The sequence below is a fragment of the Rudaea sp. genome, assembly GCF_057139185.1.
Map to the genome: position 1 here is coordinate 57,672 of NZ_DBNHDN010000017.1, position 57,671 is coordinate 115,342.

The following is a 57,671-nucleotide window of genomic DNA, read 5'->3' on the forward strand; positions in this document are numbered from 1 at the left end:
AAGCCGGTCCCGTCGGCATCGTTCGATACCGTTTTTTTTCCGCAGGACGATTTCCGTCAGATAGGATGCAACGCGGCGCAATTTGGTTGCCGCGCGACGTCGACGCGTTTTCGATTCAAGTGCTGACGCGGAACCTCATCCCCCCCCCGGCGGAGAAAGGGCCTTTCGCCATCGCGATTGGCCAACACTCGAATCAAAGATGCTCTAACGCGTCGGGAACGGATAGAGTGGCGGCAACGGTGAATCCACTTCCGCTCGCGCCATCGAGGCGAACGCGAAGCCATTGCGGAATGCTGCCGCGATGCGTCCGCCATCGAACGCACCGGAACCCGCCGCATAGAGACGACGCTCGAGTTCGCTCAACGCAGCACGCTGCGCCTCCCCGACTGCGGCTGCGAGTTCGCCGAGCGTGCGCGCGTTGCAACCCTCGTCGCGCGCCCAGGCGATCAACGCGCGCGCCATCGCCGCGGCATCATCGCGCTTGCAGGCTGCGACGAACGCCGCGCGCGCGCGGCCATCGCCACGCGCAGCCGGCCCGCTTCCGGACTCGCCGCCACCGCGTCCACGGCGCCGCATCCACGTCGAAACCGCCCACGCTGCGATGGTGAGCAGCCACAATGCGCATGCGGCAAGCGCCAGGGTGCGCCACGGCGGCCCGATATTGCGATCGGACATCGACGCGACCGGCAACGACGACGGCGATGACACGGCACTTTGTATACTAGTGGATTTTGCCGCACCTGCGGCAGCCGCGCCTGCCGCACCCGTTACACCGAAGCTGATCGCAGGCAAATCGGCGCTGGCCGCACGATCGTGCGCGGTATCCCACCAGGCCAGGCTCAGCGGCGGAATTTTCAGCGTGCCGCCGCGGTTGGGCACGATCGCGAATTTGCGCGTGCGCTCGCCGTACTGCCAGGCGCCGTCGTCGCGGTTGATCGTGGTCTCCTTGTCGGGATAGACGTCGGCGCCGTCGATGTGCGGCAACTTCAGTTCCGGCAGCTGCTCAAAGCCCAGCCCTTGCGCCTTCAGATGTAGGGTCAGGGTCAGCGGTTCGCCGACATGGGCCGGCGAATTCGCGTCGATGCCGTCGGCCGTCAGGGTCAACGATTGCGCCGGCAGCCATGCATCCGTGCCCGAACCCGCGGGACGCGGGCGCACGTCGAGCGTGGCGCCCGCCGCCTGCGCAGTCACGCTGCGCCCGCGCGAGAAGAAGCTGTTGACGTCGTTCGGATCGACCGCGTGGCCGCGAAACACGATCGGCACCAGCGTCGCCGCGCCGCTTTTCTCCGCGGTCAACGCGTAGTGGCGTTCGAGCACGCGATAGCGGCGCCCGTCTACTTCGGCCGTGTAGCTCGCGTCCTGGCCGAGCTTGCGCGCGTTGAGGCCGTCGCCGTGAGGATCCTCGAGATTGCCGTCGGTCAGGTTGAGCGCAAAGTAGAGCTTGACCGTCACGCGCACCTGTTGCTGCACGTAGGGCGACTTCGGTTCCACCGAAACGTCGAGAAACAGGTCATCGCCGGCCTTGGCCGAAGCCGCACTCGCCGGCACTACCGTCAACGTGATCGGTTGTGTCTGCGCGCCGGCCACGGTGAGTGCGGGAATCGTGAACGTTCCCGCACGCTTCGGTTCGAGGCCCACCGCCCAGAGCAGCTTGGACGTAGCCTGGCCGTTGACGATGTTCATCGAGGTCGAACTTTCGGTACCGAGAAGGTTGAAGTCCTGCTGCAGCGCGCTGAAGTCGGGCCGCGTTGCGGTTGCGTTGCCGCTGACCTCGACGTTGAGCGTCGCGGTCTCGCCGAGCTGCATGCTGTTGCGGTCGAGCCAGGCGCGGACCTGCGCGGCATGCAGGTCCATGCCGATGAGCGATGCCGCAAGCACGAGCAGCACACGCAACGCAGCAGGCGCACGGCGTGGCGTGCAGGAAAGGAACATTGCGCGCATCGTCGCGCGTGACAACAAGACGTTCATTGCGATGACTCCTGCTCCTGACCCTGTCGGCGGCGCTGGTGTTCGAGCTGGAACTTGCGACGCAACAGACCGCCCGGGTCATCGGGCACACGTTGCAGCCATTGTTCGACGGCCTGGTCCTTCTCGCCGCGCCGGTCGGCCTCGCGCGCGCCCAGACGCACGGGCTGCGCATCCTTGCCGGTGTCGGCCTGGTCGTTCAGCGCCTTGTCGATGCCCTGCTGGAATTTTTCCTGCGACTCCTTGCCTGGCTCGGCGCCTTGCGCGGGCTGTTGTGCCGCGTTCTTTTCCTCGCCGGGCTTGTCGCGTCCGTTCGCGGACTGGTTCTGTTGCTGCGAATCCTCGGGTTTGCCGTCCTGCCCGCTGCTGCCCTTGTCGTCCTTGCCCTGATCCTTCGATTCCCTTTTTTCGCCGTTGTCGTCGCCCTGCTGGTCGCCCTTGCCGTCTTTCGAGTCCTTCGAGTCCTGCGCCTGATCGTTGCCGGGTTGCTGCTGCTTGTTGCCTTGATGGTCCTGCGAGCCTTTCTGCTGCTGATCCTGTTTCTGCTGTTGCTGCTGCTTGAGAAAGTCCTCAACCGCCTTCTTGTTCGCCGCGGCATCGGCCATGCCCGGCTCGCGCTCGAGTGCCTCGTCGTAAGCCGCGATCGCGTCGGGAAACTTGCCTTGTCTGGCGAGCGCATTGCCGCGGTTGTACGCCGCATCGGCGGATGCCTGCTGCGCGCCGGCGGCGGAAAAGTCCGCCGTTGCCGCAGCGAAGTCGCCCGCGCGATACGCCGCGCTGCCGCGCAGTTCGGGATTCTTCGCCAACGCCTGTGCTGCTTTCGCATTGCCCGCGTCGAGCTGCATTTGCGCCTGCTGGTCGGCACGCTGCCACAGGTCGGTCCATAAGCTCGCTTCGGCGCGCTGCGGTTGCGCCAGCAACACCAGCGGCAACAACGTCAGCCAGCCGCGGCGGAAACCGAGCGCCGCCAGCGGCAGCAAGGCGAACAGCAGCCACGGCCCGCGGTCGAGGAAACGCGCACTCTGCACTTCGGCACCGCTCGCGTCCTGCGCCGCTTCGCCGCCCGCCGCGAGCGTGCCAAGCACGGCATCGAGGTCGCCCGCGTCGCTGCGGTATTCGGCGTAGCGGCCGCCGCCCGCGCGCGCAAGCGCGGCCAGCGCCGCGCCGTCGAGCTTGGGCAGCACGATATTGCCGGACTTGTCCTTGAGAAAGCCGCCGTCGCCGAGCGCGATGGGCGCGCCCTGCGCAGTGCCGATGCCGAGCACCGACACGCGCACGCCGGCGCTGCGCGCACTCGCGGCCGCCGCGTCGGCATCGTCACTCGCGCCGTCGGCGAGCAGGACGATTTCACCCTCGCGCAAGCCGGCCTGGTGGATCAACTTTACGCCGAGGTCGATCGCGCGGCCGGTGTCGTTGCCGGGCGCCGGCATCACCGAGGGATCGAGCGAGTCGACGAGGTTGGCAACCGTGTTCGCATCGTCGGTCAGCGGCGCGACGACGAAGGCGTCACCGGCATAGGCGATCAGCGCGACCTGGGCATCGCCCGAGCGCTTGAGGATGTCCGCGATCTTGTAGCGCGCGCGTTCGTAACGACTCGGCTTCACGTCTTGCGCGCTCATCGTGGCCGACAGCTCCAGCGCGATCACGCGCGCGGCCTGGTTCTTGTACAGCGGCTGCGGCAGGCGCTCCCAGGCCGGACCCGCGAGCGCGAGGCTCGCGATCACCAGCGCGGCGAGCGCGAGCCATGCCGGCCCGCGCGCCGACGTCGCGTCCGCGTTGCGCACGAGCAGATGTTCGAGCAGATGCGCATCGACCGCGCCGCGCCATGCCTGCGCATCGCCGCCCGCCGATTTCAACACGCGCCAGAGCAGCGGCAGCGCGAGCAGCAACAGCAGCCAGGCCGGGCGCAGGAAGTGGAAATCGTGCAGCGCGTTCACGATGCGGCCCCGCGGGTACGCGCGAAGCCTGGTGCGTGCAGCGATGCGGCGAGCGGCGCGAGTGCGCCGGACAATGCCAGCAGCACCGCCGCGGCCAGCGGCCAGAAGAACCATTCGTCGACCGGGCGGAATTGCTGGCCCTTGTCGACGCCCGGTTCGAGTTTGTCGATGTCGCGGTAGATTTGCGCCAGCTCCGCCGTATCGCGCGCGCGGAAATAGCGCCCGCCCGTCTTCTGCGCCATTTCCGCGAGCATCTTCTCGTCGATCTCGGCCGAGGGATTGACCACGCGGCTGCCGAAGAAACCATCGTTAATGCGCATCGCCTCGGCGCCGATGCCGATGGTATAGATTTTCACTTTTTCCGCGACGGCGAGATCGATCGCCTTGGCCGGGTCGAGCTCGCCCGCATCGTTGACGCCATCGGTGAGCAGGATCGCCACGCGCTGGTCCTCCGGCCGCTCGCGCAGGCGCTTGACCGCGAGCCCGACCGCGTCGCCGATCGCGGTCTCGCGGCCCGGCAGACCGACCGCGGATTCGGCGAGCTGCTTGCCGACCGTGTCGCGGTCGAAGGTCAACGGCGTGAGCAGGTAGGCCTGGCTGCCGAACACGATCAGGCCGAGGCGGTCGCCGACACGGCGCTTGATGAAGTCGCCCGCGATCGCCTTGACCGCGCCGTAGCGGGTGACCTCCTGCCCGCCGATGCGCATGTCGGGCGTGTCCATGCTGCCCGAGGCGTCGACCAGCAGCATCAGGTCGCGGCCGCTGCGCGCCAGGTCGATCGGCTGGCCGATCCACTGCGGCCGCGCCGCCGCGGCGACGAGCAATGCCCAGGCGAGCCACGCCAGCCAGCGCTTCCAGCGCGCGACCGGGTTCGCGCCGCCGGCAGGATCGAAGCCGGACAGCGCCATCGGCAGGCGCAGCGCGGCGCCCGCCTCGGCTGCGGCAGGTTTGAGCACGCGCGCGACCAGCCACGGCAACGGCAACAGCGCGAACAACCAGGGCCAGGTGAACTCAAACATGGCCAATCCCCGCAATTCTTGTTCCCTCGCCTCCAACCGCTTCATCGTTGGGGGAGAGGGCTTCATCGATCATCGTGGTCGCCGCGCGGCGCACGAGCGCGATCAGTGCCGGCGCATCGAATTCGGCCAGCGGGCGATACGGCGCCTCGACCAGCGCACGGCCGACGCCTCGGGAAAATTCCTCGCCGCCGAGTCGGGCATCCAGGTGCGCCAGCCATGCCTCGCCCGCGAGCGTGGCCGCGGACGGTGTCGTGCGTATCGCAAGACGGCGCAGGAAAGCCGACAGCGCCGCGGCGAGCGCGGGCGCATCCGTGCGCGCCGCCGCGGCGCGCTCGAATTCGGCGAGCAGCGCGCGGCGCCGGCGGCGGTGCTGCATCTTCCTGCGGAAGTACAGAAACAGAGCCGTGCACAACGCGAGCACGAGAATCGCCAGCAGCCACCAGCCCGGCGCGGGCGGCCACCACGACGGTGGCGCGGGCAGGTGGATGTCGCGCAACTGGGGGCCTTGCATGGCGGCGGCTTGCAGCATCTCAACCCGTCTTCTTCTTGCGCGCATCGAAACCGAGCAGGCCGCGCAACGCCGCCTCCGGCTCACTCGACGTGTCGAGCACGATCGAATTGAGACCGCGACGCTTGAGCATGGCGAGAAAGCCCGCACGCTGCCCCTCGAACCACTGCGGCCAACGCGCACGCGTACGTTGCGCGGCGAAGTCAATCAGCACCGGACCATCGTCGCCTTGCAAGGCGTAGTTGGCCGGCGGCGGCGCGATGTGTTCGAGCGGATCGCTGAGGATTACGGAGGCAACGTCGCAGTGCTCGGCAAGCATCGTCAATGCCGCTTCGGCGGCCTCATCGCAGTCGAAGCCGTCGCTGAGCAAAATGACCTGCGTGCCGGGCCGCGCCAGGCGCCGCGCACGCTGCAGGGCCTGCGACAGCGGCACGGTTTCCTTCGCGCCGCGCACGACCGCGTCCCATTCGACGAATGCACGCAGGCAGCGCAACGCGCCGCGCACGCCGCCGCCCGGCTTCACCTCGGCGTTGAGGCCGGGGCCGTAGCCGATCGCGCCGATGCGGTCGCCCGACAGCGCGGTCGCCCAGGCAAGCAGCGCCGCGGTGCGCGCAGCCTGCACCGACTTGAAGCGCACGCGCGTGCCGAAACGCAAACCGGGATTGCAGCTCAGCACGGCGAGCACGCTGCGCTCGCGCTCCTCGGTGAACAGCTTGGTGTGCGGACGGCCGGTGCGCGCGGTGACGCGCCAGTCCATCTGGCGGATGTCGTCGCCAGGCTGATACGCACGCGACTCGGCGTAATCGACGCCGCGCCCGCGGAAGCGCGAAGCATGCACCGCCGCGTGGCTGCCGGCGACACGCTGCGCGAACTGCGCCAGGCGCGCGGCGCGCAAGCGCATGGCGAGGAGATCGTCGAGGGTGACTGTAACTGAGGACATGCGTTGCTGAAGTGAGGTGTTCGGAACTGAGTCGGGTCTTGTTACACCGTCATTCCGACAGCAATGAGGAGCACTACGGCAAAGGAACTCGATCAAGCAGCGCGGAAACGACGCGCTCCGGCGCCACGCCTTCAGCTTCGGCTTCGTAGCTGAGCAACACGCGATGACGCAGCACGTCGGTCGCGACCGCGTGCACGTCCTCGGGAGCGACGAAATCACGGCCGGCGAGCCAGGCGTGCGCACGGGCGCAACGGTCGAGCGCGATCGTGCCGCGCGGGCTGGCGCCGTAGGCGATCCAGCGCGACAGGTCGTTGCCGTAGGCCTTCGGCGTGCGCGTGCCGAGCACGAGCTGGACGATGTATTCCTCGAGTGCGGGCGCGAGATGCAGGTTCAGCACCTCGGCACGCGCAGCGAAGATCTGGTTCTGGTTGAGCAGACGTTGCGGCACGACGGTCTCGCGCAGCGTCTCGCGTGCGCGTTCGCGCGCGAGCTTGAGGATCGCGGCCTCCGAAGCGCCGTCGGGATAGCCGATGCGCACGTGCATGAGAAAGCGGTCGAGCTGCGCCTCGGGTAGAGGATACGTGCCTTCCTGCTCGATCGGATTTTGCGTCGCCATGACCAGGAACAGCGGCGGCAGCGGATACGTCGTGCGGCCGACGGTGACCTGGCGCTCGCCCATCGCCTCGAGCAGCGCCGACTGCACCTTGGCCGGCGCGCGGTTGACCTCGTCGGCGAGCAGCAGGTTGTGGAAGATCGGCCCCCTCTGGAACTCGAAACTCGCGGTCTGCGGGCGGTAGATTTCGGTACCGGTCAGGTCGGCCGGCAGCAGGTCGGGGGTGAACTGGATGCGGTGGAAATCGCCCTCGATGCGTGCGGCGAGTTCTTTCACGGCGAGGGTCTTGGCAAGACCCGGCGCGCCCTCGACGAGCAGGTGGCCGTCGGCGAGCAGCGCGATCAGCAGGCGGTCGACGAGTGCGCTCTGGCCGATGATGCAGGCCGAGAGTTCCTCGCGCAGGGTGTGGAAGGCGCCGATCAAGCTGGCGGGCGCGGCATTGTCTGGCATGTCCATGGCTGTGGCTGATCCGGAATCGAAATGATCGCACGCCCGGTGGCATGCGGCGCGAGCTCTGACCACATCGGGAGCAGGAAGGTTTCCCCAACTTATGGCAGGGTTGACAGCCTGTCGGCGGTAGCGGAGCGCGGCGTACCGCCGTAGCCCCGGATGAAGCTGCGCCGCGGCGCAATCCGGGAACGTGCGCAACGCATCGTCGAAGAAAACCCCCGCGAGTGCGGGGGTTTGAAGGCAAGGCGATGAGGGGCGTCCCGGATTTCGCTGCGCTGCGTCCGGGCTACTTGCTGGAGAAGATTCAGGGGAACGTAGCGGTGCAGGTTTTTGCCGCACCCCCGATCGCAAGCACGTACGGAGAGCCCGCGCTGCCGCTACCGCAATCTCCACTCCACGTGCCCGTGCCGGGATTCGACGACAAGGTAACCTGGGTCACCGTAGTGGGAATCGTGTACGTGCAGGTCTTGGTCGAACTTACGGCCGACACCGAACAGGTGGGGGGCGGCGAGAACTGCGGAACTCCGGCTACCGATACCGACGCATTGCTGGTTGAAGGACCGGTGGTGACAATGATCGTCAGCCCATTGCCGCTGCCGCCACCCGTACCTCCGGAGGTACATGCCGCATTGGTTGGATCCGTCAGGCACAAATTGACGCCCTTGAGGTTCACCGTCGCGGTTGGCGAGCCGCTGGCAGTGGCGAACGTGCAGGAGCCGCTGCCGGCGCTGCCGTAGTTGTTGAGGTTGGCGCTGATGCTCGCGCTGGTGCGGCCGTTGCTGTCGGTCGTGCCGGGGCCGGAGTCGAGGCTCACCGTGTCGCCGGTGCAGGTGCCGGTCAGCTGCGCGCCCGGAACCGGTTTGCCGTTGCTCGACAGCAGGGTGAGGCTGACGTTGCCGCCGGTGCCGCCGAGCGACGACGGCGAAGCGAGCAGGACCAGATTGCCGCCGGCGTTGATCGGGATCGCCACCGACGCGCTGCTGCCGGCGGCGTAGCCTGCGGCGACGAAGGTCAGCGTCGGCGTGCCGGAAGAGCCGCCACTGCCACCCGAACTGGCGATGCCTTGCGTGGTTACCGTTGCGACGACGCAGCCCGTGCTGTCGGTCGCATCATGCGTCCAGCCCGTGGTGTCAATTCCGTCGACCGTACCCGAGCCCGCGCCGAGGTTGCTGAAGCTGAAGTTGAAGCGCATGCCCGGAATCGGCACGCGCAGCGCATCGACGACGCAGACCGTCATCGGCACGGTGATGTTGCCGGTGATCGGATTCGGGCTGGCGCTGACGCTGAGGTCCGCCACTGCCGGATACACGGTGACGATCGCATCGGTGACGAGGCGCGTGGTCGGATTGCCGTTGGCGTCCAGGTATGCCGTATCCGGACCCGTGCCCTGCGCCCAGATGGCGACACTGCGGCCGAGCCTGGACACCGGGTAGTTGAGCTTCGTCGTCGCCGTGCCGGTCACCGTCGCCGCGCCCGAGCTGTCCGTCTTCGCCGGCGAATTGATGTTGCCGATCGTGGCACGGCCGATCACGTAGGGCAGCGGCCCCGGAAGCATCGAGGTGCCGGTCGTGTCGTTGCGGTTGAACGGGAACAGGGTGAACAGCTGCGTATCGCTGGCGATACCGGTGATCGGCAGCGCGCTTTCAAGATCATCGTTGCCCGCAGGCGCACCATGCGCCTGCTTGCCGAACACGATCAACGTATCGCCGGGGCCACCGCCGCCACCCGTGGTCTTGAAGCGACCGTCGGGCGAGCTGAAGTAGATGCCTCCCGGTTGCGGATTGCCCTGCGCTCCGCAGATCTGGAATGCGCCAAGGCCACTGCAGGTCGCGGTGAAGTTCGGATCCTGCGGCCCGTCAATCAGGCCGAACTTGATTTCGGTGCCGGGCAGGACCGGATTGCCCTGTCGATCTGTGCCGATCGCGCTGACCGTGAGGCTGTAGGTCGCGTCGGGCTGCAACGGAATCGTCGGTCCCGTACCGCTGCCGCCGCTCGAAGACGACGATGCCGAGATACCGTTGACCGCGATCGCATTGACTATCGGCGAGGTGATCGTGAGGCTGTACAGGCGGCCGTCGGAAACGGCCACGGTCGTCGTCGCCGTCAGTGGAATGGTGACACCGTTGCCGACGTCGCCGTCGTAGGCGTCCACGGTCGCGCGGATCTGCACCGGGCCCTGCTTGTTTCCGGCCAGAAGGTACACGCTCGCACCGCCCGCGCCGGTAGAGGTCTTCACCGAAGCGCCGGTTTGCGGCACGCCACCGGCGCTGATGCCGAACAGCTGCGCATCGCTGCCGCTCGGTCCGACGATGTCGAACTGCACGTTGTCGATGCCGGGAGCGGCGATCGCGGGCGTGCCGTAGATGTTGTTCACGGTCGCGGTCACAAGCTTGCTTTGGGGGCCGTTCGAATCCTTGACGTAAACGCCGCCAGCGCCCTGCGACAAGGTCACCGTCGTCGGCAGATTCGCGCCCGGCGGTGTGACCACGTTGACCACGATCTGCGAGGAGATCGTGCGGTTGGTTTCCGGGTCCACCGCGGTGATCGTCAGCGTGGCCGGGCCGGTGTTGGCCTGGGAATGGACGAAGATCGTGCCGACACCGGCGGTGACGTTGACCGTGCCGCTGCCGAGCTCGGTGAGGAATTCGTTGCCCTCGGCGGTGGGCGGAGTCTTGGTCGCGCCGACCCAAGGCGTGGTCGGATCATCGAGCGTGGAGAAAGCGATCGAATTGACCGGATTCGTCGAGACGGCGATCTTGCCGTTGAGCAACTGGCCGGTGATCAGGCCGCGCCATTCCACATCGACCTCGGCCATATAGGGCGAGCCGAAATACGGACCCGCGCCGACGAGGTTCTGCGGCAAGGTCACCGTGGACGGGGTGGCCTTCAGGTTCGGATTGTTGCCGTCGCCCTGCGTCACCGCGATCGTCACCTTGGTGGTGACCGTGTTCGGATGGCCGTTGGCCGGCGGCAACGAAACCGTGACCGTCGCCGTGCCCGGCGTGTTGTTGGCAATGAAGACGAACGTCGCCACGCCGCCGCTGAGCACGCTGGAACTGCTGGCGACGCCGCTCGAACCGCTGCCGGCGATCGAGCCCAGCGTCGGCGGCGACACGGTCGCGCTGAGTACCTTGCCATCGGCCTCGGGCGCGCCGTTGCGGCGCGTGACGGTCACGGTCAGAGTGGCAGTCGTGTTCGTCGTGATCGAATTCGCCGACAGGTCGATCTTCACCGAGTCGGCCGATGGCGGGCCGAATGCGGAAGCATGCGCTTGTTCGCCGCCCGCAACGAGCAGCAGCGAACCGAACAACATCGCGAGGAATCGGAACGGCGTTTTCATGTGGACTCCGGTACTACCCTGACTGTCTGTGCTTGCGAATGAAGGACTGGCCGCGCCGTCTCGCGGGGCGGAACCGTTGGTCATCTGAGGTTTTCGTCGAGGATCTTCGGCGTGACGAAGATCAGCAACTCCGCCTTCTGGTTCGACTTCTTGACGTTGCGGAAGAACGCGCCGAGGCCAGGCAGGTCGCCGAGGAACGGCACCTTGGTCACGGCGTCCTGCTTGTCGAATTCGTAGACGCCGCCGAGCACGACGGTCTGGCCGTTGTCGACCAGCACCGAGGTGGTCATCTCGCGCTTGTCGATGATCGGGTACGAACCGGTCACGTTGGTGTAGTAGCCGGCCAGCGCATCCTTCTTCACGTCGAGGTTGAGGAATACGCGGCCGTCGGCGGTGATCGTCGGCGTCACCTTGAGGCCGAGTACCGCGTCCTTGAACGCCACGGTCGGCAGTGAGTTGCCGCCACCGCTCGAGGTGATCGTCGAATACGGGATTTCCTGGCCCTGGGTGATGTTCGCTTCCTGCTGGTTCGAGGTGACCACGCGTGGACTCGAGATCAACTCGCTGCGGCCTTCGGTCTGGCCGGCGGAGAGTTCGAGGTCGAGCAGGACGTTGGCGCCGAGTACGGACAGACCGATGCTGCCGGCATTCGTCGTGCTCGTCGGCAGATTGACGTTGAGGCGGTCGCCCAGATTGCTAGTGCCTGTCGCGGTCCCGCCGCTGACTCCCGGTGGCAATACCGGAAACGGGTCGCCCGTGGCCAGACGGTTGGCCAACGCCTGGTTGGTCATGTATTGCGAGCCGTTGAGGTTGCCGCTGGTCGAGACGACGTTGCTGCCGACCGTGGTCGCGCCGCTGATGCCGAACTTGGCACCGAGTTCGCGCGAGAAGTTGTCCGTAGCGACGACGACGCGCGCCTCGATCAACACCTGCTGCACGGGCTTGTCGAGCTTGACGACCAGTTCGCGGATCGAACGCACCTTTTCCGGCGTATCGACGACGAGCAGGGTGTTGGTGCGTTCGTCGTAGGACACCCGCCCGCGCTCGGAAAGGAAGCCGCTCGCGTTGGCCTGGGTGCCCGCGCCGCCGCCACCGCCCTGATTGCCTTGCTTGGACTTCTGCGTGAGCAGGTCGGCGATGTCCTTGGCCTTGCCGTAGCTGATCGGAATGTACTCGGTGATCGTCTCGCTGACCTGCTCGAGCTTGAGCTTGGCGTCGGCGATCGCCTGTTCGCGATCGGCGATTTCCTTCTGCGGCGCGACCCAGATGACGTTGCCGTTCTGGCGCTTGTCGAGGCCCTTGGCCTGCAGCACGATGTCGAGCGCCTGGTCCCACGGCACGTTGTTCAGGCGCAAGGTGACGTTGCCGGTGACGCTGTCGGCGACGACGATGTTGAGTTCGGACATCTGCGCAATCAGCTGCAGCACTGCGCGCGTGGGGATGTCCTGGAAATCGAAGGTGACGCGGCTGCCGCTGTACACAGGCGGCGCGTTCGGATCCTTCTTCTCTTTTTCCTTGGCCGGCGCGACTTCGACGATGTACTGGTTGCCGGTCTGATACGCAAGCTGCTCGAATGGCGGCTTGGCAGTGATTTCCATGTGCGCGCCGCCGCCCTTGCTGCGCGTTTCGATGAACTGCACGGGGGTGGCGAAATCGAGCACATCGAGGCGCTGCGCGAGCTGGGTGGGCAGGCGCGCGTTGAAGATGTCGAGCAGAATCCTGTCACCCTGGCGCTTCAGGTCCGCGCTCGAACCTTCGCCGGAAAAGGTAATGACGATGCGGCCTTCGCCATTCTTGCCGCGACGGAAGTCGATGTTCGAGACTTCCTGCGTGGTCTGACCGACACTCTTGGTCTGGTCGCCCGCGGCGATCGTCGCGCTTGCGTTCGCGGTGTTGCCGTTGTTGACGACGAGGACGAAGTTGTTGCCGTCGGCGCGCGTTTCGTAGGTCGAGGCGCGATACAGGTCGACGACGACACGGGTGCGCCCGCCGGCGTCGGCGACGTTGATGCCGCTGGTCGCGCCGCTGCCTACCTCGATGTGGCGCTGGCTCAGCGTGGAACGCGTGTCGGGAAAGTCGAGCGCGATGCGCGGAGGCGTCTCCGTGGTGAACGCGCGAGCGCCCGCAGGCGGCGCGGCGAGCTTGAGCGTGATCTGCACGCGCCCCCCCGCGAGCGGCGCGTAGCCGATATCCTGCAGCACGTTTTCCGCGTGTGCTGCCGGCACGGCGAAAAACGATGCCAGCAGCACGCCGAACGCGGCGCCGAATCGTTGCGCTGCAGTCCGCTGGATTGCGCCCGCGATGATCCACTTCATGGTCTTCCCCGATCCGATGTTCGTTTCGCCACACTGCACCGGCACGGCCGGTCGCGTCACTTCGCTACTTGGCCGTACTGATTTCGACCGTCGCCGGCCGCTCCATCCAGCCGCCGTTGCCATTGCTGATCAACTCGACCAGCTCGATGTTGTTCGCATGGATTGCCTTGATCTTGCCGTTGTTCTGTCCGAGATAGTTGCCCGGCTTGACCCGCGACACCGTCCCTTCCGGATCGCGGATCAGACCCAGGGTGGCAGGACCGGTGCCGATCGTGCCGACCATCTTCAGGCTGTCGAGCGCGAATTCCTCGAGCTTTTCCTTCGGATGCGGATCGGGTATGGCGGTCTTTTCGGCCTCCTCCGCCTTCTGCTCGGTCAGGCTTGGCGCGAAGGGATCGCGCCGCGCCTGATCCTTGTACTCGAAGGTCTCGAACGTCTTCAGCACTGGCAGCGGCGGCAGCGGCCCGCCCGGCAACGCTTTCTCGTCCGCGACCCACTTGCGCAAATCGGCATCGCCTTTGAGGCAGCCACCTAGCAACGGCAACAACGCGATCAGCAGCAGCCAGCGCCGAGAGGGCAGATAACTCATCGCCATGGCGCTCATCGGGCCGCCTTTGCCGCAGGCGCGTTCGGCGCCCCCGGCTTCTTCGGCGCGGCGGCTTCGGCTTCATCCTCGTCGACGTAGCGATAGGTCTTCACCGTTCCCTCGAGAGTGAGCTGGCCCGGCGACGCCGGCAGTTTGCCGGTCGGCTGCTGCGAAGGCTTCAGTGAAACATCATGCATGGTCAGGATGACCACGCGCGGCAACGCCGCCACCGCGCTGATGAAGGAACCGAATTGATGGTAGTTGCCGAGCATGCGCAGCTTGATCGGTTTCTCGGCGTAGAAACCTTCCTGGATCGCCTCCGCGCCGGGCTCGAACAACTGCACGTCCAGACCCGCCGACAGTGCGGACCGCGACACGTCATCGAGCAGTTCCGGCATTTCCGTCTTGCCGGGAAGCTGGCGCAACAACTGGCGCAAGATCTCGCGCATGTCGTCCAGCTGGGTCTTGAGTTTTTCCAGATTGACGACCTTGAGCTGCTTGTCGTGGAAATCCTTCTTCAGCTCGATCTCCTGCTTCTGCTTCTGCACGAGCGTGTCGGACTGGCCACTGATCGACCAATACCAACCCACGAACAACAACAGGGCGAAAAGCAGGATGCAGGCGGTGTACTTGACGCCGTCGGGCCAGGCACCGACGTTGTTGCGGTCAAGGTTGCGGAAATCAGAGAGCTTCATGGAGCCCCCGCAGCCGATGCCGGCGCCCGAGTTGAAGGATTGCCGGATGGCGCGGGTGGCGCTGCCCCCGGCTTCGCCGGCGCGCTACCCGGCGGCGCATCTGCGTCGGGCTGATCCGGCGAGCGCAGCTTCACCGTGAGGCCGAATTCGTAGCGGTTGCGTTTGTCTGTGCCCTTGATCTCGGTCTTCTGCAGATCCGAGCGCTGCATCCACGCCGACGCGTCGAGGTTGCGCATGTAGTTGGCCACGTCGCCATTCGCCTGCGCGACCCCCTGCATCGCAAGCTGATTGCCGGTCTGCTTCAGCGCGGTCAGGCGCACACCCTCGGGAATCGTGCGGACCAGTTCGTCAAACAGATGCACCATCTGCGCACGACTCGCCTGCAACTGCTCGATGATCTGCTTGCGCGCAAGCAATTTGGCCTTGGTTGTTTCCAGATCCTTGATTTCCTTGAGCTTGCCCTCGAGCTGCTTGATCTCGCTGCTCAAATAGCCGTTGCGCGCGTCCTGATCGCTGATGCGCTGATCCATCCACCAGCCCCAGGCCAGCCAGGAAAGTACGGCCAGGATCGCGGCCGCGGCGAGCATGGTGTAGAAATCTCGTTCACGCTGGCGACGCCGCTCGGCGCGCCAAGGCAGCAGGTTGATCGTCGCCATCAGTCGAAGCTCCGCAAGGCCAGACCTGCCGCGACCATCAGAGTGGGCGCATCCTGGCGCAAGGCCGTCGCCTGGCTTTGCACACGCGGTGCCAGTGACATGTTCGCAAGCGGATTGGCGATGATGCAGGGCACGTCGAGCTGGTGCAGGATCTTCGCGCCGATGTCGGGAACGAGCGCACAGCCGCCGGCAAGCACGATCTGGTCGACCCGGCTGTAGTCGCTACCGGCGTAGAAGAACTGCAGCAGGCGACTGATCTGCTGCACGATCGCCTCCTTGAACGGCTCGAGCACCTCGACTTCGTACGATTCGGGCAGGCCACCCTGGCGCTTGGCCAGACCTGCCTCTTCGAACGACAGGCCATAGCGCCGCATCACCTCCTCGGTGAGCTGCTTGCCGCCGAATACCTGCTCGCGCGAGTAGATCGTACGCTGGTTCTTCAACACGATCAGCGTCGTCATCGTCGCACCGACATCGACAACGGCGACGATGGCGTCAGCCGGTACGGTCAGTTGATCCGCGATCAGCTTGCACGCGTTCTCCATCGCGAACGCTTCGACGTCGACGACCTTGGCGGTCAGGCCCGCGAGCTCGAGCGCGGAGACACGCAGATCGACGTTCTCGGTGCGCGAGGCGGCGATCAGCACATTGACCGAGTCGGGCGCGTCCTTGACCGGACCGAGCACCTCGAAATCCAGGCTCACTTCCTCGATCGGATACGGGATGTACTGGTTCGCCTCGACCTGGATCTGCTCCTCGAGCGCGTCTTCGCCGAGATCGGCCGGCATCGTGATGATCTTGGTGATCACCGAGGATCCGGCAACGGCGGAAGCGGCGAACTTGGCCTTGGCTCCGGAGCGTGCGAACGCCCGACGCAAAGCCTCGCCGACCGGCTCGACCGCGACGATGTTTTTTTCCACCACCGAATTCGGCGGCAACGGCTCCACCGCATAGTGCTCGATGCGATAGCGTCCGCCGGAGCGGCTCAGCTGCAGCAGCTTGACTGCGGAGGAACTGATGTCCACACCCAGCAGTGCTGTCGATTTGGCTTGAAAGAAGTTCAACCCCAGATCCCCCAACCGCGAACAGGTTTGGAAACAACAAGCCGGCGGACGCCATTAAACCTGACTGTTAAAAATTTGGCAATGGGGAAATTTGCTGATCGAACAAACACTTCCCGAAAATTTTTAGCGAACTGCTTCGCGTTCTGCCTGAAAAACGATCGTGATGGCTTGCTTCGCTTTCGCCCGCCCCACGCCAGAATTCCGCCTACCGAGCGCAGTGACCGCCGCATATAATGGCTCGACCGCTCCCGGATTCGGGTCGCCCGGCAATACTCCATGCGTTTTCTCCGCCGCCTGCTCCGCTACACCCTGATCCTCGGGGTCGTCCTGATCGCCTTGGGGGCCATCGGCCTCGGCGTCGTCTACTGGCTGATCGTGCCGGGTTTGCCGCCCGTGGACTCGCTGCGCGACGTCAGCCTGCAGGTGCCGCTGCGCATCTACAGCGCGGACAACAAGCTCATCGCCACCTACGGCGAAACGCGCCGGATTCCGATCAAGATCGAGCAGGTGCCGGCGCAGGTGAAGAACGCCTTCCTCGCCGCCGAAGATGCCAATTTCTACAACCATCCCGGGGTGGACTATCAAGGCATCCTGCGCGCGGTGGGCCTGATGATCTCCAAGCGTACGCTGCATGTGCCCGGGGGCAGCACGATCACGCAGCAGGTCGCGCGCGACTTTTTCCTCAGCTCCGAAGTGAGTCTGTCGCGCAAGGCGACGGAGATCTTCCTCTCGTTCAAGATCGAGAACACGCTGAGCAAGGATCAGATCCTCGAGCTGTATCTCAACAAGATCTTCCTCGGCAACCGCGCCTACGGCGTCGCCGCCGCCGCCGAGTTCTACTACGGCAAGACGCTGGATCAGCTCAACCTGGCCGAGTGCGCGATGCTCGCGAGCCTGCCGAAATTCCCCTCGACCGGCAACCCGCTCAACAACCACGCACGTGCGCTCGAGCGCCGCCGCTATGTGCTGCAGCGCATGCTCGACAACGGCTACATCGATCAAGCCCAATTCAAGCAGGCCGACGCCGAACCTGAGCGCGCCTTCGCGCACGAACCGCCGATCGACGTCGAAGCGCCGTACGTGGCCGAGCTCGTGCGTCAGGAAGCGATCCAGCGTCTCGGCAACAACGCGCTGACCGACGCCTACACGATCCGCACGACGATCGATTCGCGCGAGCAAACCGCGGCCAACGAGGCCGTGCGCGCCGGCCTGATCGCTTACGACCGGCGCCACGGCTGGCGCGGTCCGGAAGCACATGTCGAGCTGGCGAGCAACGCGACGGCCAGCGAGCTTGAGCGCAAGCTCGACGCATTCCGCACCACGTTCGGCCTCGTGCCAGCGATCGTCATGCAGAGCACCGACAAGCAAGCGCAACTGCGCCTCAACGACGGCCAGACGATCTCGCTCGGGCTCGAAGACATCGCCTGGGCGCGCCGTTACCAGGACGAAACCAGTCGCGGCCCCGCGCCGAAGCGCGTCGATGCGGCGCTCAAGCCCGGCGACATCGTCCGCGTCGCGCACTACACCGACCCGAAGAAGGAAGGCCGCTGGCAGCTGGCGCAGATTCCGTCCGTGCAGGGCGCGCTCGTTGCGCTCGATCCGGAAGACGGCGCGGTACGTGCGGAAGTCGGCGGCTTCTCGTTCGCGCGCAGCAAGTTCAACCGCGTGGTGCAGTCGCAGCGCAATCCCGGCTCGAGCTTCAAGCCACTGTTCTATGCCGCGGCGTTCGAGCACGGGTTCACCCCGGCCTCGGTGGTCAACGACGCGCCGGTCGTGTTCCCCGATCCATCCAAGCCGAACGGGCAATGGACGCCGAAAAACGACGACGACGTGTTCTCCGGACCGATGCGCCTGCGCGAGGCGATGGTGCAGTCGAAGAACCTCGTCTCGGTACGCCTGCTCGACGCGATCGGCGTGCGCTATGCACGCGAATTCGTGACCCGCTTCGGCCTCAGCCTCGAACAAGTGCCGCCGAACCTGTCGATGGCTCTCGGCACCGCCTCGGTGTCACCGATGAACATGGCGCGCGCATTCGCGGTGATCGCCAACGGCGGCTTCCTCGTCGACCCGTACTTCGTCGATGCGATCTACGATCGCGACGGCAAGGAGGTGTACAAGGCACAGCCCGCGCAAGTCTGTGCGCAATGCCCGGAGCGCGCGGGTGACGACGGCCGTGCGGATGCCCCGCCGGCAACGCGCACCGTGGTCGACAACAACGGCGTGACGACGAAGAACGACCTCTCGCCGATCGCCAGCGCACAGGCGACGACGACCGCGCCGGCGACAACCAGACTCGCGCCGCGCGTGCTCGACGCACGCACCGCCTACCTGATCGGTTCACTGCTGCGCGACGTGGTCCGCCGCGGCACCGGCTCCGGCGCGATGGTGCTCAAGCGCAACGACCTGTTCGGCAAGACCGGCTCGACCAACGACCATCGCGATGGCTGGTTCGTCGGCTACAACCCCGATCTCGTCGCCGCGAGCTGGATGGGTTTCGACGACTTCAGTTCGATGGGCCACGTCGAATTCGGCGCGCAGACCGCGCTGCCGATCTGGATCGACTTCATGCGCGTCGCGCTCGACGGCGTGCCCGAGAAGCCGTTCAACATGCCGCCCGGCATCAGCACCGCGCAGATCGATCCCGAAACCGGCCTGCTCGCCTCGCCCGGCGCCGAGCACACGATCTCCGAGGTGTTCCGCACCGAGGACCTCACCCGCATCGCGAACAGCCCGAACCAGCCGACCGAGGCGGAGAAGAAGGTGCAGCAGGAAGCCTACGGGATCTTCTGATGCGCGAACGACGCGCCGATACGCGCGGCGGCCGCAGACAGCAGGCAGGCACGCAACAGCACGCGATACGCGCACGCATCGCTTCCGAAGCCGCGCGCTTGATCAGCGAGTCCGGCATCCGCGACTACGCGCTGGCCAAGCGCAAGGCCGCGGCGCGGCTCGGCGTCGACGCGGAGTCTGCGTTGCCGAACAACGTCGAGATCGAGAACGCGCTGCGCGAACACCAGCGCCTGTTCCATGCCGCGGACCAGCCCTTGCGCCTGCGCGCGCTGCGCGAAACCGCGGTCGAGGCAATGCGTTTCTTCGCCGCGTTCGAGCCACGCCTCGTCGGCGCCGTGCTCGACGGCACGGCCGACGCGCATTCCGCGGTCTGCCTGCATCTGTTCAGCGACGATCCCGACGCGCCGACGCGCCTGCTCGACGAGCACGGGATCGATCACCGAAGCGAGTCACGCCGCCTGCGCGTCGGCCCGGATCGTGATGCCGAGTATCCCGTGCTGCGATTCGCCGTCGACGATGCAACGATCGACGTCACTGTCTTTCCCTACGACGGACTGCGCCAAGCCCCGCTCGACCGTGTCGACGGCAAACCGATGCCGCGCGCGACACGGGCCGCGCTGGGGAATCTGCTCGACGACGAAGTCGCCGGATAACGGCGCCATCCACCGCACGCACTTTTTTCGATGACGCGACGGCAGCGCGCACCAAACAGGGGCGCGATGCACCGTGCGCCCGCGCAAGGCAATCGCCCGCGTGCCGGCCTCAGCGCTTGTCGAGCGGCAGATAGTCGCGCGTGGTCGCGCCGGTGTAGATCTGGCGCGGACGACCGATCTTGGTGTCCTTGTCGTTGTGCTGCTCGAGCCAGTGCGCGACCCAGCCCGCGGTACGCGCAATCGCGAACATCACGGTGAACATCTCGGTCGGGATCTTCAGCGCCTTGTAGATGATGCCCGAGTAGAAGTCGACGTTCGGATAGAGCTTGCGCTCGACGAAGTACGGATCCTTGAGCGCGACTTCCTCGAGCTTCATCGCCACGTCGAGCAGCGGATCGTCGACACCGAGGTCGGCGAGCACCTTGTGGCACATCTCGCGGATGATCGTCGCGCGCGGGTCGAAATTCTTGTACACGCGATGGCCGAAGCCCATGAGGCGGAAGCCGGAATTCTTGTCCTTCGCCTTCTCGACCGCCTTCGCCACGTTGTCGGCTGTACCGATCTCGCCGAGCATCTTGAGCACCGCCTCGTTTGCGCCGCCGTGTGCCGGCCCCCATAACGCGGCGATGCCGGCGGCGACGCAGGCATACGGATTCGCGCCGGTCGAACCGACCAGGCGCACGGTCGAGGTCGAAGCGTTCTGCTCGTGGTCGGCATGCAGGATGAAGAGCAGGTCGAGCGCCTTCGCCGCGACCGGCGAGATTTGCAGCGGCTCGCTCGGCACCTCGAACATCATGTGCAGGAAGCGGGTGACGTACTCGAGGTTGTTGCGCGGATAACGCAGCGGCCAGTCTATCGAGAAGCGGTACGCCGCGGCCGCAAGCGTCGGCATCTTCGCGATCAGGCGCAGCGCGGCGAGGCGGCGCTGTTCGGGGTCGTTGATGTTGAGCGTGTCGTGGTAGAACGCCGACAGCGTCGCGACCGAGCCGCACAGCATCGCCATCGGATGCGCATCGTAGCGGAAGCCGCTGAGGTAGTGACGCAGCGACTCGTGCATCATCGTGTGATGCGTCACTTCGTCGTCGAATGCACCGAATTGCGCAGCGGTCGGAAGCTCGCCGTTGATCAGCAGGTAGGCGACTTCGAGAAAGCTCGACTGCTTGGCGAGCTGCTCGATCGGATAACCGCGATACAGCAGAATGCCCTTGTCGCCGTCGATGAACGTGATCGCACTGCGCGTGGACGCGGTCGAGACGAAACCGGGATCGAACGTGAAGTAGCCGGTATCCTTGTTGAGCTTGGCGATGTCGAGCGCTGGATCGCCGAGGCTGCCGGTCACGACCGGCAAGGCCGTGGTCTTGTTCGTTGCGGAATCGCTCAACTGCACGGTCTGATCGGCCACGTAAGGCTCCTTTCCTGAAGAGAAGAAGCAGTGCGCGTGGATTGCCGCATGGGCGCATCGTTCGAAGGCGGGTTCGCGGAAACCCGCTGCGCTGCACTGCACAACCCGCGCAGAATATCACACAGACGTTTGATTTCGCGTTACGAAATCATCATTCACCGGTGCCTTGAAACTGCGCCAACCGGCGCAACTTGCGCGCGCCAACAGCCGGCAAGAAACCGGCTTTGAACCATCGCGAGGGCGGGCTTCGCGACAACTGGCCGCGAAGGCCCGGTGAGAACGCCCGGTCTTCCTTACTTGGCCGCGGTGCCGCCGTAGCGCTTGCGGAACTTGTCGACGCGACCGCCGGAATCGACGATCTTGTGCTTGCCCGTGTAGAACGGATGCGAGGCGCTGGAAATTTCGATCTTGACGACGGGATATTCCTTGCCGTCTTCCCACTTGATCGTGTCCTTGCTCGTCATCGTCGAACGCGTGAGTATCGCGAAATTGGACGAGACATCCTGGAAGACCACGGATTTGTATTCGGGATGGATGTCGGCTTTCATGGTTCGGGGCTCCGCGTAGCGGTACTGCGCTGGGAAAAGAGGCGAATTGTAGCCGGAATTGTACTTGCGGCGCAACACAGCTGCGTTGCCCCTGATCCGGGTCCCGAAATCGCGGCCGACAGGCAGCGGTTCGGTTTGCAGACCGCATAATGCACTGCTGCAGCCACCGCGCCCCGTTCCGCATCGACCGCTCCACGCCCATGCCCCGTTCGCCCCGATCCTCGCGCCCGCCTTCGACCATTCCCGCCCTGCTGCTGGCCGCCGCGGCCGCGATCCTGCCGCTCTGCGCCGACGCACGGCAGGCTCCGCCGCAAGCCGCGCGCCCGGCACCAACGCCGAGCGAGGAGATCCCGGTCGCGCTCGATGACACGATCAACAAGGCTCTCGCGGCGCTGCCGCGCGCACGCGATCTCACCCCGGACCAGCGCAAGAGTGCCGAAGACTTGCTGCGCGACGCACTGACCGATGATCAGGCCGCGAGCGACGCACTTGCCCGCCGCCAGGGCTTTCTCGACGCCGCGCTCAAGGCCGCTCCGGTTGATGCCGCGACCCCGGTTTCGGGCAGCGAGGCCGGACAGAGTTTCGCTGAGTGGCGCGCGAAGCTGCCCGACGACGATAGCTCCGCACAGCTTGCCGATCTGCTCGAAAGCGAGCGCACCCGGCTTGGGGCATCGCGCGCCACGCTGCGCAACCTCGAGGAGACCCTGCAGAAGCAGACCCAGCGGCCCGACGCGATGCGCGACGAACTCGCCGCCGCTCGCGCCGAGCAGCCGGCCATGACCGCGGCATCCGCCACGCTTGCGCCGGACACGGCACGCGCACTTGCCGCGGCGATGCGCCTGCGCACGCAAGCGGCAGAACGCCTGCAACTCTGCCGCATCGCCGCGCTTGAAGCCGAACAGCGTACCTACGAGGCGCGCATCCGCGGCCTGTTCGCACAGCGCAGCGCCGCGCGACGCGACATCGACGAGCACAACCAGCGCGTGCAGTGGCTGGAAAACATGGTCCTCAACCGCTATACAAGCAAGGTCAGCGATCTCGTCATCCAGCTTGGCACCGAGCGCGACAAACTCGACGCCGCACGCGCCGCGCAAGTGCTGCGCGAGGCCGCGGCGAACAACCTCGCGCTCGGGCAGGAACTCGTTGCCACGGTCAAGCGTATCTCGGCACTGCGCGAACTGCAGGACACCTACACGGGCGAACGCAGCAGTACCGAGCAGGCGGCCAAGAGCACCAGGGCGCGCCTCGATCTCGGCGGGGTCAGCGAGGACGTCGGCACCCTGTTGCTCGCCGAGCGGCGCAAGCTGAAGCCGCTGAGCACGCTCGAACGCGAAATCGCCGACCTGCGTAATGAACTCGCGCGCAGCAAGCTCGCCGTGATCGACCTGCGCGACAAGCAGGACCACCTCGAGAACATGGACGGCGCGATCGCGGTGGCGCTCGCCCACGCCGGACATCCGCCGGCGATCACGGGCCCCCTGCACGACGGCCTCGAGCGCCTGCTAACGACGCGCGACGACCTGTACACGCGCCTGATCGCGGCGAAAACCCGTGCGGTCTCGATCGGCGAGGATGCCGAACAACAACTTGCCGGCCTGCTCGCGAGCACCACCGCACTGAACGACATGCTCGACTCCAACCTGCTCGCGATCCCGAGCCACGCGCCGATCGATGCCGCGTGGTTCGGCGATGTCGTGCGCGCGTTGCGCGATATCGCCCAGCCGAAGGAACCCGCGCAGATCGTCGGCATCACCGACTACATGCGCGCGAACGCCACGCTCGCGATCACCGCGCTGCTCATGCTTGGCGCAGCGGTCTATGCCCGCCGACGCGTACCCGTTGAGTTCGAGCGCATCGCCGTACCGATGCGACGCATCCGCAGCGACCGCTATCGCTATACCACCTGGACTCTCGTGCTCACCGTCCTCGCCGCCGCCCCGGTCGCGCTGTTCTGGTCGATACTCGCGCGCCTGTTCCTGCATGCCACCCATGCAGACCCGCTCGAAGGCTCGTTCGGTCTCGCTACCCGCAGCATCGCGACGCCGTGGTTCGTGCTCTCCTTCCTGTACTGGCTCAACCGCGACAACGGCCTCGCCCACCTGCATTTCCGCTGGCTGCGCGCGCGCCGCATGTCGCTGCGCCGCGCCGTGCCATGGATCGCCCTGGCCGTGCTCGTGCCGATCTTCATTCACACCTGGCTGCGCGAGATCAGCAACGACGAGAGCGACGCGACGATCGGCCGAGCGCTGTTCCTGCTCGGCGCGCTCGGCCTCGCCGCGATCGCCTGGCATCTGCTCGGCCGCGGCCGGATCTGGTCGCAGCGCGGCAGCAAGCTCGACGACGAACCGCTGCGTCTGCGCCAGTTCGCGCGCGTCGGCTTCAGCGCCGCCTGCGTTGCCCTGGCCGTGCTTGCCGCGCTCGGCTACTTCTTCACCGCGATCGTATTCGCCGAGCATTTGTTGCTGTCGCTGATCGCGATCCTCGCGCTCGCCGTCGTTCACGGCCTCGCCGTGCGTTGGCTGATCCTCGGCGAGCGCCGCCTCGCCCTCAAGCGCGCCGAGGATCGCCAGATCGCCGAGCTGCAGGCCATCGGGCCGCCCGCAGAAGGCGAGGCGCTGCCGGAAGCCGAGCCCGAACAGATCGCCGTCGCCGATCTCGGTGCGCAGACACGCCGCGTGCTGCGTCTGGTCACCGTGTTGTTGCTCGGTGCGACCCTGCTCGTGATCTGGTCGGACATCGCGCCGGCGCTGAACTTTCTCGACAACTACCGGCTGTGGTCGTCCACCGCCACCGACGCAAGCGGCAAGCAGGTTGCGTTCGATGTGACCCTGCGTGCGGTGCTCGAATCGGCACTGCTGCTGGCTATGACCTTCATCGCCACGCGCAACCTGCCCGGCCTGGTCGAGATCGGCGTGCTGCGCAGGCTCAACATCGACGCGCCGACGCGCTACGCCATCGTAAGCATCGTGCGCTACCTGATCGTGCTCGTCGGCGTGCTTGTCGGCCTGTCGCTGCTCGGCCTGCACTGGTCGAACCTGCAGTGGCTCGCCGCCGGCCTCACCGTCGGCCTCGGCTTCGGCCTGCAGGAAGTCTTCGCCAACTTCATCTCCGGCCTGATCGTGCTGTTCGAACGCCCGGCGCGCGTCGGCGACATCATCACCATCGGCGGCATCGAAGGCACGGTCACGCGCATCCGCACGCGCGCGACGACGATCCTCGACTGGGACAACAAGGAGGTGATCGTGCCGAACAAGACGTTCATCACCGACCGCCTGGTCAACTGGACACTGAGCGACACGACCACGCGCGTGGTGATCAAGGTCGGCGTCGCCTATCGCAACGATCCGCGTCTCGCGCAAAAGCTGTTGCTGCAGGTCGCGGGCGAGCACCCGACCGTCCTCGCCGACCCGCCGCCGCTCGCCTGGATGACCGGCTTCGGCGACTCGAGCCAGGATTTCGAACTGCGCTTCTTCGTCGCCGAGATCGGCCAGCGCAACCTCGTGCGCACCGAACTGCAGATGCGCATCGCCGAGGTGTTCCGCGCCAATGACATCGAGATCGCCTACCCGACGCGCGATGTTTGGCTGCGCAATGCCGCCGGGTCGGGCGCCGGTTCTCAGCCCGCGCCGACGGCCGCGGCGAGCAGCGCCTCGAAACGGGACTGATCGACCTCGAGCACGATGCGCGCGTTTGCGGGCCGGGCGTTGCGATCCTGCCAGTCGACCACGGTGGCGCCGCGCGTGAGCTTGCCGTCGAGTTCGACGCCGACATGGTGGTCTTCGGCGCGCGTGACGATATCGGGTTCGAGCGCGACCGCCATCGCCAGAGCGTCGGCGATCAGCAGTTTCGGCCGGCCACGCCCGCGCGACCAGGCGCGTGTCTTCGCGGTGATCGAGTCGTAGAACTTCGCGCGCGCATCGCCTCGGGCGAGCATCGCCTCGAAGCGCGCGAAGTCGAGGCCATGGCGCATCGTCGCCTCCCAGTCGACGAGGGTGAACTGCGGCCACGCGGAGAACACCACGTGCGCGGCCTCGGGGTCGAAGCCGACGTTGAACTCGGCCGGCACCGTGCCATAGTTGCCTTGCCCGGTCACCGCGCCACCCATGACGACGAGGCGCGCCACGCGCAACGGCAGGTCCGGATCGAGCTTGAGCGCGAGCGCGAGGTTGGTCAGCGGCGCGAGCGCGACGAGGACGAGGCTGCCCGCGTATTCGTGCGAGGCACGCAGGATCGCGAGCGCCGCGTGTTCGCTCTCCGCGCTGCGCGTGCTTGGCGTGTAAGCGGTGTCGCCGAAGCCGTCGCTGCCGTGCACGTCGGCGGCATCTTCCGACGCGTGCACCAGCGGCGTCGCGCAGCCGGCGTAGACCGGCGTCTGCGTGTCGATCACCTCGACCAGCTTGAGTGCGTTGGCGAGCGTGTGCTCGAGGCCGACGTTACCCGCCGCCACCGACAGGCCGATCACCTCGGCGCGTTCGTGCGCCATCAGGATCGCCATCGCGTCGTCGACGCCGGGATCGGTGTCGATCAGCATCTTATACTTTTGCACTTGACACCCATTCTTCGCCTGTGTTTCGCGCATTCTAGCGGAATGCGGCGCACATGCCCGCCCAGCCGTTATCATGCGCGCATCGCATTGAGCGCGCGCATGCCTTGGCCGACATCCTCGACACCCTGATCGATCCGAGCGTACGGTGCGAGGCCGGCACCTTGGCCGCGAGCTTCGCGCAGGCGCTGCCGTTCCGCCACGTCGTGATCGAGAACTTCCTCGCGCGCGATTTCGCCGACGCACTGCTCGCCGCGTTCCCCGCGTTCGAGCAAGGCAATGCGGTCGGCGACGATGGTCGCGCCGGGGGCAAGTCCACGGTCGAGCGCATGGCCGCGCTCGGCGCGGACTACCGCAAGTTCGACGCGCTGGTCCGCACGGACGAATTCCTGCGCTTCGTCGGCCGCCTCACCGGCATCGACGATCTGCTTTACGATCCGTTCTACCTCGGCGGCGGTACGCACGAGAACCGCAACGGCCAGACGCTGCAGGCGCACATCGATTTCAACTACCATCCGAGCGAGCGTTGGCACCGGCGCCTGAACCTCATCGTCTACCTCAACCACGATTGGCAGGCCAATTGGGGCGGCAATCTCGAGTTGTGGCGCGACCCCTACACTGACTCCGAACCAGCCGCTCGCATCGCTCCGGCATTCAACCGCTGCGTGATCTTCGAAACCACCGAGCGCAGTTGGCACGGCTTCGACCGCATCGCGCTGCCGGCGGAGCAAGCGCAGCGTTCGCGCAAATCGGTTGCTCTGTATTTTTATACCACCGGGCGCGCCGCGGCGGAAACCGCGGGCAAGCACACCACCCACTACGTGAACCGCCAACTCCCGGCGCGCTTCGCCGCGGGCCGCACGCTCGACGTCGCCGATGTCGCCGAACTGCGAGAACTGATCGCGCACCGCGACAACCAGCTTCGGCAGCTCTACGCAGAAAACGCAAAGCTGCTGCAGGCGCAGGAACGCGGCCTCGGCGGCCAGGTCCTCTACCTGCTCAAGCGGCTCTACGTGCGCTATCGCCGATAGCCGGGCTGTTTCGGCGCGCAATCGTCGAACGGGGCGAAGCCCAATGCGTGCACGACCTGCAGCCGCTGCAACGCCGCGTCCGCACCGTCGTAGTGCATGCCCTGCAAGGTCGTTCGATCGATGTGCGGCCAGGCCGCGCACAGGATTTGCGCCGTGGCATGCGCTTCGTTTGCCAGGCGCGCTGCGCGCTTGGTCATCGCGCCTGCGTTGACCAGCGCGAACGCGGCGACCGCGCCCAACATGATCCATTGCGCGCGCGGCTTGCGTGCCGCGTTCTGCACGGCAACGAGGCACAAGCCGATATAGCCCGTCCAGAACACCGACGAAAAGCTCACGTAGCGGCTGACGAACGCCTGCGTTGCGCCTTCGTCCGCGCGCGCCAGCGCGGTCAGGACGGCACTCGCCACGCCAAACAGCATCAGCGCAGCCCAGGGTCGCGCCACCCGGCACCGTCTTGTCGCAACCATCGCCACGATGCCGCTCGCAAGCGCGAACAGGGCCAGCCACGGAGCTGCATCGGTGGCAAAGCGCGCAATACCGGCACCGAGATAGTTGAGCGCGTAGTGGGCAGCACGCAACAGCGCCGCCGCAATCTCGCCAGCGCCAGCATCCGCGTATCGGGCGACAAGGCCGGCGCCGCTCGGCAGTACATATGCGGCCGTCAGCCCGAACCCGATCCAGGGCACGGCGAGGCCGATGCGCCGGGGGATGCTCGACTCCGAACGAGCGGCAATCGCAAGCAATGCCACCGGAATCAATGCCAGCGCGGTGCCGAAGCTCAGCAGCGCCAGCACGGCGCCTGGAAGCGCGGCGAGATTGGTCTTCCAGGTCAGTGCAGTTGCGGTAAGGAAATAGATTGCCGCCGCCACACCGGACAGACACAGGAACACCGCGATCTGCCAGCCCCATTGCAAGTTGGCGATGTGTCCGGGGTACAGCACGAGGAAGACCATCAACAGCGCCGTAGCGCGCGCTCCGGAGCCGTCGAGGCGCAGCGTGTCGCGCAGCATGGCCAACACGAACAGCGCATAGACGCACAACAGCACCCAACTTGCCAGGCAATCAAGCCAGGTCTGGCCGTGCGAGATCCACGTCGTCGCGAGCAACAGTGCATAGGCCGCGGTGTGCATATGACCGCCGTGGATATGGAAAAATGCTGTCTGCGCGAGCGTGCCATCCTGCCAGCCGGCATAGATCGGCGCGAAATCGAGATGGTCCCACAGCATGAACGGGATGTGCCAGGCGAGCGTTGCGGCGAGCAGCCCCAGGGCAAGCGCCGTAGCGAACAGGCGCGGGAACAACAGCAATCTGGCGATCATGGACGGCGATTCTACGCACCGGCGAAGCGCGCGGCGTGGCCGATCCAGCGAGCGACCAGGCGCGCGGCCAGATCGGGATGGTCGCGCAGCAGGATTTCGCCGGTCCGCTGTATCGTCGGCAGCAGGTGCGCGTCGCGTGCCAGGTCGGCGACACGCAGGCTCATCTCGCCGGTCTGGCGCGTACCGAGTACTTCGCCGGGGCCGCGCAATTCCAAGTCCTTCTCGGCGATGCGGAAACCGTCGTTCGTTTCCCGCAACACGTCGAGCCGCTGCCGCGCCATGGCCGACAACGGCGCCTGGTATAGAAGTACACAACTGGATTTCGTGCTGCCGCGGCCGACCCGGCCGCGCAGCTGATGCAACTGCGCGAGGCCAAGGCGTTCTGCGTTCTCGACCACCATCAGGCTCGCGTTCGGCACGTCGACGCCGACTTCGATTACGGTCGTCGCCACCAGCAGGGCGGTTTCTCCAGCCTTGAACGCATCCATCGCCGCCTGTTTCTCGGCTGGCTTCATGCGCCCGTGCACGAGACCGATGCGCATGCCGGGCAACGCCGCGGTCAGTTCCGCGTGAGTCACTTGCGCCGCCTGCGCCTGGAGGACGAGAGCTTTGTCGCGGATCCCCCCGCCAGGGCCCGCACGCCCATGCGCGGACTTCTCAACGGAGCTTTCCTCGATCACCGTGCACACCCAGTACGCCTGCCGCCCCTCGGCGCAGGCGGCACGGATGCGTTCGACGACTTCGCCGCGGCGAGTGCCGTTGAGCACCACGGTCGCCACCGGCGTGCGCCCCGGCGGCAGCTCGTCGATGATCGAGACATCGAGATCGGCATACGCGGTCATCGCCAGCGTGCGCGGAATCGGCGTCGCGGTCAGCACGAGCTGGTGCGGAATCTCGTCGCCGGCACGACCCTTGTCGCGCAGCGCCAGGCGCTGATCGACGCCGAAGCGATGCTGCTCATCGATGATGACGAGGCCGAGACGTGCGAACTCGACGCCCTCCTGCATCAGCGCGTGCGTGCCGATGGCGATCTGCGCCGCACCGCGCAGGCCGGCGAGCGCAGAGGTGCGCAGCTTGCCCTTGAGCTTGCCGGCGAGCCAGACGACTTCGATGCCTAGCGGAGAAATCCATTTGTGGAAATTGACGAAATGTTGCTCGGCGAGCAGCTCGGTCGGCGCCATCAGCGCGGCCTGTCGATCGGCCTCGACCGCGGCCAGCGCGGCCAGTGCGGCAACCACCGTCTTGCCCGAGCCGACGTCGCCCTGGACCAGGCGCAGCATCGGCACGGCCTTGCCGAGGTCGCGTTCGACTTCGGCCGTCACGCGCACTTGCGCCGCGGTCGGCGCGAATGGCAGCGCAGCGAGGAAACGCTTGCGCAACCCGCCGTCACCGCGCAACGCAGGCGCCGCCTGCGCACGCAGGCGGTTGCGCAGTTGCCGCAACGACAGATGCTGCGCAAGCAGTTCCTCGAACGCGAGGCGCTGCTGCGCCGGATGGGTGCCGAGGCCCAGCCCGATCAGGTCCGCCGCGGGCGGCGGACGATGCACATAGAGCAGCGCGTCGCGCAGCGAGGTCAACCCGTTCGCTTCGCGCAATGCGAGTGGAATCAGTTCGAGCGCGTCATCCTGCGGCAGTTGCGCCAGCGCGCGCCCGATCAGACCGGCGAGGCGCTTCTGGCCGAGTCCTTCGGTGGTCGGATAGATCGGCGTCAGGCTCTCCTCGACGGGGCTTTGCGCATCTTCGGCCAGGCGTTGGTATTGCGGATGCACCATCTCCAGGCTGTGCTGGCCGCGCCGCACCTCGCCGTAGCAACGCAGACGTGTGCCGACGTCCAGTTGCCTGGCCTGCGCATTGTTGAAGTGGAAGAAGCGCAACAGCAGGGTGGCCGACGACGCGTCGGCGACGGCGATACGCAATTGCGGACGGAAGCGAAAACCTTTCTCGATTGCCTCGATGCGGCCCTCGACCTGAGCGATGTCGCCGACGCGCAGGTCGCGGATCGCGCTGATCCGGGTCTTGTCTTCGTAGCGCAGCGGCAGATGAAACCAGAGGTCCTGCAAGGTGAGAAGCCCGAGCTTCGCCAGCGACTCGCGCAACGCCGGGCCGACGCCGGGCAGCGAATCCGCCGATCTGCCTCCCGCCTGCGCGGGCGGGCCGGGGTCGGGTTGGATCGGGGTCAAGCGCAGGCTCCTGCCTCTGCTTCCTCTACTCGAGCACCGCGATCATGTCGACTTCGACCTGTGCCGCTTTCGGCAGGCCCTTGACCTCGATCGTCGAGCGCGCGGGGAATGGCTGCGCGAAATACTCGGCCATCACCGCATTGACCTGGGCGAAATCGCCGAGGTCGGTCAGATAGATGCCGACGCGGACGACCTGTTCAAAGCCGATGCCCGCGGCGGTCGCCACGGCTTTGAGGTTGTCGAACACGCGCCGCGCCTGGACCGCGATGTCGCCGGCGACGAGCACGCCGCTGGCCGGATCGAGCGGTGTCTGACCGGAGAAGTAGATCGTGTTGCCGACGCGTACGGCCTGCGAGTACGGGCCGATGGCCTTGGGCGCGTGATCGCTGTGGATGATGGTGCGGGACATGGGCTGCCTCTGCGGACGGAAGTGAAAGATGGCGCGAAGTATCCGTCATTCGCGCCCGCGCGGGAATGACGGGCGGGCACCATGCGGTGCCGCCGGTGGCGACCGTCATACCGGATAGCGATAGACCCCGTGCACGACGTTCGCGCGGCGAACGCGATTCATCACCTCCTCGAGATGCCTGCGGTCGCGCACCTCGATCGTGAACATCAGGGTCGAGGTGTTGAGGTCGCGCTCCTGGTACTCGACGTTCTCGATGTTCGACTGGCCATCGGCAATCGCGGCCGCGATCGTGGCGAGCACGCCGGGCTTGTTTTCGACGACGATGCGCAGGCGCACGCGGTAGTCGCCGGTGACTTCGCTGTCCCAGCCCATGGCGATGATGCGCTCGGGCGTCTTGCGGTACTCGGCCGCGTTCGGGCAGTCGAGGCGATGCACGACGACGCCTTTGCCCTGCGAGAGATAGCCGAAGATTTCGTCGCCCGGCACCGGGTTGCAGCACTGGCCGAAGCTGAGCACGCCGCGCTCGCTGCCGGTGATCAGCACTTTCTCCTGCGTGCGCCGCCGCGCCTTTTCCACGCGCGAATGGCCTTCGGCGAGCACGGTCGCGACCTGGTCCGGCATGCGATTGCCCAACGCGATGTCGGCCAGCAGTTCTTCCAGGCGCTTGAACTTGGCGTCGGCGAGATAGCGGTCGAGTGTCTTCAGCGGGATCGCATCGAGGGTCACGCCCTGCGCCTCGAGTGCGCGGTCGAGCATGCGATGACCGAGTTCGACCGCATCCTCGTGCTGCAGGTGTTTCAAGTTGTTGCGGATGGCTACGCGCGCACGCGCGGAGACGACCCATTCCAGCCATTGCGGATGCGGTTGCGCGGAAGGCGCGGTGATGATCTCGACCGTCTCGCCCGAATTCAGGCGCGTGCGCAGCGGCGCGAGCTTCCTGTCGACGCGCGCGGCAACCGCGTGGTTGCCGACGTCGGTGTGCACGAAATAGGCATAATCGAGCGCGGTCGAATTGCGCGGCAGGGAGAAAATCTTGCCCTTCGGCGAGAACAGGTAGACCTCGTCGGGAAACAGATCGACCTTGACGTTCTCGAGGAACTCGGCCGAAGACGCCTCGCGCGCCTGGGTCTCGACCAGACCGGCGATCCAGTCGCGCGCGCGCGACTGCGCGGCGTTCGCCGGCTCGGCGGTTTTGTACACCCAGTGCGCGGCGACGCCGCGCTCGGCGGCCTGGTCCATCTCCGCGGTACGGATCTGGATCTCGATCGGCGCGCCGAACGGGCCGAACAATACGGTATGCAGCGACTGGTAGCCGTTCGCCTTCGGGATCGCGATGAAATCGCGAAAACGTCCGTCGAGCGGCTTGAACAGCGAATGGATCGCGCCGAGCGCGTGGTAGCACTGCATCGTCTCCTCGACGATGACGCGGAAGCCGTACACGTCCATGACCTGATTGAAGGTCTTGTGCTCCTTGTGCATCTTCGAGTAGGTCGAGTACGGCGTCTTGATCCGGCTCATCACGCGACTGGGAACGTGTTCGGCCACCAGACGCGCGGCGAGCGCCGCCTCGATCTTGCCCATCGCCTCGCGCCGGTTGCCGAGCACGCTCTTGATGCGCTCGGAGACGATGCGGTAGCGATCCGGGTAGAGCGCGCGGAAGCCGAGATCCTGCAGTTCCGAGCGGAACTTGTTCATGCCGAGGCGCTGCGCGATCGGCGCGTAGATATCGAGCGTCTCGCGTGCGATGCGCCGGCGTGAGGCGGGTGCCATGCTGCCGAGCGTGCGCATGTTGTGCAGACGGTCGGCGAGCTTGATCAGGATCACGCGCAGGTCGCGCGCCATCGCCAGCAGCATCTTGCGGAAGCTCTCGGCCGCCGCGTCCTGCTGGTTGCGGAACTTGACCTTGTCGAGTTTGGTGACGCCGTCGACCAGTTCGGCGACGGTGGAACCGAACGTCGATTCGATTTCCGCGCGCGGCAGCGGCGTGTCCTCGAGCGTGTCGTGCAGGATCGCGGCGATGATCGTTTCCGTATCCATGCCGAGGTCGGCGAGGATCGTGGCGACCGCGACCGGATGGGTGATGTAGGGCTCGCCGCTCTTGCGCGTCTGCCCGGCATGCGCGCGTGCGCCGGTGAAGTAGGCCTCGCGCACGCGCTCGACCTGCTCGGCCGGAAGGTAGGCCGAAAGGCGCTGTTCCAGCGCCAGCACGTCGGCAGGGACGGTTTCCTGCAGCGCCGTGCTCATGGGGGCGTCCCTAGCGCGCTACGCGAAGCAAAGCAGCACGTTTTGCCCGTGCGCGCTTGCCGTGCAGGGCGCGCATGGGTGAATGACAATGGCTTGCGCCATCGCTCACAGGTCGTCGCCACCCTTGAGGTCGTCGTCGACTTCGGCGGCGGCCCACTCGAGCGCTTCGCGCTCGGCCTTCTCGCGTGCGGCCTTGTCGACCTCGTCGATCAGGTTCTGGTCGATCTTGCGACCGGCGATTTCGCGCAAGGCAAGCACGGTCGGCTTGTCGTTGGCGGTATCGACCGTCGCCTCGGCGCCGTTGGCGAGCTGACGCGCGCGTTTGGTCGCCATCAGGACGAGTTCGAAGCGGTTGTCGACCACTTCCAGACAATCTTCCACGGTAATGCGTGCCATAAATACCTCGAAAATCAAACTGCGAAACCCGGGTCACACGCGGTCCGGAGGGAATCGCGCGGAATTCGAAGTGTCTCGAATGCGCCGATCCGGTGCGGACCGGGAGGTGCGCTGGCATGCGGATCGGTGATCGATCGCACGAAACGCGCGCGGGCTGGTGCAAACTATACGGCGTGCATTGTAGCCGCAGCGCCGCACGCGGCGCAAACCCGACGCCGTGGAACTGAACTGCTGCTGTACTCCGCGACGATTGAAAGTGGGCAGGTGCGTCGCAATTGCGTACGCTTGCGCACCAAACAGGGAACAGCGCCCCGCGCGCCCGCTCTGCGGAAAGCCCATGGACAGTCCACCGATGCCGAATATCTCGACAGCCATCTCTCGTCTCGCCCTCGTTGCCGCCGGTGCCGCGGTGCTCGCCGGCTGCGCGACGCCGACGCCGCGCCGGGACGACCCGTACGAGCAGTTCAACCGCAGGATGTATGCGTTCAACGACTTTGCCGATCGCGTCGCGATCCGCCCGGTCGCGGTCGGCTACCGCAAGGTCACCAACGAGACCTCGCGCCGTCTGTTCAGCAACTTCTTCGCCAACATCCACTCGCCTATCACGATCGCCAACGACCTGCTGCAATGGCAGCCCAGGTATGCGTTCACCCAGACCAGTCGCCTCGTGATCAACTCGACCGTCGGCGTCCTCGGCTTTTTCGACCCGGCCAGCGAGATGGGCATCGACGCGCACACGACCGATTTCGGCGTGACCCTGGCCAAATGGGGGGTGCCGGAAGGCCCGTACCTCGTGCTGCCGCTGTTCGGCCCGACCACCGGACGCGACCTGCCCGCGATCGCGGTCGATCAGTTCGCCCTCGATCCGCTATCGTGGTACGCAAGTTCACACGACTTCAGGTTCCACGCTGAAAACCTGCCGCAGATGGCCTATCTCGTCACCCTGCGCTCCAGCGCGATCGACGCGGAGAGCCTGCTCCAGGGCGTCTACGACCCCTACGTGTTCTACCGCGATGCCTACCGCCAGCGCCGGCTGTACAAGATCTACGACGGCAATCCGCCGCTCGATGCGATCCAGGCACTGCAGGGCGACGAAAACCTCGACGTCGACAAGCTGCTCGAGGAACAACAGCAGTACGAGAAGAACCGGAAACAGCCGTAACATCCGTCGGGCGGCAATTCTCGCCCACGGCCGCGCTCAGACCAGCTTCACCTGCACCCCGGCCTCCTCCAGTGCGCGCACATGTTCGCTCGATGCGCCGGTGTCGGTGAAGATCGCGTGCAGCCCGGACAGCGGCGCGATCACCGACAGGCAGCGCTGACCGAACTTGCTCGAGTCGAACACGCCGACGACCTCGCGCGAGACGCGGATCATCAGCGTGTTGAGCGTCGCCTCCTGGGGGTCGGGCGTGGTCACGCCGACTTCCGTATCGATGCCGTCGACACCGAGGAACAGGCGGTCGGCGGAAAGCTGCGCGAGCATCTGCTCGGCGCCGGAGCCGACCAGCGACTGCGAACTCGCGCGCAGCAGGCCGCCAAGCATCATCACGCGGATTGCCGGGATCGCACCGAGTTCGAGCGCGATGTGCAGCCCGTTGGTGATCACGGTCAGCTCGCCCCACTTGCGCTGGCGCAGCGCACGCGCGATCTCGATCGTGGTCGAGCCGGAATCGAGAATGATCGTTTCACCGTCCTCGACCAGCTTCGCCGCTGCCTGGCCGATGCGCCGCTTCTGCGCGTGACGACGCGTTTCCTTGATGCTCAGCGGCGTGTCGAGCGCATGCGCCGGCGTAGGCAGCGCGCCGCCATGCGCGCGCACGATCGCGGCGTTGCGCGCAAGTGCTTCGAGATCGGCACGGATCGTCACCGGCGAGATCCTGAAGCGCGCCGCCAGCTCCTCGACTGTGGCCCGACCCTCGCGTTCTACCTGTTCGACGATGAGACGGCGGCGTTCTTCGACGAGCAGGCGCGGCGCGGGGGATTCGGTAGTCATGCACTCAAGCCAAGCAGACGGGCGGCGTTGTCGTGATAAATCTTGCGCAATATCGCATCAGGCAGGCCGACGCCGTAAATGGCCCAGCGCCCCTGTGGCGGAATCTCCGCCGGAGCATAGTCGAAATACTCGTCTTCCGTCTCCAGAAACCGATAGTAGATTTCGTAGAGCGCATCGCCGAGCAATTGCTGCGGCACCTCGTCGCCCCACGGTGACGGCACCGCATCGGTGCCGAACAGGATGCGGTCCTGCCAGCGCTCGAAGAACTGCCGGCTCGCGCGCGGCTGGCGCCCGAGTTCGCCGACGCGCGCGCTGATGTCGACGTGCACGTTCGGGTGCCGCGCCAGACAAGCGGAAATCGCGGCGAGGTCCTCGGCCTGCGAACCGACGTGCATGAGCACGAATGTCGTCCGCGGATGGCGCGCGATGACACGGTCGCGCGCGGCGATCAGTTCGTCGTAGCTCGGGAATTCCTCGCCGTAGAACGACCAGTCCGGATGGTTGGCGAGTTCCTCGTAGCGTTCGTTGCGTGCGTCGGTGGGCAGGAAGAACGCGGCCGGATCGGCGCTGTGGATGAACACCGGCAGATTCAGGTCGGCGCAGGTCGCCCACATCGAGTCGAAGCGGCGGTCGTCGATGGTCAGCCGCACACCTTCGTCGACGTGTTCACGCAGGTAGAGGCCGAGCGTCTTCAGCAGCTTGAGGCCGCAGGCGCCGGCGCGCCGGGCGTGCGCCAAGGCATCGGCCTGGCGCCGCGGGTAGTCGGGCTCGGCGATGTGCTCGAACGACGGTTCGGTCATGGTCAGGAAGCGGCCCGGTGCCGCACGATCGAAGCGATCGATCGCGGCTTCCAGTCCGGTGCCGACGCCGCCGGTCAGGTTGACCATCGCGCGGATGCCCTTGCGCTCCATGATCGGCAGCACCTCCTCGGGTGAGGCGAACCAGGTCATCTCCTCGCCGACCGAAACGCCGCTGCGCGTCTGGCTCATCCAGCTCAAATGCGTGTGCACGTCGATCACCGGAAAGCGCGGACGCTCGATGCGCGTCTCGCGCAAGCGCAGCATGCTCTGCGGCCGGAAATCGGTCAGGCGCAGACCGGCCTTGCCCGCATCGCGCACCGTCTGCAGCGGATTCTTTCCGGCGCTGTCGCGCACGATCGACCGTGGCGGCGTGCAGCAGAAGCATCTTGCCCGCGCGGGCGGCACGAGAGCGGGTTGATGCCTTGTCGATATTTTCATCGTCTCATTCTAGTCCGCCCGACGTGGGAAAGCGGATCCGCCACCGAGCCGAAGCCCGGCGGCGGGTGTGGCGTTTACAGGAACTTGTAGGTCAACGAGACGCTGTAGATGCGGCCGTAGTTGTTCGTGTAGTCGCTGGCGTCGCCGAGGAAGCTGTTCGGATCGTAGAACGGCAGACGGTTGAACAGGTTCTTGATCGTGAGGCCGGCCTGCAGCCTCTCGACCGGCTTCCAGGTCACGCCGAGGTTGGCCGTCCACCATGCCGGCACGCCACCACAAAGGTTGGAAGGCAGCGCCAGATAACCGGCGGTGCAGTTCGCCTGCGCATTGTCGACGTCGGTCTGGTCATAGCCCCATTTGGTCTTGCCGGTATAGTTGACGAACAGGCTGGTGGTCCAGTTCCCGTAGTTCCAGTCGGCGTTGAGCGTGGCGCGCAGGCGCGGGTTGTTGTACCAACCGACGACATTGCCGTAGTCCAGGCCCTGGCTCGGATCGTAGAGGATCGTGTCGGTACGACGCGCAATCGTCGCAGCCACGCCAAGGGTCAGCTTGCCCCAGCGATCGAGCGGGAAACGGGCGCGGGCGTCGATGTCGAAGCCATCGACCAGGGTGCGTCCGCGATTCTTGTAGCGACCGACGACACTGGCCACGTTGCCGACGGTATAGGTCGGCAGCGTGCCGGGGCAGACCACACCGCTGGCTGGGTCGGCGCACATCGCGGCCACCGCCGCCATGTTCGCGCGATCGGTGTCGGTGATATCGAATCGAGTCGAAGAGATGATGTCTGCCGGCTTGGTGTAATCGGGCGCGGCGATCTCGTTGCGGCGGTAGATGAACCAATAGTCGGCCGACACGGACAACTGCTTGGTCGGCTCGAACACGAAACCGAGCGTGCTGATCTTGGCCTTTTCCGGCTGCAGGTCGGGATTGGGCTGGGTCACGCGCGCCACCGTGCGGCTGCAATCGGAGTTCAACAGCGTATTGCCGAGGTCCACGTCGCCGGCGCGCTTCGATTGCAGCAGCAGGTTGGCGATCGCGTTGGTTTCGCTGCAACGAGTCGGGTCGCGATAACCACCCAACTGGGCGAAGATGCCGCCGACTCCCGATTCCGCCAGACTCGGCGCGCGGAAACCCTCGGAATAAGTGCCGCGCAACAAGAACTCCGGCACTACCTGGTATTTGATGCCGAACTTCGGCGCGACGTTGGCGTCGAAGTTCGGATATTTGTCCACGCGCAGCGCGCCGTCGACTTCGATCTTGTCGGTGATCGGCGCGACGGCTTCGCCGAATACGGCGCCGGTCGTGCGCTTGCCGTTGAAAAACGAACCGCCCTGCTGCGTGATCAGGCCGTTCGCCGCATCCGTATTGCCCGGCGTGTAAAACGATTCGCGCGCCACGCTGAAACCGAACGCCGCACGCATCTCGCCCGCGGGCAGCGTGGCCAGCGGGCCTTCGATCTTGCCGTCCCAGGTGGTGAGCCGGGTCCAGGAGCGGATGTCGAAGGTGGGATAGGCTGCGCGCAGCAGCGCAGCGTTCGCATCGCTGATCACGCCGAATTGGTAGGCCGGGTGGTCGGAGATGATCACGCGGCCGGTACCTGGATCGATGGTGAACGGACCAAACGCCTTCTTGAAACCTTCGAGATTGACGTTGACCGTTTGATAGGTGACCGACGCCGAGCCGGCAGTAGTGAGTGCGCTTTCCCAGTCCCAGTCGCCGAAGTTGCCGCGCAGACCGGCGAGGGCACGGTAGCTCTCGTCGGTGTTGTGCTGGCCGAAGTAGCCGCTGCCCACATCCTGCAACAGGTATTGCAGGCCCACGACCCCGCCCATCAGCGCCTTCAGCCCGGGGCTGGCGTGGTTGTACTCGTTGTTCGGGCCGAGGAACGGATAGAAGAACTTGTTGACGCTGGAGCCGGTGTTGCGCGCGAACCAACTGGTCGGGTTGCCGGTCGTGGTGTTGAACGCACGCGGCGTGCCGCCGTTGGCCTTGAGGTCGATGTCGGTGTAGGTCACCTCACCAAACGCCTGCAGCGAATCGGTCAGCTGGAACGTACCGTGTAGATAGCCGGTGGCCCGATCCGACTGCGCACCCGCGTCGATCTGGTTGTTCAGCCAGGTCTGCCACACGCAGCGCGTACCGGCGGCTTCAGTGATCTTGTTGTTGCAGCCGGGCGCCGCTTCCTGCACGCGCGCGCCGGTCTTCGGATCGAAGGCGAAATAGGAGCCGGGATTGAACACACCGGGCGCACTGCCCGTGTCGAGGCGGAAATTCTTGATGTAGTTCGGATTGTTGACGTAGAACTGCGCCGGCTTCTTGTCGTACCAGTCGGAAAGCGGGATCGGATCGCGCCGGTACAGGTTGATCGAGCCGTAGACGTTGTAGCGGTCTTCGGCGAGGTTGCCTGTGCCGGCGGTGATGCTGGCCTGATGCTCGCCGTAGGTGCCGATGCGCGAGGAACTGTCCGACGACAGGCTCAGCTCGGCACCCTGGTATGCCTGCCTGGTGATGACGTTGATCACGCCGGCGACCGCGTCGGTGCCGTACACGGCCGAGGCGCCGTCGGTCAGCACTTCCATGCGCTCGATCGCGGCGGCGGGAATCGCGTCTATGTTGACGAATTGGGTCTGGAACCCCGCCGGCGCCCCGTAGTACGACAGGCGACGGCCGTTCAGCAGCACCAGCGTGCCCTGTGCGCCGAGGCCTCGCAGGTTGGCCTGGGATGCGCCGTCCGAGCCGGTGAACAGCGACTTGAAATCCTGTTGCGCGGGGCGTGCGGCGGGCAGATTGTCGAGCACCTGCAGCAGGGTGCGCGCGCCCATGCTTTCGATTTCCGCCTTGCTGATGATCTGCAGCGGCGAAGCGGTCTCGATGTCGGTGCGTTTGATGTTGGATCCGGTGACCTCGATGCGTTCCATCTGCGTGGTGGTTTTCTTGTCGTCGTTCTTGTCCTTGTCCGGCGACGCTTCCTGCGCGGCCAGTGGAACGGCGGCCAGCACTGCGGCCAGGGCGACGGACAGGCGGGTCAAGGCGATGCGGTAGTGACGGCTGGAAGACATCTTCGTTTCCTCGTTCGGCAGCGGAAGCCGCTGTGGCGTTGGATGGTTTGCGGGGTGTCGTGCGATGACCAAAAAAAGGATCAGGGTGAAACGATGCTGGCGGTGTCGCCTTCCTGGCCTATCAGCGCCGCGTTGGCCCAGTTGGCGCAGACCTGCGCCGGACGCGGGCCCTGCGCACCAAGGGTGCGCAGACTCAAACCGTGCAGGCCACGGATGTCGAGGTCGGGCTTGACCACACCGGGCGCCTTCACCAGGCCGCTGTCGTAGAGCAGCCGCTCGTCGCCCCAGATCTGGAATTGCAGGCCGCCCGCGTCGCGGCAGCTGTCGTCGATGCCGAGGTCGGCACGCAGCAATTGCCAGTTGCCGTCGAGCTTCACGTCGATGCGGCTGGCGGGGCCGACGCCGAGGCCGCGGCGGAATTGCAGACCGTTCATGCGCATCTCGGCCTTGCCGCCGAACGCCTTGTCGCGCGCAACATTCTTCACCAACGTTTCCGGCAGGGTCAGTTCGGACAACGGGCGTTGCTGCTGCGCGCGTTCGTCGACGCGGTGTTCGAGGATGTGGAACGTCGACAGCGCGATCGGGCCGACGTCGCGCGGCCGCAGCGCGTCGAACGCGCGTACCTTGCCGGCTTGCGCGGCACCAACCATCGGATCGAGATCGCTGGCGCCGTCGCCTTCGGGGTTCTGCACGCTGAGCACGCGGAAACGCAGCAGGCGGCCCGCGTGCGGTGCGAACTCGATCTTCTGCATGCCTTGCTCGAGCTTGAGCCGGCCTTTGGTGATCGGCTCGCCCCACTCGCCATTGCTGTCGGCGAGATAGACCTCGTAATCGCGCACCTGGCCGTGCTTCCAGTTCTTGTCGTTGCGCGGCGCGAGTTCGATGCCGTCGATCAGCTTGCGTTCGCCGAAACCGATCGTCCATTCGTGCGCGCCGGTGCGCACGGCCTGGTTGCGCACCGTGCGGAACCACGTCGCCGGATCGTCGTCGAACGCATTCTCGAGCGCATGGCCCGGCTCTTCCGCGGGACGATTGACCACGAGCAACCCGTCGGCAGGCAATGCGCGGCCCAACGCCGGCGCGGCGGGGAAATCGTCGTCGGGCACGGCCGGCGCCACGGCGATGTCGAGACGGAACACCAGCGCGGTGCGGATGTCGACCGGCGCGGTGCGCACGTGCAAGGTGCCGCGGCGGTCGCTCGCATCGAAGTACCAGCCTTCCTTCGCCGCATCGAACGCGGCACGGTCGGCGAGCTTCGGCAGCGCGCGGCCATCGAGATCCACCGCTTTCGGCTGCTGGCGGGCGAGCACACGCAGCGCGTAGCGGCGCTGCGGCAGTTGCCCAGCGTACCGGCCTTTCACCGCATCGATGCGCACGCGCACTTCGCCTGCGCCTTGTGCTGGCGCCTGCATGGTGACCATCTGTTCGCTCGATTCGCCCTGGGCGTAGCGGCGCGTGTGGCCGTCGTCTTCGTACAGCGTGTACTGCGATTCGCCCTGCGGATAGAGATCGAAGGTGACTTCGTCCAGCGGCTTCTCGCCGTCGAACAGCATCGCCGGGTACATCGGCAGGATCGCGCCCGCGCGCACGAACAGCGGCAGCGTCGCCAGTTCCACCTGGCGGTCGATTTGCCGCCCCGGCGCCCCGGCCTGCAACTGGCGACCGTCCCAGTAGTCGATCCAACGGCCCTGCGGCAGGTGGATGTCGCGACGCCAGCCGCGGCTTGCGGCCTGGCTGCGGTACACCGGCGCGATCAGCAGGTCGCGACCGAGCAGGAATTGGTATTTGTACGCCTCGCCCGCGGCCTGCGGATCCTGCGGGTAATCCCACATCAGGCCGCGCACGATCGGCGCGCCGCGTGTTTCCGCTTCGTGCGCGAGACCGTACATGTACGGAGTCAGGCGCATCTTCAATTTCAGATAGTCGCGATTGATGCTGCGGTAGGGCTCGTCGAACGCCCACGGATGCTTGCGCACGTTCGCGGACCAGCCGGACATGCCCATCAGCACCGGCGTGAACGCCTTCCATTGCAAATCGCGGGTGAAGGTTTCCGCGCTGCCGCCGAAGATGCCGTCGACATCACCGGTCGCATAGGCATAGCCGGACAGGCCCGAGCCGATCAGCGTGGGAATGTGCCAGCGGATGTAATCCCAGCTGCCGCTCTGGTCGCCGGTCCACGCCACTGCGTAGCGCTGGATGCCGGCCCAACCCATCACCGTCCACAGGAACGGGCGCGAATCGGAGTTGTTGAAGATGCCGTCCCAGGCGGAGTGGTTCGCATCCATAGCAAACTGATAGCCCTGGCCGGTCCACGCCACGTCGAGCTTCTGCACCCGTGTGCCGGCGGTGCCGACTTCCCAGGCGATCTTCTCGACGCCGTTCTCGGTCCAGAGCCCGGTCTTGAAGCCGTATTTTGCCAACCCCTGCACGACCTTCTGCAAATCGGTGTAGCCACAACCGTAACCGTCGTTGGGCAGGATCCAGCCGCCGGGCATGTCGAACTCGCGGTACTTTTTCGCGACGCTGTCGATCACGTCCGGCGTAGTGCCGGTCGGACCGTCGCTCCAGCCTTCGGGTACGGTGCCGGGCTTCTTCCTGTTGTCGCCGTCGTTGTAGCAATCAGCGTCGCCGTAGGAATAGCCCCAGCGTGGCAACAGGCCGGCGCGTCCGGTCAAAGCGGTGTAGCGATCGAGCAGTTCGTGCAATCCCGCGCCGACGAAGTAGTACGCGTCGAAGCGGTCTTCCTTGTGCGACAGCACGGCCTGGTCCGGCTGGCGCAGATCATAGTCACCGTCTGCCCAGGTGTTGCGCAGCATGCCCCAGCCACGCGAGCTGAGCAGCATTGGCGCCGGGCTCGGGCGATCGCCCTCTTCCCAACCGCCGGAATAGGAAATTTCCAGCTCGCGACCCTTGAACTCGAAACGTCCGTTCTGCTGGCCGCCTCCGTAGAAACGTTCGTCGGGCGTACTCGACAGCACCTGTGCGCTCAGCGCCTTGCCGAGATCGAGCGACTGCACCTCGCGCCACAGCGGCACGACCTTGCCGGCATCGATACGGTCGAGCGCGAAGCGCAGCGGCCGGCGCTGGATGTGCAGTACCAGCGCCTCGGTACGGATGCGCACTTCGTTCGCGTCTTCCTCGACGCTGAACGCGGCCCGCTCTCCGACCTGCGGCAGCACGATGGAAGTGGCCTTGTCACCGGCCGCGAGCAGCTTGCCGTCGCGTCCGGCCTGCAGTCGAAACATGTCGGCGCGCAGCAGTTCGATGCGGACGCGGGCGCCGCCGTCGGTGGCCAGCTCCCACGCCGTTACCGCGCCGCCATCAGCCGCCTGCGCGACGCTGCGCAGGTTGCCGATCGCGTCGGCATGGGCCGGACGAAACCATATCGCGAGGATCGCGATAAGGAGAGCCCGCCAATGAACCACGCCTCTTCCCCGCATTCCAGTCTGCCCCATGGGATCAACGCCACGCGAAAGTTTGAAAACTATTGATTGACTTTATGCTGTACACGCAACAAATGTCAATAAATTTGAAAGAAAAAGAAAGTATATGAATTCAAACGAAAGTATGAATTCACCATCTGCGGTACGAAGTCCACGTTTCGCCAAACCGATGGTTCCGCGCCCCGGCAGGCCGAAAGTACAGGGAAATGCCGGGAAGCATGTCCGGCATGGTTCCGCCACAGCAACATTGGGCGTACAGTTGACGGACGGGCTGAGATCCTGCTTGCATCTTTCGTTTACTTTCGATATATTTCTATTAGTATAGAAAATATTTCATTTAATTACTCTTCCCCATGCCAGTCACTCCCAGCGACATCCTTGCGCCATCGACTGAACTCGACCGACTTTTCGCCGCCGGCGTCGAGGAACAGCGCCAAGCCGGCTATGCGGACACCTTGCGCGAAATCCTGCAGCAGCCGCAGACCTGGCGCGATACCGCGACCCTGCTCGCCGCACCAGCCGTCGCCGCAGCGCTCGCGCAGGTACTGATCTCGCACCCCGAGCACATCGTGCTGACCGGATCGGGCAGTTCCGTGCACGCGGGCGAATGTCTCGCCGCGGTGCTGCAGGCCACCCTGCGCATTCCCTGCCGCGCCATTCCCGCGGGCGATCTGCTGACCCATCTGCGCGGCACGCTCGCACCGGGTCGCGGTCTGATCGTCTCGATCGCACGCTCGGGCGACAGTCCGGAAAGCGCCGCCGTGGTCGATTCGATTCTCGCCACGGCGCCCGCCTGCACACACCTCATCGTGACCTGCAATGCGAACGGCCGCCTGGCGACGCGCTACCGCGACGAACCGCGCGTGCGCATGCTGCTGCTCGACGCACGCACGAACGATCGCAGCCTGGTCATGACCAGCAGCTTCACCAACATGCTGCTCGCCGGCGGCGCACTCACGCAAGGCAACGCAGGCGCGTATGCAGCAAGCACCCAGCTTGCCGCCGAAGCGGCGCAACGCGTCTTCGACCGCCACGCCGATGCGCTGGCGATGATCGCGCGCCAGCCATTTGCGAATGCCGTGTATCTGGCCAGCGGGGCCGGCCTCGGCGCCGCGCGCGAATCCGCGCTGAAGATGCTCGAAATGTCCGGCGGCGCGGTGGCGACGATGGCGGAAACCTTCCTCGGCCTGCGCCACGGCCCGATGTCGGCACTCAACCGCCCGAGCCTCGTCGTCGCCTTCCTCTCCGCGCAGGCGAGTGTGCGCGACTACGAATACGATTTGTTGCGCGAGCTCGAGCGCAAGCAGCTCGGCCTCGCGCGCGTGATCGTCGGCGAGAACATTCCGGCCGGCGTGGTTGGCGCGGGCGATCTGGCGATCGATCTGCCGGGCCTCGACGCGCTCGAGGAAACGCAGCGCCACATGATCGACGTCGTCGTCGGCCAGTTGCTCGCGTTTTTTCGCTGCCTGCATCTGGGTCAGAAACCCGATGCGCCTTCGGCCGGCGTGCTGACGCGCGTGGTCGAGCACTTCGCCATCCACCCGGCCGGCGACGCGCGATGAAGCGCGTCGTCGTCGCCGGCGAGATCAACGTCGACCTGATTTTCACGGGCGTGTCCGAGCTGCCTCGGTTCGGCCGCGAGACGCTCGCGCAAACGTATGCGCAATGCCCCGGTTCGTCGTCGATGATTCTCGCGATGGGCCTGGCACGACTCGGCGATCCCGTGCGCTTCGTCGGCCGCTGCGGCGACGATGCCTTCGGCCGGCTGTGCATCGACGCGCTGCGCGAGCGCGGCGTCGACACCACGGCAGTGATAGCCGGCAACGGCTTGCGCACCGGCGTCACCGTGGTGATGTCCTCGCGCACCGACCGCGCCCTGCTCACCTGGCCCGGCGCGATCGCCGAGCTCACTGCGGAGGATTTGAGCGACGACGTTCTCGCCGATGCGCAGCACCTGCACGTGTCGTCGTACTACCTGCAAACCAAGCTGCGCCCGCAACTGAACGAACTGTTTGCGCGTGCGCACGCGGCAGGACTGACCACCTCGCTCGATCCCGGCTCCGATCCGGAGCAGCGCTGGGGGCGCGAGTTGATCGACCTGCTGCACAACGTCGACGTGTTCATGCCGAACGGCAGCGAAGCGTGCGCGATCAGCGGCACCGATACGCCCGAAGAAGCATTGCAAGCGCTCGACAACGGCCGCACACGCATCGTCATCAAGCTCGGCAGCCGCGGCGCGACGACGCTCGATGCGGGCAAGACTCTTTTCGCCGCGGCCTACGCGACGCAGGCCGCCGACACGACCGGCGCCGGCGATTCGTTCAATTCCGGCTTCCTCCACGCGTGGCTGCGCGATCGACCCGTGCTCGATTGCCTGCGCTGGGGCAACGCCTGCGGCGGGCTGTCCACGCGCGGAATCGGCGGCACGGCGACGCAAGGCACGGCCGAGGAAGCGCTCGCGCTGATCACAGCCCGGTAAACAAACCAGAGACCGATGCACTCGACATGAAAGCGCTACTCGACCTCGTTGCACGCCATCGTTCCGGAGAAGCCATCGGCATCGCATCGATCTGCTCGGCGCACCCGGTGGTGCTCGACGCCGCGCTGATCCACGCGCGCGGGAACAATCGTCCCGTGCTCATCGAAGCGACGTCGAACCAGGTCAACCAGTTCGGCGGTTACACCGGCATGCGCCCGGCCGATTTCCACGACTTCGTCATGGACAAGGCGGACCGTGCGGGTCTCGCGCGCGAGCAGGTGCTGCTCGGCGGCGATCATCTCGGTCCGAACGCATGGCAGGACGAGTCCGCCGCTTCGGCGATGGCGAAGTCCGACGTGCTGATCGACGAATACGTCGCCGCAGGTTTCCGCAAGATCCATCTCGACTGCTCGATGTCGTGCGCTGACGATCCCGCGGTGCTGACCGACGCAGAAGTCGCCGCGCGCGCGGCGCGCCTTGCCGCCGTCGCCGAACGCACGTGGCAGCGCAGCGGCGGCGAAGCACCGGTCTACATCGTCGGCACCGAAGTGCCGGTGCCGGGCGGCGCGAAGGAAGCGCTCGACGAACTGCAGGTCACCGATCCCGAAGCAATGGCGGCGACGGTCGAGGCGCATCGCCGCGCCTTCGCCGCGCACGGTCTCGACGAAGCATGGCGGCGCGTGATCGGTCTGGTCGTCCAGCCCGGCGTCGAGTTTGACCACCACGACGTGGTCGACTTCCAGCCCGGGAAGGCACGCGCGCTCAGCGCCGCAATCGAACGAATTCCGGGACTCCTCTACGAGGCGCATTCCACCGACTACCAGACGCCCGCGGCGCTCGCCGCACTCGTGCGCGGCCACTTCGCGATTCTCAAGGTCGGACCCGGCGTGACCTATGCGTTGCGCGAAACGTTGTGGGCACTGTCGTTCATCGAGGACGAGATGCTGGAAGCCGCGAAGCGCTCCGACCTGCGCCGCGTCGTGCTCGATGTCATGCACGCCGAGCCGAAGTACTGGAACAAGTACTACACCGACGCCGCGCGCCTGACGCTCGATCTGCAATACAGCCTCAGCGATCGCATGCGCTACTACTGGGCGCATCCGCGCATCCGCGCGGCCTGCGACACGTTGCTGCACAACCTCGACGCAGCCTCGCCGGGCGGTGCGCTGCCGCTGGCGCTGCTCAACCAGTACCTGCCGTATCAATACGACGCCGTCCGCGCCGGACGACTGGCGAATTCCGCGACCAACCTGCTGCGCGCCGGCGTCACGCGCGTGCTGGAGCACTACGCGCGAGCCTGTTGCCCAAGCCTTTCATGAACACGCCATCATCGCCGCACGGCGAAACAGGAAACCTCATGCCCACAACTCTTGATTCACTTCCGGCGGCGAAGCGCGGACTGGCCGTCGTCGCGGTTTCAATTGTGCTCGCCATCACCGCCGCAGCCAGCGCCTTCGCCGGCAGCGAAGCCACCGCCCCGGCAAACGCGGTGCTGACGTCAAGCAAGACCGAGGCCAGCCTGGGCAATGATGCGATCGCGGCGACATGGAAATTCGCCGACGGCCGCCTGATCGACCTGGTCGTCGCCGATCGGGCGGGCAACACGCCACTCAAGATCGCCGATCCGTTCACGCTGATTCTTGCCGACGGCAAGACGATCAAGGCGGCGGACATGAGTCTCGTCGACGAACTCGGCAAGCATGCCCTGACTGCCAACGCCAAGGCATCGCGCCTCGTCGAGCATTTCGGCGGCCAGGAGGCCAGGGCAGGTTTCCAGGACGCCGACGGCCGCTTCCGCGTCGACTGGCGGCTGATCCAACGCGACGGCTCCGCCTACCTGCGCGAGCTGGTCAGGATCACCGCGCTCAAGCAGGACGAGTCGATCGTGGAAGTACAGTTGCTGAAGTCCGACGACGTCCCCGGCGCCACCGTCTACGGCGACGTAAAAGGCTCGCCCATCGTATTCGGCCGTTACTATTTCGGGTTCGAGAATCCGCTGTCGGAAAGCGAAGTCCGCGGTATGCGTGCGCGCACGTTCATCAAGCGCGGCCTGCCGCTGCGCAAGGGCCAGTCCATCGATTATTCCGCCGTTGTCGGCGTGGCGCACGAGGGCCAACTGCGCCGCGACTTCGCAACCTACGTCGAACGCGAGCGCGCACATCCGTATCGTCCGTTCCTGCATTACAACTCGTGGTACGACGTCGGCTACTTCACGCCGTATACGCAGGAACAGGCGCTTGATCGCATCAAGGCGTTCGGCGAGGAGTTGAGCGTGAAACGCCACGTCAAGCTCGATTCGTTCCTGTTCGACGACGGCTGGGACGATCGCAGCGGCAGCTGGCATTTCAACGAGAAGGATTTCCCGCATGGCTTCGTGCCGCTCAAGGATGCCGCCGCGAAATACGGTGCCGCGCCCGGCGTCTGGCTGTCGCCCTGGGGCGGCTACAGCAAGCCGAAGGAGGAACGCGTGAAGAACGGCAAGGAAGCCGGCTATGAAATCATCGACAACGGACTCGCCCTGTCCGGGCCGAAGTACTACCAGCGCTTCCACGACGCCGTGATGGAGTTGCTTACGAAGGACGGCATCAACCAGTTCAAGTTCGACGGCACCGGCAACGCGGACAAGGTGTTCCCCGGCAGCCGCTTCGACAGCGACTTCGCCGCAGCGATCGAGTTGATCGGCGACATTCGCGCGGCCAGGCCAGACACCTTCATCAACCTCACCACCGGCACCTGGGCCTCGCCGTTCTGGCTGCGCTACGCCGATTCGATCTGGCGCGACGGCGAGGACGATGACCTCGCTGGCGTCGGCACGAACCGCGAGCGCTGGATCACCTACCGCGACGCGCAAACCTATCGCAACATCGTGCAGCGCGGACCACTGTTCCCGCTCAATTCGCTGATGCTCCACGGCATCATCTACGCGCAGATGAACAAGCGCCTGAACACCGACCCGGGTCACGACTTCGCCAACGAAGTGCACTCGTACTTCGCCAGCGGCACGCAGCTGCAGGAGCTGTACATCACGCCGTCGCTGCTGAGCGAGGCCGACTGGGACACGCTCGCCGAGGCTGCGCGCTGGTCGCGCGCAAACGCGGACGTGTTGCGCGACACGCACTGGATCGGCGGCGACCCGGGCCGCCTCGACGCCTACGGCTGGGCCGCGTGGACGCCGAACAAGGCGATCATCACCCTGCGCAACCCCGATGCGAAACCACAACTCGCCGTGATCGATCTGCAGCGCCAGCTCGAGCTGCCGGCGGGCAGCGCGCGGCGCTACGCCGCGAAACCCGTCTGGGGAGGCGCCGCGCCGACGACATTCGATGCCGACCATGCGGCGTCGTTGACGCTCAAGCCGTTCCAGGTCGTGACATTCGAACTGACCCCCGAGTCCCGATGACGAATTTGCGCGGACGTATACAGATCGGTGCGCTGCTCGGCGCACTGATCGCCGCCGGTGCCTTCGCGCAAGCGCCCGCGCCCAAGGCGAAGGGACTCGCCGTCGACCAGGGACATTTCGTGCTCGACGGCAAGCCCTTCCAGATCATCTCCGGCGAAATGCACTATCCGCGCATTCCACGCGAGTACTGGCGTTCACGCCTGAAGATGGCGCGCACGATGGGCCTCAATGCGGTCACCGCCTACGTGTTTTGGAATGTGCACGAACCTGCGCCGGGCAAATACGACTTCAGCGGCCAGAACGACGTTGCCGAGTTCATCCGCGCGGCGCAAGCCGAAGGCCTGTACGTGATCCTGCGGCCCGGCCCGTTCGTTTGCGCGGAATGGGAATTCGGCGGCTATCCCGCGTGGCTGCTCAAGGACCGCACGACTATCGTGCGCAGCCGCGATCCGAAATATCTCGAGCCGGCGACGCGCTGGCTGCACCGGCTCGGCGAAGAACTCGCACCGCTGCAATATGCGAACGGCGGGCCGATCATCGCCGTGCAGGTCGAGAACGAGTACGGCAGCTTCGACTCGGACCATGCCTACATGGAAGACGTGCGTCGCACGCTCATCGACGCGGGCTTTGGCCGCAGCATGCTCTATACGGCCGATGGCGCCGACCAGGTGCCGAACGGTTCGCTGCCCGACCTGCCCGTCGCGATCAATCTCGGCACCGGCGGCGCGAAGGAGGAATTCGCGAAGCTGCGCAAGCTGCGTCCGCAAGGCCCGTTCATGAGCGGCGAATACTGGGACGGCTGGTTCGATCACTGGGGCGAGCGGCACCACACGTCCAACGCGAAGGAAGAAGCCGACGACATCGCCTGGATGCTCGGCCGGGGTTACTCGCTGAGCCTGTACATGTTCCACGGCGGGACCAATTTCGGCTGGATGAACGGCGCGAACTCGGGCGGCAAGGGTCACTACGAGCCGACCGTGACCAGCTACGACTACGACGTCGGCCTCGACGAGTCGGGGCGACCCACAGCGAAATACTTCCTGTTCCGCGACACGATCGCCAAGGCAACCGGAACGAAGCCGGCGCCGGTGCCAGCGATCGCGCCACCGCAATCGCCGGGCAAGATCGCGCTGCCCGAATCCGCTTCGCTGTGGGACAACCTGCCCACACCGGTCGCCTCGCGCGAACCGAAGACGATGGAGGAACTCGACCAGGCCTACGGCTACATCCTCTATCGCACGACGTTGGCGAACGGCGCCGCCGGCGATCTCGTCCTCGACGGACTGCACGACTACGCGCGCATCTACGTCGACGGCAAATTCGCCGGCACGCTGGACCGTCGCCTCGGCGAATCGACGCTGGCAATCGCCGCGGGCAAGGGCAGCGTCCTCGACATCCTCGTCGAGAATGGCGGGCGCATCAATTTCACCAAGGCGATGCGTGGCGAGAGCAAAGGCTTGACCGGTTCGGTCACGCTGCACGGCGCGGCGCTGCACGACTGGAAGATCTATCCGTTGCCGCTCGACGATGTTGCGCGTTATCGCTACGCGGACAAGCCGTGCACCGCCGCGCCCTGTTTCTATCGCGGCCGCTTCGATGCGCCGAAATCCGGCGACGCCGCGGGCGATACTTTCCTCGACAGCGAGAGCTGGAACAAGGGTTTCGTCTGGCTCAACGGCAATCCGCTCGGCCGCCACTGGAACATCGGCCCGCAACGCACGTTGTACGTGCCGGGCGTGTGGCTGAAGCCGCGCGGCAACGTGGCGATCGTGCTCGATCTCGCCGGCGTGGCGCGGCCGGACGTGACCCTGCGCGACAAGCCGGTGCTCGACGCCAAAGCGGCATCAAATTGAGCTTGGCCGCGTCAAAGGCCGAGCAGGCCGTCGACGTCGGAAAGATGCGCCAGATTGCGCAGCGCTTGCGGGGCGTTGAGGCAATGCAATGTGCTGCCGCGCGCGCGCGCCTTCGCGGCCCAGGCGATCAGCACGGCCAGCGTCGCGCTGTCCACATCGGTCAGCCCGGACAAGTCCACGGTATCCGCCGCCGGCACGTCGCGCAGCGCGGTCGCGGCGTTGGCGAAGGTGATCCTCACGCGGCGCTCACTTCTTGATGCCTTCCGAGTCCATCGATTCGAGTGCCTTGGCGCCCTGGTTTTCCAGGCGCGAGGTCAGCGCATCGAGGCTGGACTTCTGGATTTCCTCGGCGACCTGGTTGCGGTAGTTGGTCACGTAGGAAATACCCTCGATGATCACGTCGTAGGCCTTCCAGTCGCCCTGCGTCGTCTTGCGGAATGCGTAGTCGACCGGCACGAGCTTGCCGTCGTCGAGCACGACCTGGGTGCGCACCAGCGTGCGTTTGTCGTTGAGCTCGCCCTGCTGCGGCAGCACGCGCACGCGGCCTTCGGTGTACTTGAGCAGGCCTTCGGCGTAGCGATGGGTGATCGAGTTGTACATCGCCCTGGCGAAGCGTGCGCGCTGTTCCGGTGTCGCCGTGCGCGCGTTCTGACCGAGCACGAGGATCGAGGCGTAGTCGATGTCGAAGTGCGGCAGCACGATCTGGTCGATGACCTTGATCAGGCCCTCACGATCCTTGGCCAGTTCTGCCCGGTGCTTGTCCATCGTCTTGCCAAGGTCGTCGACGAGACTCTGCACGACCTGGTTGGGCGCGGGCGAATCGGCGAATGCCGGAGCCGCCGTCGCCAGCGCGAAGATACTAAGCAGGGAATAGAGAATGCGCATACGTCACCTTGTTGAGTACTTCCGCGGGCACCCATGCATCCGCCCGCCGTCACCGGTTCTACGGTTTCGCCTGTGGCTTGGCGGCATCGTCGGGCTTGCCGGCGCCCGGCTTGTCGCCGCTGCCGACGAGGTACTTGCCGATCAACTCCTCGAGCTGCATCGAACTCTGGGTCAGGATCACTTCGTCGCCGTTCTTGAACATGTCCGGCGAGCCGCCAGGCTGGAGCGCAACATACTGGTCGCCCAATAAACCGCTGGTGAATATCGCCGCGGCCGAGTCGTCGGGAATTTTGCTGAAGCGCTTGTCGATCGACAGCGTCACGAGCGCATCGAGTTTGTCCGGCTCGAGCACGACGTCGGCGACCGAACCGATGCGCACGCCGGCGACCTTGACCGGTGCGCGCAGCTTGAGCTGGCCGACGTTGGTGAAGCGCGCCTTGAGATCGTAGCTGTCGCCCTGGCTGAAGTTCGCGACCGACGTGGTTTGCGTCGCGAGGTAGGCGAGCGCGGCGAAGCCGAGCAGGATGAATAGCCCGGTGCCGATCTGGAAGGATTGTCGTTGTGCCATTTTACGAATTTCCTGTAGATCAAAAGCGCTGCCACGAAGACACGAAGATCACGAAGAAAAACGAAAACAAGTAGTTCGCCTTGCCGTTCTTCGTGGCTTTTACTTCGTGTCTTCGTGGCTTTCTTTTACGAATCTCACATCAAAAATGCCGTCATTACGAAATCGAGCGCGAGGGTCGCGATCGAGGAGAACACCACGGTGCGCGTCGTCGCATAGGCCACGCCTTCGCTGGTCGGCGCGGTCGTGTAGCCTTGGAAGGTTGCGATCAGGGTGCACACCGCACCGAAGGCGACACTCTTCCACACGCCGTTGATCACGTCCTTCCACACGTCCACGCTCGAAGTCATGTTTGACCAGAACGTGCCGTTGTCGAGACCGAGCCAGCTCACCCCGACCAGATGCGCGCCGAAGATGCCGAGCGCGTTGAACACGCAGGCGAGCAGCGGCATCGCGATCACTCCGGCGATGAAGCGTGGCGCGACGACGTAGGCAAGCGGATCGACCGCCATCATTTCCATTGCCGAGATCTGGTCGGTCGCGCGCATCAGACCGATTTCGGCGGTGATCGAAGTGCCCGCGCGGCCGGCAAACAGCAGCGCGGTGACGACCGGGCCGAGCTCGCGGTACAACGACAGCGACACCACCGTGCCGAGCGCCGCCGTGCCACCGAAGATCGACAGCACATAGTAGAGCTGCAGGCCGAGCACCATGCCGACGAACAAGCCGCAGGTCATGATGATGGTCAGGCTCATCGCACCGACGAACCAGATCTGGCGGATCGTTTCCTTGATGTGGCGCAGGCTGCGCGGAACCGCAGCGAGGATCTGCAGCAGGAACAGGCCGCAGGCGCCGACCTGGGCGATGCCATCGACGAAATAGGGGGGTTTGCGCACCGCGCTCATGCCAACCCCAACTGCACGGCATAGTCCGGCGCCGGATACTGGAACGGCACCGGGCCGTCGGCCGCGCCGGTGAAGAATTGCCTGGTCCACGGCGTTTCGCCGCGCGCGAGCTCGTCTGGCGTGCCGTGCGCGGCGATCTTGCCGCCGGCGATCAGGAAGATGCTGTCCGCAATCAGGCGCACGGCGGCCAGCTCGTGCGCGACGAGGATGCTGGTGATGCCGAGTGAGTCGTTGAGCGTGCGGATCAGCTTCAATATCTGGTTCAGCGCGATCGGGTCGAGGCCGACGAACGGCTCGTCGTAGATGATCAGCATCGGGTCGCGCACGATTGCACGCGCGAGCGCGACGCGGCGCATCATGCCGCCCGACAGCTCGTGCGGCATCAGCTCGGCCGCGCCGCGCAGGCCGACCGCCTGCAGCTTGGTCAGCACGAGATTGCGCACGAGCACTTCGGGCAGATCGAGGTGCTGGCGCAGCGGAAACGCGACGTTCTCGAACACCGAGTAGTCGGTGAGCAGGGCCGAGTTCTGGAACAGGTAGCCGATTTTTTCACGCAGCGCGAACAACGCCGCGCGATCGAGCTTGACCACGTTCTGCCCGTCGACCCAGACCTCGCCCGCGTCCGGCGCGAGCTGGCCGGTGATGTGGCGCATCAACGTGGTCTTGCCGGTGCCGCTGGGGCCCATGACCGCGGTGATCCTGCCGCGCGGGATATCGAGATGGGTGTTGTCGAAGATCGTCTTGCCGTTGAGCACGGTCGACAGGCCGCGAACCTTGATCAACGGATCAGGGATCGGTTTGCTGTCGGCGGCGGGCGGTCGCGGTTCGGTGCTCATCTCAAACAAGAAAACGGCGCACGACGCGCCCGGGTGCGGCCACCTTACCGGAAGGCCGCGGGCAACGGAAGCGATGCAAGGAAACGGTTAAGCGCCTCGTCAGGCGGCGCAGCGCGGCGCCGGCACGACCTCCACGCGTCCGGACTCAGCGACCGAACAGATGCAGGGCCGCGTACTGCAACAACATGATCGTCTTGCCGTCTCGAATCGCGCCGCTGGAGATCGCGGCCAGCGCCGCGTCGAAACCCATCTCCACGACTTCGATGTCCTCGTCTTCGACACCGCCGCCGTCGCTCACGCGCTCGGCGGCCGAGTATTCGGCGACGAAGAAATGCAGAATCTCGGTCACCGATCCCGGCGACATGTACGCCTCGAACACCTTGCGCACTTCGCCGATCTCATAGCCGGTTTCCTCGCGCGTCTCGCGGCGAATGGCGTCCTCGGGCTTGTCTGCATCAAGCAGACCTGCGCAAGTCTCGACAAGCATGCCCGAGGCGTTGCCATTGACGTAGGTCGGCAGGCGGAACTGCCGCGTCAGCAGCACCGTGCGGCGCGGCAAGTCGTAGAGCAGAATCGTCGCGCCATTGCCACGGTCGTAGGCTTCGCGCGTGCGCTCGACCCAGCTGCCGTCGGGCTTGCGCATGCGGTAATGAACCTTGCGCAGCACGTACCAGTTGTCGGAAAGGACTTCGGTCTTGACGATGTCGATGTCGGGATTCACGCGCGAATCAATCCTTGAGCAGGTCGGTGAGCAACGCGGCGCAATGCTCGCGCTGGCTCGCCGCACGCAGCTGCCGCGCCGTCACGATCGAACGCAGGTCGGACAACGCGGTGGCGAAATCGTCGTTGACCACGATGTAGTCGAACTCGACCGCATGCGCGATGTCCTCGCGCGAATCGGCGAGGCGGCGGCGGATCGTCGCCTCCGAGTCCTGCGCGCGCGAGCGCAGGCGACGTTCGAGTTCGACGCGCGACGGCGGCAGGATGAAGATGCTCACCGTGTCCCGCATCTGCGCACGCACCTGGCGCGCGCCCTGCCAGTCGATTTCGAGCAGCACGTCCTTGCCCTGGGCGAGCGTGCGCTCGACCGCCGTGCGTGAGGTGCCCTTGAGGTCGCCGTGCACGACCGCGTGCTCGAAGAACTCGCCGCGCTTGACCATCTCCTCGAACACGCCGCGCGACACGAAGTGGTAGTGCACGCCGTCGACTTCGCCGGGCCGCGGCAGGCGCGAGGTGTACGACACCGACAGGACGATATTCGGCTCGCGCTCGAGCAGCGCGCGGGTAAGGCTGGTTTTGCCGCCGCCCGAGGGCGCGGCGACGATGTAGAGGGTTCCCGGCATCGGCCTATTCTATATTCTGCACCTGTTCGCGCATCTGCTCGATCAGTACTTTCAGATCGATCGCCGCTTGCGTGGTGCGTTGGTCGACCGACTTGGAGCCGAGCGTGTTCGCCTCGCGGTTGAATTCCTGCATGAGGAAGTCCAGCCGTCGGCCAGCCGGATCGGGAGCAGCCAAAATGCGGCGCGCCTCGGCGATGTGCGCGGTCAGGCGGTCGAGTTCCTCGTCCACATCGATGCGCGAGAGTTGCAGCACGAGTTCCTGTTCGAGCCGGCTGTTGTCGGCGCGCAGCGAATCGACCGACTGCGTGATTTCGGCGAGCCGCGCTTCGAGACGCGCGCGCAGCGCGCGGCGGATGTCCGGCAGCCAGCCGCGCACGTCGGCGACGAGGCGCGCGATGCCGTCGAGGCGCTCGCGCAGGAAGCCGCCGAGGCGCTCGCCCTCGCGCGCGCGCGTGGCGACCATGTCGGCCAACGCGCGATCGAGCAGGTCGAGCGCGGCGTGACGCAGTCCTTCCTGATCGACTTCCTCGCGCTTGAGCACGCCGGGCCAGGCGAGCAGGCTGGCGAAATCCACGTTGAGCTTGGGAAAGCGCTCGGCGAACAGCGCGGCGGTGACTTCGAGTTTGTCGAGCACGGCGTCGTCGAGGCGGATCTCGCTCGATGCCGCATCGCTGGCGCGGAAACGCAGACTCAGGTCGACCTTGCCGCGCGTGAGCCGGGCCGCCACGCGTTCGCGCAGCGCCGGCTCGATCGCGCGCAATTCGTCGGGCAGGCGCAGGCCGAGTTCGAGGTAGCGGTGGTTCACCGAGCGCAACTCGAAGCCCAACGCGCCCCAGGGCGTGTCGGCGTCGGCGCTGGCGAAGGCGGTCATGCTGCGGATCATGGGCGGTGTCGCCGTGGAATTCGGAGGCGAAGTATAGCGGGACGCGGTTTCGGAATTCGAAAGCTCGCCATTCCGGCGACAGGCGAAGCGTGAACAGCGGAGCTGGCCCGAAGGGCGAGCGCGCAGCGCGAGTGAAGCCGCAATGGCGGCCCTGCTCTTTTTCCTTGCTGCGAATCCCGCCTGCTAAACTTCCCGTCTGCAAACGGAGCCCACGCATGTCCCCACTTTCCCGCCCCAGCGGCCGCGCCGCCAACCAATTGCGCGCGGTCACGATCGAGCGCCGCTACACCCGCCACGCCGAAGGCTCGGTGCTGATCGCATTCGGCGACACGCGCGTGCTGTGCACCGCCAGCGTCGAGGAAAAAGTGCCGCCGTTCCTGCGCGGCAAGGGCGAGGGCTGGGTCACCGCCGAATACGGCATGCTGCCGCGCGCGACCAAGGAGCGCACCCAACGCGAAGCCGCGCGCGGCGGCCAGGGCGGTCGCACGATGGAGATCCAGCGCCTGATCGGCCGCAGCCTGCGCGCCTGCGTCGATCGCGCCGCGCTCGGCGAGCGCACGATCACGCTCGACTGCGATGTGTTGCAGGCCGACGGCGGCACACGCACCGCGGCGATCACCGGCGCCTACGTCGCGCTCGTCGATGCGGTGGATGCGCTGACCAAGCGCGGGATGCTGAAGAAGAAACCGATCCTCGGCGCAGTCGCGGCGATTTCGGTCGGCGTCTACCGCGGCGTGCCCGTGCTCGACCTCGACTACCCCGAGGATTCCGACTGCGACACCGACATGAACGTCGTCATGAACGACGGCGGCGGCTTCATCGAACTGCAAGGCACGGCCGAAGGCCACGCGTTCCGCCGCGACGAGCTCGACGCGCTGCTCGGTCTTGCGCAAAAGGGCATCGGCGAATTGCTGGCGCACCAGCGCGAGGCTCTTGCGCGTGCGTAGGATCGTCCTCGCCAGCAGCAACCCCGGCAAGCTCGCCGAGATTCGCGAGGTGCTCGCCGGCAGCGGCATCGAACTCGTCGCGCAGAGCGAATTCGGCATTGGCGACGCCGAGGAAACCGGCGCGACCTTCGTCGAAAACGCGCTGCTCAAGGCGCGGCATGCCGCGCGCGCATCCGGCCTGCCCGCGCTCGCCGATGATTCCGGCATCTGCGTCGACACACTCGACGGCGCGCCGGGCC

General features: G+C 66.0%; 44 protein-coding genes (1 of these 44 only partly in view). 12 read left to right on the forward strand and 32 right to left on the reverse strand.

Features of this window, described 5'->3' with window-relative positions; genetic code table 11:
• Positions 1–204: 204 nt before the first annotated feature.
• The 12 genes from AC16HO_RS06750 to AC16HO_RS06805 all read right to left on the reverse strand — a co-directional run bounded on the left by AC16HO_RS06750 (position 205) and on the right by AC16HO_RS06805 (position 16,088).
• The gene (locus tag AC16HO_RS06750; RefSeq protein WP_395643757.1) at positions 205–1,968 is read right to left on the reverse strand and encodes a BatD family protein; all 1,764 of its coding nucleotides are present in this window, start codon (positions 1,966–1,968) and stop codon (positions 205–207) included.
• Entirely contained in the window at positions 1,965–3,902 is a 1,938-nt protein-coding gene (locus tag AC16HO_RS06755; protein WP_395643758.1) for a VWA domain-containing protein, read from the reverse strand. The genes AC16HO_RS06750 and AC16HO_RS06755 overlap by 4 nt, the downstream gene beginning before the upstream one ends.
• Positions 3,899–4,921, reverse strand: coding sequence for a vWA domain-containing protein (locus tag AC16HO_RS06760; protein WP_395643759.1), 1,023 nt, complete (start codon positions 4,919–4,921; stop codon positions 3,899–3,901). The genes AC16HO_RS06755 and AC16HO_RS06760 overlap by 4 nt, the downstream gene beginning before the upstream one ends.
• On the reverse strand, positions 4,914–5,450 hold the full coding sequence (locus tag AC16HO_RS06765) for a DUF4381 family protein (protein ID WP_395643760.1): 537 nt from the start codon (positions 5,448–5,450) through the stop codon (positions 4,914–4,916). Before AC16HO_RS06765 ends, AC16HO_RS06760 begins: the two co-directional genes overlap by 8 nt.
• Position 5,451: 1 nt before the next feature.
• Positions 5,452–6,369 (reverse strand): DUF58 domain-containing protein, encoded by a 918-nt coding sequence (locus AC16HO_RS06770; RefSeq protein WP_395643761.1) that lies wholly within the window; start codon positions 6,367–6,369, stop codon positions 5,452–5,454.
• Between the two features lie 73 nt (positions 6,370–6,442).
• Entirely contained in the window at positions 6,443–7,438 is a 996-nt protein-coding gene (locus AC16HO_RS06775) for an AAA family ATPase (RefSeq protein WP_395643762.1), read from the reverse strand.
• Between the two features lie 298 nt (positions 7,439–7,736).
• Positions 7,737–10,772, reverse strand: coding sequence for a hypothetical protein (locus AC16HO_RS06780; RefSeq protein WP_395643763.1), 3,036 nt, complete (start codon positions 10,770–10,772; stop codon positions 7,737–7,739).
• Positions 10,773–10,852: 80 nt separating this feature from the next.
• On the reverse strand, positions 10,853–13,087 hold the full coding sequence (locus AC16HO_RS06785) for a type IV pilus secretin PilQ (RefSeq protein WP_395643764.1): 2,235 nt from the start codon (positions 13,085–13,087) through the stop codon (positions 10,853–10,855).
• 64 nt (positions 13,088–13,151) lie between these two features.
• Entirely contained in the window at positions 13,152–13,691 is a 540-nt protein-coding gene (locus AC16HO_RS06790) for a pilus assembly protein PilP (RefSeq protein ID WP_395643765.1), read from the reverse strand.
• Positions 13,688–14,368, reverse strand: a complete 681-nt coding sequence (locus AC16HO_RS06795) for a type IV pilus inner membrane component PilO (protein WP_395643766.1) — start codon at positions 14,366–14,368, stop codon at positions 13,688–13,690. Before AC16HO_RS06795 ends, AC16HO_RS06790 begins: the two co-directional genes overlap by 4 nt.
• Positions 14,365–15,024, reverse strand: a complete 660-nt coding sequence (locus tag AC16HO_RS06800) for a PilN domain-containing protein (protein WP_395643767.1) — start codon at positions 15,022–15,024, stop codon at positions 14,365–14,367. Before AC16HO_RS06800 ends, AC16HO_RS06795 begins: the two co-directional genes overlap by 4 nt.
• Positions 15,024–16,088 (reverse strand): pilus assembly protein PilM, encoded by a 1,065-nt coding sequence (locus AC16HO_RS06805; RefSeq protein ID WP_395643768.1) that lies wholly within the window; start codon positions 16,086–16,088, stop codon positions 15,024–15,026. Before AC16HO_RS06805 ends, AC16HO_RS06800 begins: the two co-directional genes overlap by 1 nt.
• 276 nt (positions 16,089–16,364) lie before the next feature.
• Here AC16HO_RS06805 and AC16HO_RS06810 point away from each other — a divergent pair, with 276 nt between their 5' ends.
• Positions 16,365–18,878 carry a penicillin-binding protein 1A gene (locus tag AC16HO_RS06810; RefSeq protein WP_395643769.1) on the forward strand — a complete coding sequence of 838 codons (2,514 nt, stop codon included), beginning with the start codon at positions 16,365–16,367 and terminating at the stop codon, positions 18,876–18,878.
• A complete protein-coding gene (locus tag AC16HO_RS06815; RefSeq protein ID WP_395643770.1) occupies positions 18,878–19,531 on the forward strand; it encodes a hypothetical protein in 654 nt (217 codons plus the stop codon). The genes AC16HO_RS06810 and AC16HO_RS06815 overlap by 1 nt, the downstream gene beginning before the upstream one ends.
• 109 nt (positions 19,532–19,640) lie before the next feature.
• Here AC16HO_RS06815 and AC16HO_RS06820 read toward each other — a convergent pair whose 3' ends face one another.
• Positions 19,641–20,933 carry a citrate synthase gene (locus AC16HO_RS06820; protein WP_395643771.1) on the reverse strand — a complete coding sequence of 431 codons (1,293 nt, stop codon included), beginning with the start codon at positions 20,931–20,933 and terminating at the stop codon, positions 19,641–19,643.
• A gap of 293 nt (positions 20,934–21,226) precedes the next feature.
• The gene (locus AC16HO_RS06825; protein ID WP_395643772.1) at positions 21,227–21,481 is read right to left on the reverse strand and encodes a type B 50S ribosomal protein L31; all 255 of its coding nucleotides are present in this window, start codon (positions 21,479–21,481) and stop codon (positions 21,227–21,229) included.
• Positions 21,482–21,681: 200 nt separating this feature from the next.
• Between AC16HO_RS06825 and AC16HO_RS06830 the strand changes: the two genes are divergently transcribed.
• Positions 21,682–25,146, forward strand: coding sequence for a mechanosensitive ion channel domain-containing protein (locus tag AC16HO_RS06830; protein ID WP_395643773.1), 3,465 nt, complete (start codon positions 21,682–21,684; stop codon positions 25,144–25,146).
• Here the strand turns inward: AC16HO_RS06830 and AC16HO_RS06835 are convergent.
• Positions 25,098–26,060, reverse strand: coding sequence for a nucleoside hydrolase (locus AC16HO_RS06835; RefSeq protein WP_395643774.1), 963 nt, complete (start codon positions 26,058–26,060; stop codon positions 25,098–25,100). The two genes, AC16HO_RS06830 and AC16HO_RS06835, sit on opposite strands and share 49 nt — an antisense overlap.
• Before the next feature lie 71 nt (positions 26,061–26,131).
• Here AC16HO_RS06835 and AC16HO_RS06840 point away from each other — a divergent pair, with 71 nt between their 5' ends.
• The gene (locus tag AC16HO_RS06840; RefSeq protein ID WP_484335341.1) at positions 26,132–27,055 is read left to right on the forward strand and encodes a 2OG-Fe(II) oxygenase; all 924 of its coding nucleotides are present in this window, start codon (positions 26,132–26,134) and stop codon (positions 27,053–27,055) included.
• Here the strand turns inward: AC16HO_RS06840 and AC16HO_RS06845 are convergent.
• From AC16HO_RS06845 to rpoZ, 5 genes are all read right to left on the reverse strand, one after another.
• The gene (locus tag AC16HO_RS06845) at positions 27,043–28,374 is read right to left on the reverse strand and encodes a hypothetical protein (RefSeq protein ID WP_395643776.1); all 1,332 of its coding nucleotides are present in this window, start codon (positions 28,372–28,374) and stop codon (positions 27,043–27,045) included. The two genes, AC16HO_RS06840 and AC16HO_RS06845, sit on opposite strands and share 13 nt — an antisense overlap.
• Positions 28,375–28,385: 11 nt before the next feature.
• Positions 28,386–30,560, reverse strand: a complete 2,175-nt coding sequence (gene recG / locus AC16HO_RS06850) for an ATP-dependent DNA helicase RecG (RefSeq protein WP_395643845.1) — start codon at positions 30,558–30,560, stop codon at positions 28,386–28,388.
• A 19-nt stretch (positions 30,561–30,579) separates the two neighbouring features.
• A complete protein-coding gene (locus tag AC16HO_RS06855) occupies positions 30,580–30,963 on the reverse strand; it encodes a RidA family protein (protein ID WP_395643777.1) in 384 nt (127 codons plus the stop codon).
• Between the two features lie 105 nt (positions 30,964–31,068).
• The gene (locus AC16HO_RS06860) at positions 31,069–33,207 is read right to left on the reverse strand and encodes a RelA/SpoT family protein (RefSeq protein ID WP_395643778.1); all 2,139 of its coding nucleotides are present in this window, start codon (positions 33,205–33,207) and stop codon (positions 31,069–31,071) included.
• A 105-nt stretch (positions 33,208–33,312) separates the two neighbouring features.
• Positions 33,313–33,603 carry a DNA-directed RNA polymerase subunit omega gene (gene rpoZ, locus AC16HO_RS06865; RefSeq protein WP_395643779.1) on the reverse strand — a complete coding sequence of 97 codons (291 nt, stop codon included), beginning with the start codon at positions 33,601–33,603 and terminating at the stop codon, positions 33,313–33,315.
• Positions 33,604–33,940: 337 nt separating this feature from the next.
• Between rpoZ and AC16HO_RS06870 the strand changes: the two genes are divergently transcribed.
• Complete coding sequence (locus AC16HO_RS06870) at positions 33,941–34,765, forward strand: MlaA family lipoprotein (protein ID WP_395643780.1); 825 nt, start codon at positions 33,941–33,943, stop codon at positions 34,763–34,765.
• Positions 34,766–34,801: 36 nt separating this feature from the next.
• On the opposite strand, the gene agaR is transcribed toward AC16HO_RS06870, so the two are convergent.
• The 4 genes from agaR to AC16HO_RS06890 form a co-directional block, all read right to left on the reverse strand.
• Positions 34,802–35,596 (reverse strand): transcriptional repressor AgaR, encoded by a 795-nt coding sequence (gene agaR / locus AC16HO_RS06875; protein ID WP_395643781.1) that lies wholly within the window; start codon positions 35,594–35,596, stop codon positions 34,802–34,804.
• Positions 35,593–36,834 (reverse strand): amidohydrolase family protein, encoded by a 1,242-nt coding sequence (locus AC16HO_RS06880; RefSeq protein WP_484335342.1) that lies wholly within the window; start codon positions 36,832–36,834, stop codon positions 35,593–35,595. The genes agaR and AC16HO_RS06880 overlap by 4 nt, the downstream gene beginning before the upstream one ends.
• 74 nt (positions 36,835–36,908) lie before the next feature.
• Complete coding sequence (locus AC16HO_RS06885; protein ID WP_395643783.1) at positions 36,909–39,893, reverse strand: TonB-dependent receptor domain-containing protein; 2,985 nt, start codon at positions 39,891–39,893, stop codon at positions 36,909–36,911.
• A gap of 80 nt (positions 39,894–39,973) precedes the next feature.
• The gene (locus AC16HO_RS06890; protein ID WP_395643784.1) at positions 39,974–43,318 is read right to left on the reverse strand and encodes a TIM-barrel domain-containing protein; all 3,345 of its coding nucleotides are present in this window, start codon (positions 43,316–43,318) and stop codon (positions 39,974–39,976) included.
• A 371-nt stretch (positions 43,319–43,689) separates the two neighbouring features.
• On the opposite strand from AC16HO_RS06890, the gene AC16HO_RS06895 reads away from it, so the two are divergent.
• From AC16HO_RS06895 to AC16HO_RS06915, 5 genes are read left to right on the forward strand one after another with little or no spacing between them, the layout of a single operon-like run.
• Positions 43,690–44,898: an SIS domain-containing protein gene (locus tag AC16HO_RS06895; protein ID WP_395643785.1), complete on the forward strand. Its 1,209-nt coding sequence runs from the start codon at positions 43,690–43,692 to the stop codon at positions 44,896–44,898.
• Positions 44,895–45,815 (forward strand): carbohydrate kinase family protein, encoded by a 921-nt coding sequence (locus tag AC16HO_RS06900; RefSeq protein ID WP_395643786.1) that lies wholly within the window; start codon positions 44,895–44,897, stop codon positions 45,813–45,815. The genes AC16HO_RS06895 and AC16HO_RS06900 overlap by 4 nt, the downstream gene beginning before the upstream one ends.
• Positions 45,816–45,841: 26 nt before the next feature.
• Complete coding sequence (locus AC16HO_RS06905) at positions 45,842–47,134, forward strand: D-tagatose-bisphosphate aldolase, class II, non-catalytic subunit (RefSeq protein WP_395643787.1); 1,293 nt, start codon at positions 45,842–45,844, stop codon at positions 47,132–47,134.
• 38 nt (positions 47,135–47,172) lie between these two features.
• Positions 47,173–49,215 carry an enterotoxin gene (locus AC16HO_RS06910; protein WP_395643788.1) on the forward strand — a complete coding sequence of 681 codons (2,043 nt, stop codon included), beginning with the start codon at positions 47,173–47,175 and terminating at the stop codon, positions 49,213–49,215.
• Positions 49,212–51,068 (forward strand): glycoside hydrolase family 35 protein, encoded by a 1,857-nt coding sequence (locus AC16HO_RS06915; protein WP_395643789.1) that lies wholly within the window; start codon positions 49,212–49,214, stop codon positions 51,066–51,068. Before AC16HO_RS06910 ends, AC16HO_RS06915 begins: the two co-directional genes overlap by 4 nt.
• An 11-nt stretch (positions 51,069–51,079) precedes the next feature.
• Here AC16HO_RS06915 and AC16HO_RS06920 read toward each other — a convergent pair whose 3' ends face one another.
• The 8 genes from AC16HO_RS06920 to AC16HO_RS06955 form a co-directional block, all read right to left on the reverse strand.
• A complete protein-coding gene (locus tag AC16HO_RS06920; RefSeq protein ID WP_395643790.1) occupies positions 51,080–51,307 on the reverse strand; it encodes an STAS domain-containing protein in 228 nt (75 codons plus the stop codon).
• Positions 51,308–51,314: 7 nt separating this feature from the next.
• Entirely contained in the window at positions 51,315–51,953 is a 639-nt protein-coding gene (locus AC16HO_RS06925; protein ID WP_395643791.1) for an MlaC/ttg2D family ABC transporter substrate-binding protein, read from the reverse strand.
• Between the two features lie 58 nt (positions 51,954–52,011).
• Positions 52,012–52,521, reverse strand: a complete 510-nt coding sequence (gene mlaD / locus AC16HO_RS06930) for an outer membrane lipid asymmetry maintenance protein MlaD (protein WP_395643792.1) — start codon at positions 52,519–52,521, stop codon at positions 52,012–52,014.
• Between the two features lie 134 nt (positions 52,522–52,655).
• On the reverse strand, positions 52,656–53,423 hold the full coding sequence (gene mlaE, locus AC16HO_RS06935; protein WP_395643793.1) for a lipid asymmetry maintenance ABC transporter permease subunit MlaE: 768 nt from the start codon (positions 53,421–53,423) through the stop codon (positions 52,656–52,658).
• The gene (locus AC16HO_RS06940; protein WP_395643794.1) at positions 53,420–54,259 is read right to left on the reverse strand and encodes an ABC transporter ATP-binding protein; all 840 of its coding nucleotides are present in this window, start codon (positions 54,257–54,259) and stop codon (positions 53,420–53,422) included. Before AC16HO_RS06940 ends, mlaE begins: the two co-directional genes overlap by 4 nt.
• Before the next feature lie 145 nt (positions 54,260–54,404).
• Positions 54,405–54,980, reverse strand: coding sequence for a GDP-mannose pyrophosphatase NudK (gene nudK / locus AC16HO_RS06945; RefSeq protein ID WP_395643795.1), 576 nt, complete (start codon positions 54,978–54,980; stop codon positions 54,405–54,407).
• A gap of 7 nt (positions 54,981–54,987) precedes the next feature.
• Positions 54,988–55,602 carry a guanylate kinase gene (gene gmk / locus AC16HO_RS06950; RefSeq protein ID WP_395643796.1) on the reverse strand — a complete coding sequence of 205 codons (615 nt, stop codon included), beginning with the start codon at positions 55,600–55,602 and terminating at the stop codon, positions 54,988–54,990.
• Between the two features lie 4 nt (positions 55,603–55,606).
• A complete protein-coding gene (locus tag AC16HO_RS06955) occupies positions 55,607–56,485 on the reverse strand; it encodes a YicC/YloC family endoribonuclease (RefSeq protein ID WP_395643797.1) in 879 nt (292 codons plus the stop codon).
• A 215-nt stretch (positions 56,486–56,700) separates the two neighbouring features.
• On the opposite strand from AC16HO_RS06955, the gene rph reads away from it, so the two are divergent.
• Together rph and rdgB are read left to right on the forward strand one after the other, a co-directional pair.
• Entirely contained in the window at positions 56,701–57,432 is a 732-nt protein-coding gene (gene rph / locus AC16HO_RS06960) for a ribonuclease PH (RefSeq protein WP_395643798.1), read from the forward strand.
• On the forward strand, positions 57,425–57,671 hold the 5' end (the start) of the coding sequence (rdgB, locus tag AC16HO_RS06965) for an RdgB/HAM1 family non-canonical purine NTP pyrophosphatase (RefSeq protein WP_395643799.1). Its footprint extends 350 nt past the window's final position; 247 of the gene's 597 nt are visible here — the first part of the coding sequence; the start codon lies at positions 57,425–57,427; the stop codon falls past the right edge of the window. Before rph ends, rdgB begins: the two co-directional genes overlap by 8 nt.

What these genes read in the sequence shown, in the direction of transcription:
- AC16HO_RS06860 (WP_395643778.1), bottom strand. Translation starts at nt 33,207, where the DNA reads ATGAGCACGGCGCTGCAGGAAACCGTCCCTGCCGACGTGCTGGCGCTG.
- AC16HO_RS06870 (WP_395643780.1), top strand. Translation starts at nt 33,941, where the DNA reads ATGGACAGTCCACCGATGCCGAATATCTCGACAGCCATCTCTCGTCTC.
- AC16HO_RS06765 (WP_395643760.1), bottom strand. Translation starts at nt 5,450, where the DNA reads ATGCTGCAAGCCGCCGCCATGCAAGGCCCCCAGTTGCGCGACATCCAC.
- AC16HO_RS06815 (WP_395643770.1), top strand. Translation starts at nt 18,878, where the DNA reads ATGCGCGAACGACGCGCCGATACGCGCGGCGGCCGCAGACAGCAGGCA.
- rpoZ (WP_395643779.1), bottom strand. Translation starts at nt 33,603, where the DNA reads ATGGCACGCATTACCGTGGAAGATTGTCTGGAAGTGGTCGACAACCGC.
- AC16HO_RS06775 (WP_395643762.1), bottom strand. Translation starts at nt 7,438, where the DNA reads ATGGACATGCCAGACAATGCCGCGCCCGCCAGCTTGATCGGCGCCTTC.
- AC16HO_RS06900 (WP_395643786.1), top strand. Translation starts at nt 44,895, where the DNA reads ATGAAGCGCGTCGTCGTCGCCGGCGAGATCAACGTCGACCTGATTTTC.
- AC16HO_RS06885 (WP_395643783.1), bottom strand. Translation starts at nt 39,893, where the DNA reads ATGTCTTCCAGCCGTCACTACCGCATCGCCTTGACCCGCCTGTCCGTC.
- AC16HO_RS06770 (WP_395643761.1), bottom strand. Translation starts at nt 6,369, where the DNA reads ATGTCCTCAGTTACAGTCACCCTCGACGATCTCCTCGCCATGCGCTTG.
- AC16HO_RS06940 (WP_395643794.1), bottom strand. Translation starts at nt 54,259, where the DNA reads ATGAGCACCGAACCGCGACCGCCCGCCGCCGACAGCAAACCGATCCCT.
- AC16HO_RS06780 (WP_395643763.1), bottom strand. Translation starts at nt 10,772, where the DNA reads ATGAAAACGCCGTTCCGATTCCTCGCGATGTTGTTCGGTTCGCTGCTG.
- rph (WP_395643798.1), top strand. Translation starts at nt 56,701, where the DNA reads ATGTCCCCACTTTCCCGCCCCAGCGGCCGCGCCGCCAACCAATTGCGC.
- AC16HO_RS06845 (WP_395643776.1), bottom strand. Translation starts at nt 28,374, where the DNA reads ATGATCGCCAGATTGCTGTTGTTCCCGCGCCTGTTCGCTACGGCGCTT.
- AC16HO_RS06760 (WP_395643759.1), bottom strand. Translation starts at nt 4,921, where the DNA reads ATGTTTGAGTTCACCTGGCCCTGGTTGTTCGCGCTGTTGCCGTTGCCG.
- AC16HO_RS06785 (WP_395643764.1), bottom strand. Translation starts at nt 13,087, where the DNA reads ATGAAGTGGATCATCGCGGGCGCAATCCAGCGGACTGCAGCGCAACGA.
- mlaD (WP_395643792.1), bottom strand. Translation starts at nt 52,521, where the DNA reads ATGGCACAACGACAATCCTTCCAGATCGGCACCGGGCTATTCATCCTG.
- AC16HO_RS06910 (WP_395643788.1), top strand. Translation starts at nt 47,173, where the DNA reads ATGCCCACAACTCTTGATTCACTTCCGGCGGCGAAGCGCGGACTGGCC.
- agaR (WP_395643781.1), bottom strand. Translation starts at nt 35,596, where the DNA reads ATGACTACCGAATCCCCCGCGCCGCGCCTGCTCGTCGAAGAACGCCGC.
- gmk (WP_395643796.1), bottom strand. Translation starts at nt 55,602, where the DNA reads ATGCCGGGAACCCTCTACATCGTCGCCGCGCCCTCGGGCGGCGGCAAA.
- AC16HO_RS06855 (WP_395643777.1), bottom strand. Translation starts at nt 30,963, where the DNA reads ATGTCCCGCACCATCATCCACAGCGATCACGCGCCCAAGGCCATCGGC.
- AC16HO_RS06835 (WP_395643774.1), bottom strand. Translation starts at nt 26,060, where the DNA reads ATGCGCGAAACACAGGCGAAGAATGGGTGTCAAGTGCAAAAGTATAAG.
- AC16HO_RS06795 (WP_395643766.1), bottom strand. Translation starts at nt 14,368, where the DNA reads ATGAAGCTCTCTGATTTCCGCAACCTTGACCGCAACAACGTCGGTGCC.
- AC16HO_RS06825 (WP_395643772.1), bottom strand. Translation starts at nt 21,481, where the DNA reads ATGAAAGCCGACATCCATCCCGAATACAAATCCGTGGTCTTCCAGGAT.
- AC16HO_RS06750 (WP_395643757.1), bottom strand. Translation starts at nt 1,968, where the DNA reads ATGAACGTCTTGTTGTCACGCGCGACGATGCGCGCAATGTTCCTTTCC.
- mlaE (WP_395643793.1), bottom strand. Translation starts at nt 53,423, where the DNA reads ATGAGCGCGGTGCGCAAACCCCCCTATTTCGTCGATGGCATCGCCCAG.
- AC16HO_RS06790 (WP_395643765.1), bottom strand. Translation starts at nt 13,691, where the DNA reads ATGAGCGCCATGGCGATGAGTTATCTGCCCTCTCGGCGCTGGCTGCTG.
- AC16HO_RS06895 (WP_395643785.1), top strand. Translation starts at nt 43,690, where the DNA reads ATGCCAGTCACTCCCAGCGACATCCTTGCGCCATCGACTGAACTCGAC.
- AC16HO_RS06915 (WP_395643789.1), top strand. Translation starts at nt 49,212, where the DNA reads ATGACGAATTTGCGCGGACGTATACAGATCGGTGCGCTGCTCGGCGCA.
- AC16HO_RS06880 (WP_484335342.1), bottom strand. Translation starts at nt 36,834, where the DNA reads ATGAAAATATCGACAAGGCATCAACCCGCTCTCGTGCCGCCCGCGCGG.
- AC16HO_RS06810 (WP_395643769.1), top strand. Translation starts at nt 16,365, where the DNA reads ATGCGTTTTCTCCGCCGCCTGCTCCGCTACACCCTGATCCTCGGGGTC.
- AC16HO_RS06925 (WP_395643791.1), bottom strand. Translation starts at nt 51,953, where the DNA reads ATGCGCATTCTCTATTCCCTGCTTAGTATCTTCGCGCTGGCGACGGCG.
- AC16HO_RS06905 (WP_395643787.1), top strand. Translation starts at nt 45,842, where the DNA reads ATGAAAGCGCTACTCGACCTCGTTGCACGCCATCGTTCCGGAGAAGCC.
- AC16HO_RS06955 (WP_395643797.1), bottom strand. Translation starts at nt 56,485, where the DNA reads ATGATCCGCAGCATGACCGCCTTCGCCAGCGCCGACGCCGACACGCCC.
- AC16HO_RS06800 (WP_395643767.1), bottom strand. Translation starts at nt 15,024, where the DNA reads ATGGCGACGATCAACCTGCTGCCTTGGCGCGCCGAGCGGCGTCGCCAG.
- AC16HO_RS06830 (WP_395643773.1), top strand. Translation starts at nt 21,682, where the DNA reads ATGCCCCGTTCGCCCCGATCCTCGCGCCCGCCTTCGACCATTCCCGCC.